Here is a 57671-nt window from a genome sequence, read left to right as displayed (position 1 = left end):
TTGTGCAAGCTGGTAACGTAATAATAATGAATTAGTGGCCGCTTTTCAGGTGGATATACACGATGGGCATGGGAAACACAGGACGTACAAAACAAAAAGCCAGTCATAAGTAGACTGGCTTTTAACGATGACAATGTGCGGGCTAATTAGCTCACTTCGATGCCTTGCGCTTGAAGATCGGCATGGTAAGAAGAACGAACAAATGGGCCACAAGCTGCATGTGTAAAGCCAAGCTCCAGAGCAATTTCTTTCAGCTCATCAAACTCAGCTGGTGGCACGTAGCGCTCAACGGGTAGGTGATGACGGCTTGGCGCAAGGTATTGGCCAAGTGTCAGCATGGTTACCCCATGAGCACGAAGATCTTTCAATACTTCGACGATCTCTTCTTTGGTTTCGCCTAGGCCCATCATGACGCCAGACTTAGTTGGGATCTCCGGGTGTTGCTCTTTGAACTTTTGTAGTAGCTGTAGTGACCATTTGTAGTTAGCGCCAGGGCGAACTTTGCGGTACAAGCGTGGCGCGGTTTCTAGGTTGTGGTTAAACACATCTGGGGTGTTTTCACTGAGCAACTCGAGTGCAACATCCATACGGCCGCGGAAGTCAGGGACCAAGGTTTCAATTTTAATGTTTGGGCTTAGTGCGCGGATTTCACGGTTACAATCGGCAAAGTGTTGTGCGCCACCATCACGTAGATCATCACGGTCAACAGAGGTGATCACCACGTATTTTAGCTTCATGTCCGCGATAGTTTGTGCCAGCTTTTTCGGTTCGTCAGCTTCTGGTGCAACAGGGCGGCCATGGCCAACATCACAGAATGGGCAGCGGCGAGTACAGATTGCACCTAAGATCATAAAGGTCGCTGTACCGTGGTTAAAGCATTCCGCGAGGTTAGGGCATGAGGCCTCTTCACAAACAGAGTGCAGGTTGTTCTTACGCATTGCTGATTTGATGTCTTGAATGCGTTGGCTATCTGCAGGTAGCTTGATCTTCATCCAATCAGGCTTGCGTAGCACTTCTTTCTGCTCAGTAGGCATGTTTTTCACGGGAATTAATGCCATTTTATCAGCGTCACGGTATTTAACGCCTTTTTCCATTTGGATTGGTTTACTCATGCTTCTATTACTTCTCGTTTGGGACTGCTGTGCTGACTTGTAGTTGTTGATAATCTAACAGAGTCGCAAGTTCTTTTAGTAGTTGTTCGGCAACGACATTGACATCATCAGGACCACCAAGTTGGCTAACTTGCACCATTTCCATTCCCGCATAACCACATGGGTTTATACGTAGAAAAGGCGACATGTCCATATTAACGTTAAGTGCCAAACCATGAAATGAGCATCCTTTGCGGATACGTAGGCCGAGTGAGCAGATTTTTTTATTATCTACATACACACCAGGTGCATCTGGTCGAGCCGCTGAATCGATATTGTAAGCTTTAAGTGTATTGATCACGAGGTTCTCAATGTGAGTAACGAGATCTCGCACGCCGAATTTCTTGCGACGTATGTTTATCAGGAAGTAGACCACCATTTGGCCGGGACCATGGTAAGTTACTTGGCCACCGCGATCACTTTGCACCACAGGTATATCTCCTGTATTGAGCAGATGCTCGGTTTTGCCCGCTTGGCCTTGGGTAAAAACTGGATTGTGCTCGACAAACCAAACTTCATCGAGAGTTTCCTCGTTGCGTTGATCGGTAAAGGCATGCATTGCGTGCCAAATCGGCTCGTAATCTTGTTTACCAAGATGCTTCACAACCAGAGCTTCTTGCATTCCTGAGTCCATCATAAATCAATAAAGTGTCCGGATTATAAACCGCTTCGTGACATGGGACTATATGCTGATAACAGTTTTTTAACCCTTCTATTCAAAGGTGATTTTTATCCATTTGATATATAACAAAAAAGCAGCCGAAGCTGCTTTCAAAAATATTTTATTTTTTAAAATAAAATTATAGAACCATGCGAACGATGTCGATATCACCAAGTTCTTTGTATAGCGTCTCTACTTGTTCAATAGAAGTCGCTTGGATAGTAACTGACACGGCGTGATAGTTACCTTTTGAACTTGGTTTCACGGTAGGACTGTAGTCACCCGGAGCATGGCGTTGAATAACCTCGAGCACTTTTTCTGGTAATTCAGGCTTAGCGTAGCCCATAACCTTGTAAGTGAATGAACAAGGAAACTCAAGCAGGTCTTTCAGTTTTGCATCTGAGTTAATAGTCAGCATTTTTGGAAACTCCAAGTTGAAATGTCGATCTAAGCAGCGCGGAATGTTACTGCCAATCGGTTTGAATCTCAAGGTTGTCGATACAGCGATAATAAAACAAAAGCCGCCAAAAGGCGGCTTGAACTATCTAATTAGTGGCCGAGATTAGAATAAGCTTTTAACCAGCATTACGATGTAATCCCAAAGGCGACTGAATAGGCTACCCTCATGCACATCTTCAAGTGCAAGTAGAGGGTATTGCGCGATATCTTCACCATCTAGTTGGTAGTATAGCGTACCAACGACATCACCTTTACTAATTGGGGCTTCTAGCTCTTTTTCAAGTACGAAGCTTGCTTTTAGATTTTTCGCTTGACCACGAGGAAGAGTGACATAGGTATCTTGATCAAGGCCAAGAGCGACCATGTCTTTATCACCCATCCACACTTTTTCTTCTACAAACGTTTCACCTGCTTTATGCGGTGCAACCGTTTCAAAGAAGCGGAAACCGTAGCTCAATAGTTTTTTGCTTTCTGATTTACGTGCATTAGCGTTTTTGGTGCCCATTACAACCGCAACAAGGCGCATTTTACCTTCCGTTGCTGAGCTTACTAGGCTGTAACCTGCGTTGCTTGTGTGACCGGTCTTAATACCATCCACATTCATGCTTTTATCCCACAGCAAACCGTTACGGTTGTACTGAGTGATGCCGTTGTATGTATATTTTTGCTGTGAATAAATTCGGTACTCTTCAGGCACATCACGGATCAGTGCTGAGCCTAACAGCGCCATATCGTAAGGCGTTGAGTAAAGCGCATCATTGTCTAGGCCGTGAACGTTAGCGAAGTGCGTATCGCTCATACCTAGAGTGCTTGCCCAGGCATTCATCAAATCAACAAATGCATCTTCTGAACCGGCAATGTGCTCAGCCATCGCAACACAAGCATCGTTGCCTGATTGAACAATGATACCTTGGTTAAGGTCTTTTACTTTTACCGTGGTACCGACTTCGATAAACATTTTCGAAGAGTCTGGGAAGTTTTTTGCCCAAGCATTTTTACTGATGGTGACATCGTCATCTTCAGAAATATTGCCACGTGCGAGCTCTTGGCCGATAACGTAACTGGTCATCATCTTGGTCAAGCTTGCTGGTGACAGCTTGGTGTTCATTTCTTTTTGTGCCAGCACTTTGCCTGAATGGTAATCCATCAGCACATAGCCTTTCGCTGCAATTTGAGGTGCATCAGGCACTACAATAGGAGAGGCCATTACAGAAGAGGCGAAGCTTGCCGTAAGCGCAATAGAAGACGCAAAAACGGTTTTAATTAACGTTGTTTTTTTCATATTGACTACAGATTTATCTCGAACTGTCCATATCTTAACAGAAACCCTCGTTCAGACCAGTCAAGGAAGTGATCTGAACGAGAAGGAAACTAGTATTTTTTAACGAAGGCACTGGAATAACCCAGCAGTTTAACTTGCTCTAACGTTTTTTGCGTCAGGTTATAGTCATCAAATGGGCCAAGTATCACACGGTGAATCTCTTTATCTGAGTTTACCAAGCTGCCCACAGATAGTTTTTGACTTAGATCTTTCGCTAAAGTTTCAACACGATCTTTATGTGATGATGATGCGACCTGAATCTGATACTTCGGCAACGACTTCTGTTGCTCTGATTGCGGTTTTTCAACCGTAATCACTTCAATTTCAACGTTGGCGGTACCAGTACGAATAACATCAAGTTTGGTCGCGGCAGCAAAGCTCAAATCAATAATGCGACCCGGATGAAATGGCCCACGATCGTTAACACGCACGATGGTGCTTTTGCCATTGTCAGTGTTGGTGACTTTGACGTAGCTAGGCAATGGTAATTCTTTATGAGCAGCGCTCATAGAGTACATGTCATAAACCTCGCCAATTGAGGTTGAATGGCCATGGAATTTTTTGCCATACCATGACGCTTGGCCTTTTTCTTTAAAGCCTTTGGGATCTTTAATGATGTGATAGCGCTGGCCGCGAACGGTGTAATCTTTCGTACCCCCTAAGCTGTATGGCTCATATTGAGGAACCACTTCTTCAATATGTTCTACCGACATTGGCTGAGCAGGTGCAATGTCCTGTTCAAGATCGTAACGCTCTGCTTGATAGCGATCGGATTCAGACAGCGGTGGCGTTGTCGGAGTAGGCTCCGGTTCAGAAGGCGATGAGGAACAACCAACCATAACACTACTAACAAGTGCGAATGCTGCGAATTTATAGAGTGACTTCATTAGGTTGCCTTCGAAAACGCTTTTCTATGAGTATGAATAGACATCAAAATACCAAAACCGGCCATTAGCGTCACCATTGAGGTACCGCCATAGCTAATTAAAGGCAAGGGCACACCGACTACCGGCAAAATGCCACTTACCATACCAATGTTTACAAACACGTAAACAAAAAAACTTAACACAATACTGCCGGCCATCATGCGACCAAAAGCGGTTTGAGCCTTGCTGGCGAGATAAAGACCTCGCCCAATAATAAACAGATATAACAACAACAGGGTAAGAATACCGACGAGCCCCCATTCTTCGGCAATAACGGCAAAGATGAAGTCGGTATGTCGCTCGGGTAAAAACTCAAGCTGTGACTGAGTTCCTTGTAACCAACCTTTACCCATTACACCACCAGAGCCAATTGCAATCTTACTTTGGATAATATGGTAGCCAGCGCCTAAAGGGTCAGATTCAGGGTTGAACAGTGTCCTTACTCGCACCTTCTGATACTCGCGCATCAAGAAAAACCACAGTATAGGCAAGAAAGCACTGACGGCGCACACGGCGCTAAAAATGATTTTCCAACTGATCCCTGCAAGAAAAATCACAAAAACCCCAGAAGCGGCAATCAGGATCGAGGTGCCAAGATCGGGCTGTTTCGCGATGAGTATTGTAGGAACACATACCATCACTAACGACATCACCAGCGTTTGGAACGTTGGTGGTAGCGCGCGTCGACCGATGAAGCGAGCCACCATCAATGGCACGGCCAGTTTAAGTAGTTCGGAAGGTTGAAAGCGAACAAAGCCTAAATTTAGCCAGCGCTGTGCACCTTTTGATGACTCACCAAAAAAAAGCACTCCGAGCAGTAACGCGACGCCGCAAAAAAACATCAACGGCGCTAGCGTTTCGTAGGTTCGTGGTGGTAATTGAGCGAGAAAGAACATAACCCCAAGCGCTAACCCCATTCGCATCGCTTGGCGATCCATCATCGCAAAGCTTTGTCCGCTGGCACTGTACATTACGACTAAGCCAAAGCCCATCAGAAGTAAAATGCCCAATAACAGGGGTAAATCTATATGAAAGCGCTCAAACAGCGACCGGTTTTGGCCTGTCGCGGGGTCAAAATCCATTACTTCTCCACCTCATCCTTTTTCAGTAGTTCATGATCAAATATTTTTCGTGCTACTGGCGCACCGTTGGTCGAGCCTCCGCCTGCGTTTTCAAGCACGATTGAGACGACGACTTTCGGATCTTCAACTGGAGCAAAGCCGGTAAATAGGGCGTGGTCACGCAAGTGCTCGGCAAGTTCATCGGCGTTATATTCTTCATCTTCGCCAAGGCCAAAGACTTGCGCAGTGCCTGATTTACCCGCACTGACATATTTCGTACCTGCGAATGCACGGCGCGCGGTGCCTTTTTTGCCATTGTTTACGAGGCGCATGCCTTCAATAGCTATATCCCAGTAGCTCTCTTTTACACCGTTGATTGGCGGGTAAGTGAGTACTTCGGCCATGGTGTTATTATTGAACGGTTGCCCGTTTTCAATCGTAGCGCGCAGTAGATGTGGTGCAAAAACTTTCCCACGGTTAACGAGAACGGAGGTCGCTTTCGCTAATTGCATTGGGGTTGCAGTCCAGTAACCTTGGCCGATGCCGACGGGGATGGTATCCCCTTGGTACCATGGGGTACGGTGGCGTGCTAGCTTCCATTCGCGAGTCGGCATATTGGCTTTGCTCTCTTCGTGAATATCTATACCGGTATAGTCGCCAAAGCCGAACATCATCATCCATTGTGAAATACGGTCAATCCCCATGTCGTAAGCAACTTGGTAGTAGAAGGTATCCACTGATTCTTCTATCGACTTCACGACATCGACCTTGCCATGCCCCCAGCGTAACCAGTCACGGAAGGGTTTAGTTTTTGAATTTGGAATCTTCCAGTAGCCCGGATCGTTACGTACGGTGTAAGGGGTAATCACACCTTCCTCTAACGCTGCGACGGCCATCATTGGTTTGATCGTCGAAGCCGGAGGGTAAATTCCCAATGTCGCTCGGTTAACGAGTGGACGGTCTTTGTTATCCAACAATGCACGGTAATCTTTACCCGAAATACCATGTACAAACGAGTTTGGATCATAGCTTGGGCTTGAGACCATCGCCAGTACGCCATTATCGTGTGGATCGAGGACGACCGCACTGCCGCGGCGACCGGCCAGTAAATCATGAATGTAGGATTGTAAGTCGATGTCCAAGTTAAGCACGATGTCTTTTCCTGGTACAGGAGGTACATATTTCAGCACACGAATGATACGGCCGCGGCTGTTAACTTCGACTTCTTGATAACCGGCGGTACCGTGCAACATATCTTCGTAGTAACGCTCGATGCCAAGCTTACCGATATCTCGAGTTGCTTGGTAGTTAGCGTCTTTTTCCTCACGGACTAAGCGCTGCATATCGCGATCGTTGATACGTGATACATAGCCAATGACGTGAGTGAGTACTTCACCATAAGGGTAATAACGCTTAAGGTTAGCGTTAACGGTAACACCGGGGAAGTTATGTTGGTTGACCGAAAATTTGGCCACCTGCTCTTCGTTAAGTTGATTGAGGATCGGTACTGATTTAAAGCGACGCGTACGGCGGCGCTCTTTTTCAAAACGCTCAACTTGTTCTGGCGTAATGGCCAAGATTTGTTGCAGACGTGCAATGGTGTCGTCCATGTCTTTGATTTTTTCTGGCGTAATTTCCAGGCTAAAGACAGGGCGGTTTTCTGCCAATAAGACACCATTACGATCGTAAATAAGACCGCGATTTGGCGCGATCGGTACGATCTTAATTCGGTTGTCGTTTGAGCGCGTTTTGTAATCTTGATATTGATTAACCTGAATGTTGTACAGGTTGGCAACCAAGACGCCCATCATGGCGAAAATACCAATAAAAGCCACAATAGCACGGCTGCCAAACAGCCGTGCCTCTTCTTGGTAATCCCGAATACGGGTACGCTTCCTCAACATCGACGCTTATTCTCGGTGATATGGGTGGTTAGTGGTAATGCTCCACGCGCGGTAAAGGCTTTCTGCCATGACGATGCGAACGAGTGGGTGCGGTAATGTTAAAGCAGACAACGACCAGCTTTGTTCTGCCGCAGCTTTACAAGCGGGAGCAAGCCCTTCTGGTCCACCGATCAGGATGGAGACATCGCGTGCATCCAGTTTCCAAGCTTCCAGTTGCTCTGCAAGCTGAGGCGTGTCCCATTTTTTACCTGGGATATCTAACGTGACAATGCGGTTGCCTTTTGGCACTGCGGCCAGCATGGCTTCGCCTTCTTTTTGCAAAATTCGGGCGATATCGGCATTTTTACCGCGCTTACCTGCGGTAATTTCAATTAACTCTAGTGGCATATCGTGTGGGAAGCGACGGCGATACTCTTGAAAGCCCTCTTCAACCCACTTAGGCATTTTGGTGCCAACCGCGACTAATTGAATTTTCATCACTTAGCCCCACAGTTTTTCAAGTTGGTAGATATCGCGTTGTTCTTGTTGCATAACGTGTAGAATCGTATCGCCCATGTCGACGATAACCCATTCGCCTTCATCTTCACCGTCGATCGCCAGCGGTTCCATACCAGCCAGTTTTGACTCACGAGCAACATGCTCTGCAATTGAGGCAACATGACGCTTAGAGGTTCCGGTGCAAATGATCATAAAATCGGTAATGCTTGATTTGCCCTGTACATCAATAGTTAAAATGCCTTCGGCTTTCATATCGTCTGCTTTGTCGGCAATAAACGCGTTCAGTTGTTCGTTTTGCAAAATAAATTCCTCAATGAAATGAGTATGGTTTGGCCAAAAATAGGCGGCGGATTATAGCACGCTTTTTATAGCTTCACTTGTGGTAAGCAGATCTCGGTACTTAGTTGGTGCAATGTTGGCCAACTCGAGACTTCATATTGAGTCTTACTTTGTATTTCAATACGCGCTAAAAGTTGCATCAATTGCTGTAGTCTTGCAGTGCTGAGTCGTTGTAATGCGGCGCTGTATAGTGGGCGTTTCGTTTGCCAAATCCGGTAACTATCAAAAACTTGATTGATGCTGCTGGTTTGAGCTTGCAACTGCATCTGCAGTAATTGTGTTAACTCACGTTGAATGGTTCGGACTAGAATGACCACTTCTGTCCCTTCAGCTTCGAGTTGGCGCAAAATTCGTTGTGCACGATTGCCTTTACCTGCCAGTAGAGCATCGGTCCAATGGAAAGCGGTAAAGTGATTGTGACGACTTAGCGACTCTTCGACTCGTACCATGGTCAGTTGACCATCAGGATAGAGTAAAAGCAGCTTCTCTAAGCTTTGGCTGAGTGCGAATAAGTTGCCTTCGTGCCACTGCGCCAACATCTGTACTGCTTCTGCATCTGGCTGTAAACCCAGTGCACGACAGCGGGTTTGTACAAATTGAGGTAAGCGTTGTAGATCAGGGCTGAGGCAATTTACCCAGCAAGCTTGAGCGCTTAGGGTTTTGAACCACTTCGCGCTCTCTTGAGCTTTGGTGAGTTTAGAGCCGACCACGACCAAAATGACATCGGCGTGCAGCATCTCAGCGACATTAAGCAGCTCTTTGGCGATCGCGACATTGACGCCGGACTCAGGCAGTTCCAGTTCTATCAGTTGACGGGCGGAGAAGAGGCTCATCGCTTGGCAGCAGTCATAGACTTGATACCAATCAAAGCTGGCATCAATGGTGAATCGATGCCGCTCTTCAAAGCCTTGCTGTGTCGCTGCTTTTTGAATCGCTTGGCGAGACTCTTGCAGCAGCAGAGGCTCGTTGCCGAACAATAGATAAATCGGTTGAAGCTGTTTACTGAGTTGATCAGCTAAACGGTCAGCAAAAATACGCATTGAAATCTCTATTGCTCAAGATCAGGTTGCTGAATTTCAGGTTCCTGAAGATCGATTGAGTTCGTTTCATTTTCAATGGTGTCAATGCGGTAAAGCTCTTGTTCCTCTGCGCGTTGCTGTGCTTTTTGCTCATCAACTTCTTGGCCGGTCATCATAGTACCCGCTTCGATATCGGCTTTTAGACGTGCCATTTGACGAATGATTTGGCTCGCGGCAAGCTTACGCATTTCATCTTCAATCATGTCGCGCTCAACCGATTTCGCTAGTGCCGTGAGAGGGTTGTCTAGGTAACTGCGTGTCACGCTGGTTGAAAATTGGCGCGAGCCGATTTCAGGAATGGTCACTCGGTAGGAAGCATTGAATGTCAGTTCTTTTTCTGCCGCGCGGGTGTTTTGGTACAGCGACAGCGTACGCTCACCGACACTTTCCCCTAATAGGTGTAGATTAGGGATATTAGCCGCTGGTGGTACTAGGGTGACTTCACTCATGCGTAGTTGAGATCGCATCATACGAGTAAAAGTACTGTACTGGTCATAACTGGTGAGCGACATGGTGTCGAGCTCTTCAGGAATAGAATAATCGCCTCTGAGATGGAAACCACAAGCAGTCAAAAGGCTGGCTGCTAGTACAACACTAGTCAACTTAATAGAGGATAGGGAAAATAGACGCATTGACGTACGGCTCTCTGTTATTGGTTATTTATCTAAAGTCACTCACTGCAAACGGCAGAAAGTAGCTTGAGATAAATAAACAGGGTAGTGGCACTACCCTGTTTAAAAGACCTTTAAATGGCGACTAAGTTCGCCATTTTTTGTCCGTGTTCGTGACGAGGATTAGTTCGCAACGATGTTCAGCAGTTTACCCGGAACGTAAATCACTTTACGAATGGTTAAACCATCAAGGAACTTCACTGCGTTTTCGTCATTTAAGCCAAGCTCACGTACTTGTTCTTCCGTTGCATCTGCCGCAACGTTGAATTTTGCACGTAGTTTGCCGTTGATCATTACCACGATGGTTTTTTCATCTTCAACCAACGCTTTCTCATCGAATGTTGGCCAGGTTGCTGAATCAACGTCAGACTCGCCTAATGCAATCCACATTTCGTAAGAGATGTGTGGTGTCATTGGGTAAAGCATACGAACTACGGCTTTCAGCGCTTCATCAAGAATCGCACGATCTTGCACTGATTCTTGTGGTGCTTTCGCCAGTTTGTTCATCAATTCCATGATCGCTGCGATCGCGGTGTTGAATGTTTGACGACGACCAATATCATCCGATACTTTCGCGATGGTTTTGTGCACGTCACGACGTAATGCTTTCTGATCACCAGATAGAGCGGCAACGTCAACGGCTTCAGCGGCACCTTTTGCTGTGTGGTTAGCCACAAGCTTCCAAACACGTTTTAGGAAACGGTTTGCGCCTTCAACACCAGATTCTTGCCATTCAAGTGTCATATCTGCAGGTGATGCAAACATCATGAATAGGCGTACAGTGTCTGCGCCGTATTTATCAACCATTTCTTGTGGGTCAATACCGTTATTTTTCGACTTAGACATTTTGATCATGCCTGAGTGTTCAACGTTGCGACCTTGGTTATCAACCGCTTTTTCGATACGGCCTTTGCCATCACGTTCAATGGTAACATCTGTTGGTGCGATCCACTCTTTACCGCCTTTTTCGGTGGTGTAGAAGAAAGCATCAGCCAGAACCATGCCTTGACATAGTAGTTGCTTAAACGGTTCGTCAGACGTTACGTAGCCTGCGTCACGTAGCAATTTATGGAAGAAGCGTGAGTACAATAGGTGCATACAAGCGTGCTCGATACCACCAATGTACTGGTCTACTGGTAGCCAGTAGTTTGCTTTTTCAGGATCTAGGATGTCGTCTGCTTGTGGAGAACAGTAACGCGCGTAGTACCAAGATGATTCCATAAAGGTATCGAACGTATCGGTTTCACGCAGTGCTGGCTCGCCATTAAATGTCGTCTTCGCCCACTCTTTGTCTGCTTTGATCGGGCTAGTTACGCCGTCCATCACCACATCTTCAGGTAGGATAACAGGTAGTTGGTCAGCAGGAACCGGGTGAACTTCACCATCTTCAGTGGTTACCATTGGGATTGGAGCACCCCAGTAACGTTGACGAGATACACCCCAGTCACGTAGACGGAAGTTAACCGTTTTAGTGCCTTTACCTTCTGCTTCTAGTTTCGCAGCGATCGCATCGAATGCCGCTTGGAATTCTAGGCCGTCGAATTCGCCTGAATCAAACAAAACACCTTTTTCGGTGTAAGCGGCTTCAGAGACATCCACGTCAGTGCCATCAACTGGCTTGATCACTGGAATGATGTCTAGGCCGTATTTAGTTGCGAATTCGTAGTCACGTTGATCGTGAGCAGGAACCGCCATTACCGCGCCTGTGCCGTAATCCATAAGAACGAAGTTTGCTACGTAAATTGGCACTTCACGACCGTTCAATGGGTGAATAGCAGTAAGGCCAGTCGCCATACCTTTCTTCTCCATTGTCGCCAGTTCCGCTTCAGCTACTTTGGTGTTCTTACATTCGTCAACGAATGCTGCAAGCTCAGCGTTGTTCTCAGCCGCTTTCTCTGCAAGAGGGTGACCAGCCGCAATACCGACGTAAGTCACGCCCATAAGCGTGTCAGGACGTGTGGTGTACACTTCTAGTGGTGATGCTTCACCTTGCACTTCAAATGCAAGCTCAACACCTTCAGAGCGACCAATCCAGTTACGTTGCATGGTTTTCACCATGTCAGGCCAGCCATCTAGGTTGTCTAGATCGTCAAGCAGCTCTTGTGCGTATTCAGTGATTTTAATGAACCACTGTGGAATTTTCTTTTGTTCAACTGGCGTATCACAACGCCAGCAGCAACCGTCCTCAACCTGCTCGTTCGCAAGCACTGTTTGGTCGTTTGGACACCAGTTTACTGAAGAGGTTTTTTTGTAAACCAAGCCTTTTTCGTACAGCTTAGTAAAGAATTCTTGTTCCCAACGGTAGTACTCAGGCGTACAAGTTGCGAATTCACGATTCCAATCGTAACCAAAACCAAGCAGCTTAAGTTGGTTTTTCATGTATTCGATGTTTTCGTATGTCCATGGTGCAGGTGCAGTATTATTTTTTACTGCTGCGTTTTCTGCAGGTAGACCAAACGCATCCCAACCGATTGGTTGCATGACGTTTTTGCCTTGTAGACGTTGGAAACGAGATACCACATCACCGATCGTGTAGTTACGCACGTGACCCATGTGCAGTCGACCACTTGGGTACGGGAACATAGACAAACAGTAGAATTTTTCTTTGTTTGGGTCTTCACTTACAACAAAGGTCTTGTTGTTATCCCAGTGCTGTTGAACTTTCTGTTCAATGTCTTGCGGGTTGTATTGCTCTTGCATCGATGATATCCGGTTATCTTGGAAAGTGTGAGTTCAGTTAGAACAGACAATAATAGATCGTCATAGAATACATAAAGGAGTAGAGTTCAACAATAGCCAAGGCTCTTCTACACAGAAGTTGCTGCATTGTTGGCTGATTTCGCTTCCCAAGTCGCAAACTATACTTGTGGTAAGGGATTTGCTCATTTGTCGCCAAAAAACAAAATCTAACCTTGTTAACGCGACATGATATTGAGGGGGAGTAGCTATGCCTAAACGTAAATCCGGTTATGAAGATATGTTTGATGATGTGGTGGAAGCACTCAAACATAGTCCGGAAGAAGTCAACCATGTGCTCGAGACATCAGGTAAATATGTCGAGGCGGCCAATGATATGACCAAAGATGAGTTGGCATTGATATCGGCTTATATGAAATCAGATTTAAAAGAGTTTGCTGATAACTATGAGCACTCGAAAAGTGGTCCATTTTACCAAATGGTGACCAATTCAATCTGGCAAGGGCTATTAGAAATTACCGACCGAACCAAAGTTGAGTGGGTCGAGTTGTTTGCTGACTTAGAACATCAAGGCCTATATCAAGCTGGTGAAGTCATTGGTTTAGGGACGTTGGTGTGCGATAAGTGTGGTCACCAAACTCAATATAATCACCCCACCGAGATCATTGCCTGTATTCAATGTGGTCATAAAGCTTTCACCCGTCGGCCGCTAAAACCATAAATTCATATAAAAAACAGGGCTCTGATGAGCCCTGTTTTTTTAGTGTTTACGACGGCGATAGAGACCAACCGCGAGACACAGTAGTACCCAAAGATACAATGGCCATGAGCCTACCGCATGGTATGGCGTTTGTCCGCTGGTTGAGACAACGCTAGCGCGCAATACGCCAGTTTCGAATTGTGGAATTTGCGCAGTAATTTGCCCTTTGTAGTCGGTGACGGCTGTGACGCCATTATTGGTTGAGCGAATCACAGGCTTACCAAACTCAAGCGCACGCATACGGGCAATTTCCATATGTTGCAGTGGGCCAATGGAACGACCAAACCATGCATCATTGGATAGGGTCAGAATAAAGTCGGTGTCATCAGTAATATTGGCACGCACTTGCTCACCAAAAATAATCTCGTAGCAAAGCGCTGGTGCCAACTGCTTGCCCTTGGCATCAATATTGTTTTGCACGTAATCACCGCGGCTAAACGATGACATCGGCAAATTAAAGAATGGCGCAAGCGGACGAAGCAGAGCTTCAAATGGCACAAACTCACCAAATGGCAGTAGGTGATGTTTATGGTAACGCTTTTCTAGGTCGTAGCTGTAGTCACCATAATTGGTTTCACCGAGTGACAGAATACTGTTGTAGAACTGACGATTACTGTCTTGGTTGACCACGCCAGTGATCACCGCACTATGATTTGCTTTGGCGGTACTATCCAAATTGGATAAGAACGAGCTGATCTCAAATTCGAATGCTGGAATAGCCGCTTCTGGCCAAATGATAATATCGGCATCCCAATTCTGTCGGGTTAGGTCGACATATTTCATGATGGTCGGCCAGCGTTGGTTTGGTTGCCATTTTAGCGCTTGCTCGATGTTACCTTGAATAAGGGCAAATTTAGTTGTGCTCTCTGGGTTAGGTGTAACCCAGTTAATATTACGTAACCCAAAACCGGTCGCCACGATGATCGCGGGTATCACCAGCATCGACCACTGTTTATGGATCAGCGTATAAGCGATAGCGCTGCCACTGATGACGATAAGCAAGGTGATCAGTTCAACCCCACCAAGTGGAGCAAAGCTGGCGAGAGGAGAATCTATTTGGCTGTAGCCAAGCCACAACCATGGAAAGCCAGTCATTACCCAACCGCGTAACCAGTCACAAATGAGCCACAGTGCTGGAGCAAGAAGTAAAAAGCGCAGACGGTCACTTTTTGCGGCAAAACGATTAAGCAGGCCCGCAAAGAGCGCAGGGTAAATCGCCAGATAGCTGACTAATAAGAACATCAAAAACAGACTGGCAATTTTTGGCATGCCACCAAAATTGTCGATGCTGACGTGAACCCAGCTGATGCCGGTAGCAAACTGGCCGACACCCCAAGCAAAACCAATGACGATGGCTTTTTTGGTACTTTGGCCATCGAGAAGCCACAGCAGCGCCACGACACTCAGAATCGCTAAAGGCCACAGTTGGTAGGGTGTGAATGCAAATGTTGTTAAGGCGCCAACAAAAGCGGCCCCTACGGGCCGCTTGAGGCGATGAACTAGCTTACTAATCATCGTTATTATCTTATTTAGAAGAAGTGTCGATTACTCTTCAATAGGTTGCGGTGATGGCTCGTCGTCTGGCACAGTCACTTGCAGTTGAATAACACGACGGTTATCGGCTGCGGTGACTTTAAAGCTGTAATGATCAATCTCTACAACTTCACCTCGCGATGGTAAATGACCGAATGTCGTCATTACCAAACCACCTACGGTATCGACTTCTTCATCACTGAACGAAGTGCCGAAGGTTTCATTGAACTCTTCAATAGTGGTGAGGGCTTTGACAGCATACGTGTGTTTGCTTAGCTGACGAATATCCAATTCTTCCTCATCGTCGAACTCGTCTTCGATGTCGCCAACGATTTCTTCTAGGATGTCTTCGATAGTCACTAGGCCGGATACGCCACCAAATTCATCGACTACGATCGCCATATGATAGCGCTCTTCGCGGAATTCTTTGAGCAGTCGGTCTACACGTTTGCTTTCAGGAACAACAACTGCAGGGCGAATCACTTGTTCAATGTTGAACTCTGCACTGTCAGAACCTAGGTATTTGAGTAAGTCCTTCGCGAGTAGGATGCCTTCCACATGGTCTTTGTCTTCGCTAATAACAGGGTAGCGAGAGTGTTGAGCATCGGTGATCAACGCAACCAGTGCGTCAAGATCGTCAGTGCGCTCCACTGTGACCATTTGCGAGCGTGGGATCATAATATCACGCACTCGCATTTCGGCTATTTCCATAACACCTTCGAGCATGTCGCGGGTATCGTGGTCAATAAGGTCATTTTCTTCTGAGTCGCGGATAACATCCACAAGCTCTTGGCGATCTTTAAGATCACCTTGGAATAGTTGACCTAGGCGTACAAAGAAGGACTTTCTACTCGGACCTTCTGATTTTTCTTTCTTACCTTCTAGAGATGAGGGCGAATTATCTTCGTTCATTGTGTCTCAATTACATAACGCTATCAGATGTGTGATAGCACACGTAGGAAAGTCAAACTGGGCGATTAAGCGCGTTTAACCTTCATCATTAGAGCAATTAAATTACTCTTTTTCTGCAATGTACGGGTCTTGGTAACCCATCGTTTGCATAATCTCAGTTTCGAGCGATTCCATCTCTTCAGCTTCATCGTCTTCGATATGATCATAACCTAGCAGATGCAAGCTGCCATGTACAACCATATGAGCCCAATGTGCCAAAGCAGGCTTATCTTGTTCAACTGCTTCTTGTTCAACAACTTGTCGACAGATGATTAGATCACCAAGCAAGTTCATTTCCATGCCCTCTGGCACTTCAAATGGGAACGAGAGTACGTTGGTTGGTTTATCTTTGCCACGATACTCTAAGTTCAGCTGATGACTCTCTTGCTCATCAACAATGCGTACGGTGACTTCAGCATCAGGCTGAAATAATGAAATGGCTTTGCTTAACCAAAGATGAATGTCATCAAAACAAGGTAAGCCCTGTTCATCTTCGACCGCCAGTTGCAGATCCAGTTCGATCGCCATTACTGTTTATTCTCCGTAGCAGGGGTTAATAGCTCCGCTTTTTGTGCTTCTAACAACTTCTCTTCACGCTCTTCGCGACGACGTTGTTCAATCTCTTTACGTGCTTTTTGATCTTGGGTTTCCCACTTCTCATACGCGTTAACGATGCGAGCGACCACGGGATGGCGCACGACGTCATCAGCTTGGAAGAAGTTGAAACTGATTTCTTCTACTTCGTTTAATACTTCAATGGCATGGCGCAAACCAGAGCGAGCCCCACGTGGTAAGTCGATTTGGGTGACGTCACCAGTAATCACTGCGCGTGAGTTAAAACCAATACGCGTTAAGAACATTTTCATTTGTTCAACGGTGGTGTTTTGGCTTTCATCGAGAATGATAAACGCATCATTTAAGGTGCGACCGCGCATATAAGCGAGTGGCGCGACTTCGATAACGTTACGTTCGATCAGCTTTTCGACTTTTTCAAAGCCAAGCATTTCAAATAACGCATCGTAAAGTGGGCGCAGATAAGGATCGACTTTTTGGCTCAAATCACCGGGTAAGAAACCCAGTTTTTCACCAGCTTCAACCGCCGGGCGAGTCAGTAGAATACGGCGCACTTCTTGGCGCTCTAGCGCATCAACGGCTGCGGCAACTGCAAGATAGGTTTTGCCTGTTCCCGCAGGACCAATACCAAAAGTAATGTCATGGGTGACCATGTTAACCAAGTATTGAGCTTGATTGGCGGTGCGCGGTTTGATCACACCTTTTTTGGTTTTGATGAAAACTTCTTTGCCATAGTCGATATTGGACTCAGTGTCTTGCTCAAGAATGCCGGTTTCTTTAATCGCAAGGTGGATCTCTTCTGGTTCAATATCAGGAATATTGCCACGAACAGGGGCGGTATTAACGTAAAGCGTTTTAATGATTTCAAGCGCAGCAGCAGAGGTGTGAGGTTTACCCACGATGGTGAAGAAGTTGCCTCGGTAGCTAATTTCTACACCTAAACGGCGTTCTAAGTGCTTGATGTTGTCATCGAATGGTCCGCAAAGGCTGGCTAAACGGTGATTATCGGCAGGTTCTAGATCGATCTCTAGCGTGACAATTTTATTGCTCAAAGTTACCTCTCATTGTGGCCAATAGGTAGAGAGCTGATAGCGATCAGCTCTCTTAGGTCTTGATACCGGTTTATCGAACCCAATCAGTATCGAATTCGAGCGGTATGTACCAACCTATGGCGTAAAGGTGGCGACACCTAGCTCGTCTTCGCGACGTGTATTTGCCATCATTTGTGTTGGCGAAATTAGATTACGAAGATCCATGTCTTTTTCTGTGCGAACTAGCTCACCACGTAGTGAGTTAGTCATTACGTCAACGATTTTAACATCAACGAATTGACCGATCAGCTCTGCATTACCTTCGAAGTTCACAACTCGGTTATTTTCAGTACGAGCACGAAGCTCCATCAGGTTTTTCTTCGATGGGCCTTCAACCAGTACGCGTTGCTCAGTACCTAGCATTAGGCGAGAGTAGCGCATCGCTTGTGCGTTGATGGTTTGCTGAAGTTCGTATAGACGCTCTTTCTTTACTTCTTCCGCAAGATCACATGGGTAATCTGCAGCCGGTGTACCTGGGCGAGGAGAGAAGATAAAGCTGAAACTCATATCAAAATCAACTTCTTTAATTAGCTTCATGGTGTCTTGGAAGTCTTTGTCTGACTCGCCAGGGAAGCCAACGATAAAGTCTGAACTGATTTGGATGTCAGGACGCGCTTTACGTAGTTTACGAATAATCGATTTGTATTCGATAGCCGTGTGCGGACGTTTCATCATCGTCAATACGCGGTCACTACCGCTTTGCACTGGTAGGTGCAAGAAGCTCACTAGTTCAGGTGTATCTTCGTAGACTGCAATGATGTCATCAGTAAACTCAAGCGGGTGGCTGGTGGTAAAGCGCACGCGGTCAATACCATCGATTGAGGCAACAAGACGCAGCAATTCAGCAAATGAACAAATTTCGCCGTCATGCATTGGGCCACGGTATGCGTTTACGTTCTGGCCTAGAAGGTTGACTTCACGCACGCCTTGCTCTGCAAGCTGCGCAATTTCGTATAGAACGTCATCCATTGGGCGGCTTACTTCTTCGCCGCGAGTGTATGGCACTACGCAGTAAGTACAGTATTTAGAACAGCCTTCCATGATTGAAACGAATGCCGTTGCCCCTTCTGCACGAGGCTCAGGTAGATTGTCGAATTTTTCAATCTCAGGGAACGAAATGTCCATGACAGGCGCTTCGTTAGTTTGCGACTGCTGGATCATTTGTGGCAGGCGGTGCAGAGTTTGTGGACCAAAAATTACGTCAACAAAGGGTGCACGTTGGCGAATGTGGTCGCCTTCTTGAGTGGCAACACAGCCACCGACACCAATCACAACACCAGCTTTTTTATCTTTTAGTGTTTTCCAACGACCAAGCTGGTGGAACACTTTTTCCTGCGCTTTTTCACGGATCGAACAGGTGTTAAGTAGAAGTACATCTGCTTCATCAGGGTCTTCTGTTAGCTCATAGCCATTTGCAGCGTTAAGCAGGTCGGCCATTTTTGATGAATCGTATTCGTTCATCTGGCAACCCCAAGTTTTAATTAGCAGTTTCTTACTCATCTCACTTTCGCTCGTGTTAAATCTTAAAAATCGTTGAACTGGCAGTCTTTATTGACCACTGTTCATTCAAATTATAGCCGCCGTCACGGCGGTAAGCGGCGTATTGTACTGCTTTAAAAAGCACCTGACTAGTGTTGTCGCCAAATGAGTCAATGCTTGATTTTACAAGGGCTTTACCCTTGGTCGAGTTGAGGTTTTTAGTTACATTTTCGTAATCAATCCGTACAATAAAAATTCACTCACAAATCAAGATGATGACGCACAGAAAATGAACAAGTTCGATATTGCAGTGATTGGTGGCGGCATGGTTGGTGCGGCTGTCGCATTGGGTTTTGCTAAGCAAGGCAGACAAGTGGTTCTGATCGAAGGGCATCAGCCTGATGTTTATACTGATGAGCAGGCGATGGACATTCGTGTGTCGGCAATTTCCCATCACTCGGTTGATATCCTGCAACACTTGGGCGCATGGCAAAGTATAGAACAAATGCGCGTTTGCCCATATCGTCGTCTCGAAACGTGGGAACACCCCGAGTGTCGAACTCGCTTTAACAGTGATGAGCTAGGTTTAGAACAACTGGGTTATATTGTTGAAAATCGGGTGATTCAACTCGGTTTATGGCATCAATTTGACCAGTATCCGAACCTCACGGTTATTTGCCCGGACTCTTTAGCCTCTTTGGAGTTTGGGGATGACGTACAAATCACCTTAACTTCAGGTAGCACGTTATGTGCTGAATGGGTTGTAGGCGCAGATGGTGCGAATTCAAAAGTGCGTGACTTTGCCAGTATTGGTGTGACGGCATGGGATTATCGTCAACACTGTATGCTGATCAATGTCGCAACGGAAGATGAGCAGCAAGATATTACCTGGCAGCAATTTAATCCATCGGGCCCACGATCGTTTTTACCTCTGTGCGGCCAGCAAGCGTCGTTGGTTTGGTATGACTCACCAAAGCGTATCAAGCAGCTTGGTGCGATGAGTAATGAACAACTTGGTGAAGAGGTGATGGCGTATTTCCCGGCGGAGCTTGGCCACATTAAAGTGCTGCAGCATGGTTCATTTCCATTAACTCGTCGTCATGCGCAGCAATACGTAAACAATCGCTGTATTTTAGTCGGGGATTCTGCCCATACAATCAACCCGTTAGCAGGGCAAGGGGTTAACCTTGGTTTTAAAGATGTCGCGGCATTATTGAAAGTGCTGGAAGGGCAGTCTATTTCGGCTGGCTTACTCAAGAGTTATGAGCGAAATCGCCGTGGCGATAATTTATTAATGCAGTCGGGAATGGATTTTTTCTACAAAACTTTTAGTAATGACATTGCGCCACTAAAGTTATTGCGTAATGCTGCCTTAAAGTTGGCCGATAAGACAGGGCCGATTAAGCAGCAAGTGCTGAAGTATGCGCTGGGTTTAAAATAGGCGCGGCTATCCAATATATAGTTTTAAATGCCAGATACAAAAAACGCTGCTCAAGGGCAGCGTTTTTTCGTTTAGCTAAGTAGAAATTACTTAGTTACACGTAGTACTGGTGTTTCACCAACAGTTACAGAACCAGAAAGCTTGTTCAGCTCTTTGATTTCGTCCATGTTAGAGATAACAACTGGAGTTAGCGTTGATTTCGCTTTCTCTTCTAGAAGAGCTAGGTCGAATTCAATTACTGTGTCGCCAGCTTTAACTGTTTGGCCTTCTTCAGCGATACGCTTGAAGCCTTCGCCTTTAAGCTCAACAGTGTCGATACCGAAGTGAACGAATAGCTCAACGCCGTCGTCTGATTCGATAGAGAATGCGTGGTTAGTTTCGAAGATCTTACCGATAGTGCCGTTTACAGGAGCTACCATCTTGTCGCCAGTAGGCTTGATAGCAATACCGTCACCAACGATTTTCTCTGCGAATACTACATCTGGCACATCTTCGATGTTTACGATTTCGCCTGATAGAGGTGCGATGATTTCGATTGCACCAGCGTCAGCGCTGTCATCAGATACTAGCTTCTTAAGTTTATCAAACAGACCCATTGTGTCATGCTCCTAACGTTTAGTTTTATTCTTTCGAAATATAGTATACCAATCTAATCGAATAGACGAACATTTTTAGCCGTCTATTCGGTAACCTAGCAAGGGGTAATGAAAGTAATCACTTGATGAATTCATCACCGTAAGCTGTGTTTTTCAGCTAACGGCATGACCACTTTCACCCTCAGTTTTAGATTGGCTATGCAGATTACTTGCTTTTTTCTGCAATGAATTTTTCTACAACAGCTTCAATTTCTGCTGCTGTTGGTAGAGAAAGCGCTTCTTCTGCCATTGCTTTAACTTCTGCGAAGTTAGAGTTACGGATCACTTTCTTAACTGCTGGGATAGAGATGCCGCTCATTGAGAACTCATCTAGACCCATACCTAGTAGAAGTAGTGTTGCGCGCTCATCACCTGCAAGTTCACCACACATACCAGTCCATTTACCTTCCGCGTGAGACGCGTCGATAACTTGCTTGATAACCGTTAGTACTGCTGGTGATAGTGGGTTGTAAAGATGAGAAATCATCTCGTTACCACGGTCAACCGCGAGCGTGTACTGAGTTAAATCGTTAGTACCGATAGAGAAGAAAGCCACTTCCTTCGCTAGGTGGTGTGCGATTGCAGCAGCTGCTGGTGTTTCAACCATTACACCGATTTCGATGTTTTCGTCAAACGCTAGGCCTTCTGCACGAAGCTCTGCTTTGTACTCTTCGATCGCTTTTTTAAGCTCACGAATTTCTTCAACAGAGATGATCATTGGGAACATGATACGCAGTGTGCCGTGTGCTGATGCACGTAGGATACCACGTAGTTGGTCACGAAGGATTTCACGACGATCCAAGCTGATACGTACTGCACGCCAGCCTAGGAACGGGTTCATCTCTTTTGGTAGATCCATGTATGGAAGATCTTTGTCGCCGCCGATGTCCATAGTACGGATGATAACCGCTTGACCTTCCATTGCTTCTGCAACTTCTTTGTAAGCTTGGTACTGTTCTTCTTCAGTAGGAAGTGCAGTACGATCCATAAATAGGAATTCAGTACGGTACAGACCAACACCTTCACCACCGTTACGGATGATACCGTCACAGTCTTTAACTGTACCGATGTTACCGCAAACTTCAACGCGGTGACCGTCAGTCGTTTCAGCGTGTAGATCTTTAAGTTTTGCTAGTTCTTCTTTTTCAGCAATGAAAGCGGCTTTAACGGCTTTTGCTTCTTCAATTTGAGCGTCAGAAGGATTTACAACGATTTTGTTGTTCATCGCGTCAAGAATTAGCATGTCACCATTCTTAACTTTCTTCGTGATGTCGTTAGTACCAACGATCGCTGGAAGCTCAAGAGAACGAGCCATGATTGAAGTGTGAGAAGTACGACCGCCGATGTCACATGCGAAACCTAATACGTAGTCTAGGTTGATTTGTGCTGTTTCTGATGGCGTTAGGTCGTAAGCAACTAGGATAACTTCTTGATCGATATCGCTTAGCGATACGATGTTGATGCCTAGAGCATTTTTAACGAAACGAGAGCCGATATCGCGAATATCAGTCGCGCGCTCTTTTAGGTATTCGTCGTCTAGAGACTCTAGTGCACATGCTTGTTCTTCGATAACGGTGTAGATCGCGTTATCAGCAGACATTTTGTCTTTTTTGATTAGTGCTAGGATTTCTTCTTCTAGCTCTTCGTCTTCAAGAAGCATGATGTGACCTTCAAAGATCGCTTCTTTTTCTTCACCAAAGGTTTCAAGTGCTTTTTGCTTGATGGTTTCAAGCTGAGCTGAGGATTTGTCGCGAGCGTCAAAGAAACGCGCAACTTCTGCTTCTACTTGATCGTCTGTGATCGAGTTTGTATTTAGTACAATTTCATCTTCTTGAAGTAGTAGTGCTTTACCAATAGCAATACCAGGAGATGCTAGGATGCCTGAAATCATAGCCTTACCTTAAATTGGTCAACTTTAAACGGGAGAAATATGGATGCGCTAACGATTATGTTTAGCTTATCTTTTGCCCTATTTCCAACAAAGCCATTTTGTTTTCACAAAATGGCTTCGAAAATAGGAGACCGGATTAGTGTAGTTGGTCCATTAGGGCAACTAGATGGTCAACAGCTTGTTGTGCTTGTGGGCCTTCAGCAGAAATTTTAACTACAGTGCCTTTTACTAGGCCAAGAGTTTGTAGTTTGAAAAGGCTTTTTGCGCTAGCGCTTTTACCGTTTGAAGTCACAGTGATGTCCGCATCAAAAGCTTTAGCTTCTTTTACGAATTGTGCAGCAGGACGAGTGTGAAGACCATTTTCTGCAGTGATTTCAACTTGCTTCTCGTACATTTTGTATACCCCAATTAATTATATTATAGATAGTTTATTAACCCGAACTAGCTTAACTCTTTATGAAAGCAGCTTCTATGAAATGAGCCATCATTTTGTGTTGAAACTGATACAGGTTACAAATATTGCAGTAACGATTGAAACATTGGATACCGATCATTACCGCTTAAATACTGTTTTGGCAATATTATTTTGAAGCCAAAAATAAAACATGACTGATATTACCAAAGGTGTGGCGAGGATCAACAAAAAAGCCCCTGTATGGGGCTTTTTTAAACGAAAATTTGATTTGGATACGTATTACTGTTGGTTCTCTTTTTCAGTAAAGAGGCCGGCAAATAGCGCGGTACTTAGGTAACGCTCACCAGAACTTGGTAATATTACGACGATAGTTTTTCCTGAAAATTCAGGTAGTTCCGCAATTCTGTTGGCGGCAACTACCGCTGCACCAGAAGAGATACCAGCAAGGATGCCTTCTTCTTCCATTAGACGTTGAGCCATCTCTATCGCTTCATTTGAAGTAACGGCTTCAACACGGTCTAGCAGCTCTAAATCAAGGTTGCCTGGAATAAATCCTGCACCGATACCTTGGATTTTGTGTGGTGCTGGTTGAATATCGTCACCGGCAAGCACTTGGGCAATCACAGGCGATTCTGCTGGCTCGACAGCCACTGAGGTGATTGCTTTGCCTTTCTCGCCCTTGATATAACGGCTAGTACCCGTAATCGTACCGCCAGTACCAACACCGGCTACGATGACATCGACTTCACCGTCGGTTGCATCCCAAATCTCAGGTCCTGTGGTTTTTTCATGGATCTCTGGGTTTGCTGGGTTGTTGAATTGCTGTAGCAGTAGGTATTTTTCAGGGTTGCTTGCAACAATTTCTTCTGCTTTAGCAATCGCACCTTTCATGCCTTTCGCCGCTTCAGTCAGCTCTAGGTTTGCCCCTAGTGCTTTCAGCAGTTTACGACGCTCAAGGCTCATTGATTCTGGCATGGTGAGCGTCAGCTTGTAACCACGAGCGGCGGCAACGAAAGCGAGTGCGATACCTGTGTTACCACTAGTCGGCTCAACCAGTTCAACTCCTGGTTTAAGTGTGCCTTTCTTTTCTGCATCCCAAATCATGTTGGCGCCGATACGGCACTTTACGCTGAAGCTTGGGTTACGCGCTTCAATTTTAGCAAGTACATTACCTTTGCTAACTTTGTTTAAACGTACAAGTGGAGTGTTACCAACAGTTAGTGAGTTGTCTTCATAAATCTTGCTCATGGTATGGTCCTTCATTAGTTAGCGTCTTGCTCGGATACCGAAAAAGTCAGGATACCGCGCAACCCTATTTGTTTATTTTGTGTGATAGAGATTAGGACAGTAAAAAATTCTAGAGAAGGATTAAAAAGTTATATCTTATTAACTTGAAGGTACTCGCAAAGAAAATAGCAGGGAGCAGTGAGCTCCCTGACGACTACTTTTTAAACTCTGCCACCCACATCGCCGTTGCGCCACAGACGGCGATCGGCATTACAATTAAATTGAGGATTGGAATGGTGGTGAAAATACTCACCAGTACGCCGAAACCGTACGCCTTTCCTTGTTTTTGTTTCAAATTGTAACGCATATCGTTGAAACAGATTTTGTGGTTATCAAATGGATAGTCACAATATTGAATCGCCAGAATCCACGCGGTGAAAACAAACCAAAGAATTGGTCCGACGGTTTGGCCTAGTGCTGGGATAAGCAGCAGCAAAAAGAGTCCAATCGCCTTTGGTAATACGTAAACCAATTTACGCCATTCGCGCGCTAGGACTCTTGGCGTGTCTTTTATCACGCTCAGGAAACCGTCGTCATTGATTTTTTGCCCAGTAAGGTGCTCCTCTACTTTTTCTGCCAGTAAACCGTTAAATGGTGCGGCAATAAAATTAGCCAGCGTGCTAAAAAAATAGGAAAACGTCGCTAAGATAGTGAGAACCAATAGAGGCCAAAGCAGATAGCTTAGCCATGAAAGGAACTCGGGCAATTGTCCCATCCAAGATGATATCCATGCATCAAGATGAGAAAAAAGATAAAACAGAGCACCACCAACCAAAACAATATTGGCCAATAGCGGCAAGATGACAAAGCGACGTATTTCTGCACTTAGGGCAATCTCGAAGCCGTAAAAGAAGTAGCCGAAACCGGAGCGAGGTGTGGTGTTGTTATTCATAGTTACTTTTTGCATTGTTATTTTTTGTATAGTGACAGTTTTGGGTGGAAAATGAGCACTTTCTATAATAACAAGAAAGAAGCGTGTCCAAAATCACAACATTGAGGGAACTTCTCACATTAATTTGTTCTAAAACCCTAGTGAGTTTTGGTAGAGTTGGTCGTTAACCGTTTTAATAAACTTAGCTTGGGTAACAATAACGCTTTGGCTAAGCAAATGAGAGCAAAAAATGCAGGAATTGCGATTCGTACTTATCGTGGTGGGCGCGCTAGCCATTGCCGCGTTGCTGTTTCACGGTCTGTGGACGAGTAAAAAAGAAGGTAAGTCTAAATTTGGTGACAAGCCATTAGGGAAGCTCGAAGTGGGAAGCGAAGACATCGCTGATCGCAGTGCAGAACGAGGCTTTGCTCCAGAAGACGACTTTGACATTATTCGTAAAGAGCGCAAGGAACCTGATCTATCGATGGAACCTCTCGAGATTGATCCGCTGGCTAGCGATCCTTTGGTTGATCCGTTAGTTAATGATTACCTTGAGCCGGATGATCAGCGTGTCAACGCGAAGACCGAGTTAGACCGCATCGATGTCAGCAGTGCTGAACACCAAGCCCCTGCCTATTCTATTGCTGATGATTTGCCTTCTATGTCTGCGGTTGCTGAAACGGTGGTGGTTGAACCTTTGCTTGATAAATCGCAACAGGTGCAAGAGAGTGTTCAGCCAACTTCTGCCTTTTCTCGTCTCGATAGCGAACAGGTCAAAACAGCTCCGTTTGAAGAGAAAGTATTAGATGTGGCTGAGACGAAACAGCCTGAAGATGTTCAGTTAGAAACAAGCGACAAAGATGAAAGCCCTAGTGAGCCTGATGCTGAGCCGGAAATGGATGTCATTGTCCTCAATGTCCACTGTACTGGTGAGCAAGCATTTGTAGGCACTAAGCTATTTGATAGCATGCAGCAAAATGGCTTACTGTATGGTGAAATGGATATTTTCCATCGCCATGCGGATTTGTCGGGTACGGGTAAAGTGCTATTTAGTGTCGCGAATATGATGCAACCGGGAACGTTAAAACATGATGATCCCGCGCTCTTTACCACCAAAGGTATCTCTTTCTTTATGACCTTGCCGTGTTTTGGCGATGCTGATCAGAACTTTAAGTTGATGCTCAGAACCGCACAGCAAATTGCTGATGACCTTGGCGCGAATGTGCTGGATGATGCGCGTAATCTAATGACGCCCAATCGTTTAGATGCTTACCGATCACAAATTAAAAAATTTAAGGCCGCGCAGCAAGGCTAAGTATGGAATTGAATGTTAAGGCTCCTCGATAGGAGCCTTTTTGTTTTTAATCTCTTTATTACCGGTATCTTCATTCTGAGTTGTCGCGCCAAATGATGATCGCTATTGGGTATTACTTGAGAATCTCAAATCGGGCGGTCATACTCCGTCCATTCGTTTTATTGCCTTTCGAACATTGAGTAAATTATGTCGACAGAAATCCAACAAAAACTCGAACAACTACGCGAAACGCTTCATTACCATGCCGTCCGTTACTACGTAGAAGACAGCCCTGAGATCCCAGATGCAGAATATGATCGTCTGATGCGTGAATTGCTCGATATTGAAGCGCAACATCCAGAACTAGTGACGATTGACTCGCCGAGTCAGCGTGTTGGCGGCAAACCGCTTGATGGATTCGAATCGGTCGCGCATGAAATTCCAATGCTGTCGTTGGATAACGCTTTTGATGATGCAGAACTGGAAAGCTTTCACAAAAGAATGGCTGACCGCCTACCCGCAGCGCGTTTCGATTTGTTTTGCTGCGAGCCTAAATTAGATGGCTTGGCAATAAGCTTGCTCTATGTTGATGGTGTTTTGGTACAAGCCGCCACACGTGGTGATGGCACGACGGGAGAGAATGTAACGGAAAACGTTCGTACCATCAGCGCGATACCATTAAAACTACGCGGTGAAGGTTGGCCTAATCGCATTGAAGTGCGTGGCGAAGTGTTTATGCCTAAGGCTGGCTTTGACAAGTTAAACCAAAACGCTCTAAAAAAAGGTGAAAAACCTTTTGTTAACCCGCGTAACGCCGCGGCAGGCAGCTTACGTCAATTAGATTCACGCATCACTGCAACCCGTCCACTGAGCTTTTATGCCTACAGTGTCGGCGTGGTGGAAGGCGAACCATTGTCATTGAGTCATTACCAACGTTTTTTGCAATTGAAAAATTGGGGCCTGCCAATGTGCCCAGAAACCAAGCTGGTTGATTCTTTAGAAGACGTAAAGGCCTATTATCACGATATATTGACTCGCCGTGATGCGCTGCCGTATGAGATTGATGGTGTCGTGATTAAAGTTGATGATGTGACTTTGCAAGAGCGTCTTGGCTTTGTTGCCCGAGCGCCACGCTGGGCGATTGCTTATAAATTCCCAGCGCAAGAAGAAATCACCACTCTAAATGACGTAGAGTTTCAAGTTGGACGAACTGGTGCGATAACGCCGGTCGCGAAGCTAGAGCCTATTTTTGTTGGTGGTGTGACCGTGAGTAATGCCACGTTACATAACGCCGATGAAATTGCCCGTTTAGCGGTGAAGATTGGTGATAGCGTGATTATCCGTCGTGCTGGTGATGTGATCCCGCAAGTGGTGTCAGTGGTGCTGGATCGTCGCCCTGATTCTGCGCGTGAAATTGTCTTCCCTGCACAATGCCCAGTATGTCACTCAGCGGTTGAGCGTGTCGAAGGTGAAGCAGTCGCGCGCTGTACAGGCGGTTTAGTTTGCCAAGCGCAACGTAAAGAAGCGCTAAAACACTTTGTGTCACGTAAAGCACTTGATGTGGATGGCTTAGGTGAGAAGGTGATCGAACAACTGGTCGATAAAGAGATGGTTGCCACTCCGGCTGATCTGTTTAAGCTCAGTGCCGGCGTGATTACGGTTTTAGATCGTATGGGGCCTAAATCGGCGCAGAATGTCGTTGATGCATTAGTTAAATCTAAACAAACCACATTACCTCGCTTTTTATACTCACTCGGTATTCGTGAAGTGGGCGAGGCGACGGCTGCGAACCTTGCCATGCACTTTAAATCATTGGAAGCGGTAATGGCTGCCACACATGAGCAGTTGATCGAAGTGCAAGATGTTGGCGTTATCGTGGCAAGTCATGTGACCGCTTTCTTCGCCCAAGAGAAGAACCAGCAAGTGATCACTGAATTGCAGCAGCAGGGGATTGATTGGCCAGCTATTGAAGCACGTGATGAAAGTGTGCCGCAACCGTTAGCAGGTAAAACCGTGGTGTTAACTGGGTCACTGTCACAACTGTCGCGTAGCGATGCAAAAGCGGCATTACAGAATTTAGGTGCCAAAGTGGCCGGTAGCGTATCGAAAAAAACCGATATCTTATTTGTTGGTGAAAACGCGGGTTCTAAATTAGCCAAAGCACAAGAGTTGGGCATAGAGGTACAAACCGAGCAAGATTTAATCAACTTAATGTAACTAAATTTGTCTAAAAACGCTCTACCACTAGTGGTAGAGCGTTTTTTTTTTGGAAAAAAATTAATTCTTTATTTGTGATAAATAATCTTCAAATAAAGAACCGTGACAATGATCAAACAAAAAATAACACAATGAAAAGAGCCTTGGGTAGTGCGACACACTTCAAATTGCTATCGTTGGTTTTTGTTTTAAATTGTTGTTTTTCATGTCTTTTATTGGTTGAATGTAAAGTTCAAATAATGAGTGAGATCGAGATCACTACTTTTGAAAAAGTATGTGTTAGCTCATATTTTTTTATAAAGAAATTAAGTTCTGATTGATGTTTTTTGTTGCGAAGTTAGTCTAGGGGACATGGATACACACGGTGTATGCAGTAACTTTAAAATCAAAGATTATTTTTAACCGTAATTGAGATTTTATAAGAATTATCTTCTTCCTTCGGCGGCCAAACTTAAGGGAGATGAAATGAAAACAGCTATATCCCATTTTTTAGGAGTTTTTTCCATGGACAAATTTTTCAAACGCACGCTAGTATGCGCAGCAGTTGCTACAGCGGCAATGGCTGGTTCAGCAAATGCAGCAATTGAACTAAACGGTCAAGCAGTACAGTTTTACGGTCAAGCAGCTGGTAGCCTTCAGTTAAACAACCCTGAAGAAAAAGACAACAACACAGTTGTTGAAATCGAATCTCGTCTAGGTGTTCGTGGTACTGTTGAGTTTGATAACTTCGCACCAAACTTTATTTACCAAATGGAAACAGGTAATGCTTGGAACCGTGGCGGTAACAACGATGGTCTAGGCTCATTCGGTGGTCGTGACACATACTTTGGTTTTGATTTTGAAGGCGTTGGTTCTCTTAAATTCGGTCGTCAGCTTGTTGCTGCATACAACTACGTCGATTGGCCACACACAAACCCAGGTCTAGGTAACGTATTTGATTGGCATAACACTATTGATGCATCTTTCCAAGACCGCGCAAACGACAACATCCGTTTTGATTCTGCAACTTGGGGTGGCTGGAACTTCCAAGCAACACTAAGTGGTATGGATGCAACTAACGATGCAATGGTTTACAGTGTTGCAACATCTTTCACTCGTGAAATGTTCAGTGTACACGCTGGTTACTACGGCCAAGGTGAGTACGATAAGAGTGTTGCAGCGACAGAAGCATCGCAAAAATACAACAAAGTTACAGGCAAGTGGGATACAGTAGCAGCTACAGCTGCATCTACTGAAAAAGCTGGTGACGTTTCTTACGGTATCGTTGGTGGTAGCTTATTCCTAGGTGATATTACACTAACAGCAGCTTATAAAGCGATGAAAAATGACCTAACGAACAACGATCAAGATGCATACTCTGCAACTGCTCAGTACGTAATCGACGGTCAATGGGTTCTTAAAGCAGGCTACGCAGCGACAAATGAATCTAAGTTAGCTAAAGAAGACGATTCTTCAACTGCAATTACTGCTCGTCTAGGTTACCTACTACCAAGCACTTACCTATACATGGACGTACGTAACTACGACATGAAAGGCGATGACAAATCTGGTGATACAACAAACGTATTACTTGGTGCTGAATACTACTTCTAAGCTAAGTCTTATAAGTTAGTCTAACTGTCTTAAATTATACGAGCACTCATCCGAGTGCTCGTTTTTCTTATCAGGAGATTATAAATGAAGGTAATGAAAACCTTGTTGGCTATTGGTGTAATGACTGCTTCATTCGCTCCCCATGCAGAAGTTGGACTAAACTTCCACCGTGATCTCTCACCAATCATTGTTAATGGTGAAGAGATGGGTTACAGCCTGTTTTCTAGCTCTACGCAAACGCTAGAAAATGGCAATAACCAAATTGTTTTTCGTATGGCAAAACTGATTGAAAGTAATGGTGGGGAAAGAGAAAAATTTAACTCGCATGCGTTTGTGTTAAGTTTTGATGCGGAAGATATCGATCTTCGCTTAGAGCCTGACATGCGTGTATTACGAGAAAACCAAGGGATGGAATTTAACAATAACCCTAAAGTAAAGTTGGTTGATGAAAGTGGAAGTTACGTCGATTTCACTATTGACCGACTTCCTGCTGGTGATGGTCTAATGCGTAACTATACCAAAGATCTTGCTCACTATAACAAAACCCATGGTATAAATACGGGGAATATTGCCGAGGGTAGTGTGGCGCAAGTTGATGCAGCGGTAGTGGCGACAGTACCTTCAGTGAAAGTGGTGACGGTTAAAACCGGCGAACTAGAGCCTGCGTCCATGATTGAATACTGGATGGATAAGGCAACACCGGCAGAAAATGAACAATTTGTTAGCTGGGCATTTGAAAACCGTTCAATGGATCAGCTAAGCCCTATTGAAGGTTCCCAAGCATTGAATATGCTTAGTTATTGGTATGCAGAAGCTAAAGTAGAAGATAGAAAACAAATTCTTGCTTGGCTTATCAGTCAATAAAAAATTCTAGTAAAAAGGCTCTAATACCACTAAGTATTAGAGCCTTTTTTCTTGTCAGCGTTCATAGTTTATTAGTATTGGTTAGTCGACAAAACGCCGCCTCGTTCTTTACAAACACCGCTCGGGATATAATCCATTGAGCCATCTTGGTAGGTACAATCCACCCAAGGGCCACGTTCGGTGGCAGCTCCGCCAGCAAATACAGAAAATGACAGTAGCGCAGTACAGAATAGAGCAATAACCTTTTTCATAATAAATCCCCTTAATTTTGCGACTCATCTCAAATTTCTGAGATAGTTTTAGTATGAAACAAGATCGATAAAGATCAAAAAAAAATGATATTTTTCTGCAACAAATAACTGAAACTTATGATTGATTAGATATTTAGCTATGAAATTAGTTTTTTGCTTTAAAAGATGAGTAGAGTGGCTTTTTATTAATTCTTTTGTAAATAAAAAGGGGCTCAAAGCCCCTTTTTATTGGTTAATGACGAATTAATTGGCTTGAATGATCAGCGTGATACCATCAATGCCTATTACTTTTACCACCGTTCCCGCTGGTAATGATTGTTCACAATATGCTGACCATGTTGTATCAGCAACGCGAATGCGCGACTTGCCCGCTGGAATGGCATCTTCGAGTGTGATCACTTGACCAATCAGTTGTTTCTCTTTTTGATTGAGCGTTCTCGATTCATCGCTTTCTTGATCTTGCTTTAGCTGACGTCGCCACCACAGCCATGTGGTCACCAGTGCAAAGGCCCCAAAAGAAACCCATTGCAGCTGCCAACTAAGTGGCAATAACGAAAGCAGTAGGCCGACTAACAGTGCAGATATACCAAGCCATAACAAGTAACCCGCTGCACCGAGCAGTTCCGCCGCCAACAAGGCTAAACCTAAAGCAAGCCAATGCCAGTGGGTAAAAGTATCTAGTAGTTCAATCACGGCACTTCTCTATCTAATAACGTTATACCAATATGAGCGGCTATTTTTCAGGTTGTTGTTTAAACATTTCAGCAATACCGGCCACTGAACCCATCAACCCCGTCGCTTCCAGTGGTAGCATGATGATCTTGCCATTCTCTGCTTGGCCAATCGCTTTTAGAGCTTCAGTGTAGCCCTGAGCTATAAAGTAATTCACTGCTTGCATATCGCCTTGTGAAATCGCGTTAGAAACCATCTCGGTCGCTCTTGCTTCGGCTTCTGCAGCACGTTCACGCGCTTCTGCTTGAAGGATCGCCGCTTGTTTAGCGCCTTCTGCTTTCAGGATATCAGATTGTTTATGACCTTCTGCTTTGAGGATTTCCGCTTGGCGAACCCCTTCAGCTTCAAGAATATCAGCACGCTTATTACGTTCCGCTTTCATTTGTGCATTCATCGCTGCGGTTAGATCTGCAGGTGGCTGTACATCTTTGATTTCGATACGAGTGACTTTTACGCCCCATGGGTTAGTCGCTTCATCAACGATAGCCAATAGTTTAACGTTAATCTGGTCACGTTGGCTAAGCATCTCATCAAGCTCCATTGAGCCGAGTACGGTACGCATATTGGTTAGAGTCAGATTACGAATCGCATGGACGAGGTCGTTAACTTCATAAGCGGCTTTCGCTGCATCAATGGCTTGTACAAAACAGACGGCATCAATGGTGACATTGGCGTTGTCGCGAGAGATCACTTCTTGAGCCGGGATATCAAGCACGCGCTCCATCATGTTGATCTTATGACCAATGCTGTCAATAAATGGAATGATGAAGTTTAAGCCAGGTTTGAGAGTGTGGGTATAACGACCAAAGCGTTCTACCGTCCAGTGGTTACCTTGAGGAACGGTTTTAACACCTGCGTAAACAAAGGCTATAACAACGAGAACAAAAATAGCGGTGGTAATGAGAGAGTAGTCAATGGGCATACTAATTTTCCTTATTTCATGATTGTGACCATTGTTGCTTATTAAACCAGCGGCGACAAATCCAGAAATGAGAGCTATGCCTCTAATTTTGATAAAACAAAGGCCGGAATACCCTGCCTTATCAATGAGATGAATCTATTTTTAATCTGTAATCAGTAGAGGATAGAGTAAAGCTGACGGCGGTATTGTGCAGCCAGTGGATTCCCTTGGCCTAATGCACTGAGTATATCCATAAAGGTTTTTTTCATTTCGCCGTCGAGAGCATTGAGATTTTTTACAATGAAGCGCCAGATAAGCTCGAGCGCTTCTTCATCACGATTAACATTATGATAGTTCAATGCCAAATCCAGCGCTAACTTGGCATTGTCCTGATCTTGGGCAAATGCGATCTCAAGAGATTGGATCTCAGGGCTATTCGCCGCCTGATTATGCAGTTCTAATTTAGCAATAAGGCTCTTGTAGTCGTTATCTTGGTATTCGAGAGGAATATGTTGCAGCTGTTCTGCAGCAAGAGTGAAATCTTGAGTTTCAAGGTAGCAAGCAGCCAGCGCAAGTTTCACTTCTCCTTTCACTAATAACTCTTCTGGGAGCGATTTTAGTAGTGGCAGCGCTTGAGTATGCTCGCCTGCAGCGACCAGTTGAAGAGCGCGATTCATTGTTAGCGCATCTTGGCTTGGTAAGTGTCGGTTAAGCATCTCTTCGATGGCACTAATCGGTTGGGGGCCACCCATGCCATCCACGGGTTGGCCTTCAGAAAATAAGGCGATAGTGGGTAACGCTTGAACACCAAATTGCGCAGCAATGCCTTGTTCTTGTTCACAATTGAGCAGCGCAAGCGTAAACGCACCATTGTAGTTTTGAGCGAGCTGTTGCAGTTGAGGAATGATGTCACTGCTTTCTTGGCTCATTGGGGCCCAAAAATGGATAAGCAGAGGGGTTTGTCGAGAGCTTTCGAGAACCGGCATAAAATTCTGCTGATTGAGTTCGACGATAAAAGGTGATTGCATTTGCTTTATCCTTGCCAATTATAAGTACTGGGGGCGCTAGTATTGATTCACTTAGGCAGAGCCTATTGCTACTAACAGTATGGGCAGGAAGTGTATATATCAAGTCTCTAAAACAAAAACGCCACTGAATTCAGTGGCATTTTTATTGGCAGCATGTGCAGCGAAGGTGTTTAAAATAAGATAAACAGAGTTAGCGCAGCACTCACACATAGCCAATTTAATTTATTTAATGACATCTGCAGGCACCGAATGAAACGCTTATTAATATGGGGTATTTCTACGTTGCCAGTGAATCATGCGCTTCTATTGTGACGTAATGATGACATTAAGCGGCTTTTTGCAAAATTTTATCCAACCATCGACTGGGCAATAGGCGCTTTAGAATGGCAAACACCTTGGTTGGTCGTGTGACTCGATAACGGATCTTTGGCCGTGGTGCTTCAAGGGCATCAATCAAAGGGGGGATACAAGCTTCAGCTGGCAGTACAAAAGCATTGTTTGAGCCCTCCTTTTCGAGTCGTTGAATTTGTTGTTTATAGGCGGTTTGATGAACGCTGCCATCAATATCAATCCATTGCTGAAAGGCTTTTAAGGCATTGGCTCGAAAGCGGGTTTCAATTGGGCCTGGTTCAATCAAGCTGATTTTGATCTCGGTATCGGCAAGCTCTAATCGCAAGGTGTCACTCCAACCTTCAAGGGCGAATTTAGAGGCGTTGTAAGCACCACGGTATTTCATTGCAGCAAAGCCAAGTACGGAACTGTTTTGTACGATACGGCCATAGCCTTGTTTACGCATTACTGGCAGTACGTGTTGAACCAGTTGATGCCAACCAAAAAAGTTACTCTCAAATTGTGCGCGCAGCGCGTCGGTCGGTAAGTCTTCCAGTGCGCCGGGTTGCCCATATGCGCCATTATTGAATAAACCGTAAAGCTGTCCATTGGTGAGTGCCAATGTTTGCGTTACTGCATGCTCAATACTGGCTGAATCGCTCAAGTCTAATTGAAGGCAAGTTAGACCTTCCGCTTGCAGTCTTTCTACATCTTCAGCTTTGCGGCAAGATGCGATCACTTGGTAGCCCCGTTGATGAAGTGCATGGGCGGCTGCATAGCCAATTCCAGATGAACAGCCGGTGATCAGTACTGCTTTTGACATGAATTCCTTCTCTTTAAGCGACGATATGCCACTCTAGAGTAAAGGATTAGTCGCGATGTTGTAATAAATTTTTTAGTGCAGGTTCAATTCTGGAGTAGCTAAAACGAAAGCCCAATTCGGTGAGTTTTTTCGGCTTGGCTCGGACGCTATCGAAGAGCAACACCGCGCTCTCTCCCATCATTATTTTCAGCGCCCATTTAGGGGTAAACAACAGGTGAGGGCGTTTTAGCGTTCGAGCTAAAGTACGGCTGAAATGACGGTTGGTGACGGGGTGAGGAGCACAAAAGTTAAATTCCCCATGGGCATGTTCAGTCTCGAGTAAATAGAGTATGCCGCGTACCATATCTAACATGTGAATCCAAGGTAGGTATTGTTTACCACGTCCAATTGGGCCACCAACGCCGAGCTTATAGGGCAATAACATTTTGCTTAAGGCGCCGCCGTCACAACCTAAAACCACACCGGTTCTCAAGATGCATACTCGAGTCTCTTCTGAGCGCGCGCGATTGGCGATCTCTTCCCATTTTGCACAAACATAATGAGGAAAGCCTTTGCTTTGAACATGCAAGCTTTCATCGAATGGATGCTGTTGTTGATCGCCATAGTAGCCGACCGCTGAGCCACTGATGAAGACTTTAGGCGGAGTGGTGCTTGCATGAATAAGGCTGACAATTTGTTCGGTGAGTTGCCAGCGACTTTGGCAGATGGCCTGTTTTTGTTTTTTGTTCCAACGCTTATCGGCGATGGGCTCTCCGGCGAGATTAATCACGGCATCAAAATCATTTAAATCATGCAGATCATCCAAGTGGGAGAGGTAGGTAATATTGCCTAAATCAGCATGACTGAGAGTTTGCTTCGCTTTATCTAGGTTGCGCGATAGCAGAACCACCTCATGGGTCGTTAAGTGTTTCAACAATTCTCTGCCGACGAATCCAGTACCGCCAGTGATCAATATCTTCATTACGTTCTCCTCACTTGGAGTAATTATAGCGATAACCTCGCCACTCGGATCAGAGCGTGCGTGATAATTGTCGCGTTTCAACGGCGAATCAGGAAGTGTAGGGAGTCACAGAATACACATTTTGTTACATCCAATATGAGTGGTGATGCAACCGTCACATACTATCAGTAGGCGCTTTGGCAAGATAGGTTATGGGCAAGATAGCCTACGGGTTAGCAATGGAGTGAGATTATGCTGGAAGTGAGGCAAGCAATAGGCGCTTTACTGCGCGCTATGTTGGGCAGCTTTCGTGATCTTATGCCAATCATTATCGTGATTGCTTTTTTCCAGTTAGTGGTACTACAAGAACCACTGCCCAATCTTCTCTCGATCTTATTCGGCTTGTTGCTGGTGGTTCTTGGCCTGACGTTTTTTATTTTTGGGCTTGAGATGGGGCTCTTTCCTATTGGCGAGACCATAGCGCAAGCTTTTGCCCGCAAAGGCAGTGTATTTTGGTTGTTGATTTTTGCTTTCTGCTTGGGCTTTGGTACGACGGTTGCAGAGCCTGCCTTAACCGCCATTGCCGATGAAGCGGCAGAAGTGGCCGCAGAGGGCGGTATGATCATCAATGATGAGGCGAGTCGCGAGGACTACGCTAATGGCTTGCGGCTAACGGTCGCATTATCGGTTGGGATCGCGATTGTGTTAGGCGTATTACGCATTCTCAAAGGCTGGCCAATCCAAACCATGATTATTGGTGGTTATATCGGTGTGGTGATTCTCACCGCGTTTGCACCAGAAAGTATTATTGGCGTGGCTTACGACTCCGGAGGGGTGACCACCTCGACCATTACCGTACCATTAGTCACAGCATTAGGCGTGGGCTTGGCTTCTTCAATTAAAGGGAGAAATCCGATGATTGATGGCTTTGGCTTGATCGCATTTGCCTCTTTGCTGCCAATGATGTTTGGAATGGTGGTGGCATGATGATGCAGCTACTGGATACCTTTATTGACACCGTTGGCGATGTTATTCCTATTGCCACGATTCTATTTGGCTTTCAATTTGCGGTGTTGCGCCGACCTATCGCTAATCCCATCAAGGTGTTATTGGGCTTTTTTTATGTCATTTTAGGTTTATCCCTTTTCTTACTTGGTCTTGAGTTGGCGCTCTTTCCTTTGGGCGAGACCATGGCAGCGCAACTGACCGCGCCTGATTTTCTGCAACAAGTTCGCATTAGTGCCCAAGAGACATTGAGTTGGATTGATTATTACTGGGTCTATTTGTTCGCGTTTTGCATCGGCTTCAGTACCACCATTGCGGAGCCATCATTGATCGCTGTGGCGATCAAAGCCAATCAGGTTTCGGGTGGCAGCATTCGGGTTAATGGTTTGCGTATTGCTGTCGCGCTGGGCGTCGCGATTGGTATTTCGCTGGGTAGCTATCGAATCGTTGTTGGTGATCCGATTCATTACTACATCATCTTTGGCTATATCGTGGTCGTCATTCAAACTTTTTTCGCGCCCAAGTTAATCATTCCATTAGCTTATGACTCAGGCGGTGTGACCACCTCTACAGTGACTGTACCGCTTGTCGCTGCGCTTGGACTTGGCCTTGCTTCTACCGTTCCGGGACGCAATCCAATGATTGATGGTTTTGGCTTGATTGCATTTGCCAGCTTATTTCCGATCATTTCAGTAATGGGGTACGCACAGATAACCCAATGGTTGAATAAACCTAAACAAGAGGATAAAGAAAATGCGCTTTAAGTTGCTTTTAGCCTTTGTTGAAGACAGTAAAACCGAACAAGTGCTTGATGCAGCGCGTCAAGCGGGCGCGACAGGGGCGACAGTGATCAACAACGCTCGTGGCGAAGGACTCAACCAAAAACGGACCTTTTTTGGCCTGACATTAGAGGTGCAAAAAGACGTGTTGCTATTTGTGGTTGAAGAGCATTTGGCTCGGCAAATATTAGAAACCATCAGTGACGTTGGTGAGTTTGATCAAGCATCGGGGCAGGGCATTGCCGTCCAAATAGATATCGAAGATGCTGTTGGTGTTGCCCATCAAGTTGAGCAGTTAACCAAAGTGGTAGAGGATGAATTATGACAACCCAAGAAATCATTCGTGTACGCGATGTAATGACGGGCAACTACGTCATTATTGATGGTTTAACGACAGTGCAGGAGGGGATCCGTTTAGCACGGCAAAATCAAGTTAAAGCCCTTGTGGTCAATAAACGCCATCAAGATGATGAATATGGCATTGTCTTGATGAACGATATTGCTAAAAAAGTGTTAGCGAAAAATCGCTCCTGCGAACGGACTAATATTTATGAAGTGATGACCAAACCCGCATTGGGAGTGGATCCTACGATGAACGTCAAATATTGTGCACGTCTGTTTGAACGTTTCGGTATTAGCCGAGCACCGGTGATTGAAAATGGTCAAGTGATCGGTATGGTCAGTTACAATAATATTGTTCTAAATGGCATGGCGCGAGATGACGACTGATCGACAATTACGTAGAATAGCCTCAATTATTTTGAGGAGTTGATGTCGTGAAATTGTTTTTTGCCTCAGATCTGCATGGCAGTCTGCCTGCTACAACCCAAGTATTACAAGAGTTTGAACGCTCTGGTATAGAGCATTTAGTTTTGCTGGGGGATGTGTTAAATCATGGCCCTCGTAATCCGATTCCAGAAGGTTATAACCCTCCGGCGGTGGCTGAATTACTTAACCAATATGCGGACCGCATTATCGCAGTACGCGGTAATTGTGATAGTGAAGTTGACCAAATGCTGCTGTCATTCCCGATGATGAGTGATTTTGCTTGGGTGATGCTGCCAAACGGTAAGCGTTTGTTTGTTACCCATGGCCATCTGTACAACAGCGATAAACGCCCAGCGTTGCGAGAGGGGGATGTGATAGTGCATGGTCACACTCATATTCCGGTTGCCGAACGTAAAGGGGCGCAATTTATTTTCAATCCAGGTTCTGTCACATTTCCACGCGATGGCTTTGCTGCCAGTTACGGCTTACTAGAAAATAACACCATCAAGGTGAAGAGTTTTGTCGGGGATACTTTAGCTGAGACGCAATTAGACGCTGAGTTTTGAAGCGTTGATTTTAACCGTTGATTTTAACTACAGAGTGGTAATCAACAGATGGAACAGGAAAAGGCACCGTATGGTGCCTTTTTGTTGTTATCGAAGCGAGATCGCGGCAAAGTTAGGCTTTATCGCAGTCATTTTATTATCGTAATTGTCTAGTAATGTTATTTACAGCTAATGTTATTTACAACGAATGCTATTTATACCAATGCTATTTACTATCGGAATGACCTAAGTCTCTCTCTGGATCAATCACATCACGCACACGTTGTTTTAGGACTTTTGCTTCAGGAAAGCCACCATCGCGTTTGCGCTCCCAAATCAGTTGGCCATTGCAAATGATTTCGAATCGGCCACCAGTATCGGGGTGAAGAGAGATCGAAGCAATTTCTTCACTAAAGGTATGTAAGAGCTCTTGGCTTAACCAAGTTGAGCGCAGCATCCAATTACACTGACGGCAATAAAAAATCTCAATATTTGCTTTTTCCATTTCATTTCCTAAATAAGTAGTTTTATGCCCACCAGTAAGGTGAGGATCTCAAAGCAGATTTTAATTATTCGATTACTAAAGCGAGTCGAAAGGTACGCACCGATACTGCCGCCGACAAACGAGCCAACCAGTAAAATCGGTAACCATGGCCAATAGATTTGAGCGCCAGCATGCACAATCGCGATGCCGCCAATGCCATTCCAAAATAGACCAACACAGATCATGGTCAGTGCCACCGCTTGCTTGTAGCTATAGCCAAACCAGCGTACTAAAAATAGGGTGACCAATAGACCGGAGCCTGCGGTAAGTGAGCCATTAATAATGCCGATAAAAATTAAGCCCAGCCCACCGAGTGACCAACCGAAGAAATGACGATGAATGGGTCGGGATTCTTGGCCTAGCTGCTTTTTGAAATAGGAATAGATGCCTAAAACTAAGATCATCACACCAAGGGCTTTTTCCGCCCAAAAGTCGGGAATCGTCAGGATAAGATTGGCACCAATGATCACCCCAATACTGCCAACAAGCGTGAGATAACAAGCTTCAGCAAAAGAAAACGATTTTTGTTTTAGGTGCGTAAAGGCGGCGCCTAGGCCAAGAGCGACACTAGCGACTTTATGTGTGGCCAGTGCAACAGAGAACGGTAAACCAAAAAACAGTAATAACGGGAATTGCAGCAAGCCTGCGCCCCCACCTGAAAGGGCGGCGAGTATGTTGGCTGTGAGTGAGCCCAGTAACAGGCCAGCGGAATTAATCCAATCCATGATGATAAAAAAGGGAGCGTCATGCTCCCTTGTCATTGTCGTGAGAACTAGTTAGAGAAAAGTACCGTAGAACCATGACTTAAGCTAGTTAAAAGCAAGGTTTTATCGTTGACGATATCAATGCGACGGCTCAATTGTGAGTCCATTTTAAATAACTGCTTAATCAGTTGTAGCTGTACATCAGTGAAATCTTTGCTTTGCGCGGAAGAGACATCTTTAAACTCTTTAGGCGAAATTAGTAGATAGTTATCACTGATTTCCCAATCACCCGTTTCAGAAATATTGATCACGCTATCGCTCTGTTCACTATTGGCAAACAAACGAATCGTCGCTACGCGGATGTAAGTGCCGTTTGGCAGGTATTTTACATTCGAGACCACGTCGACTTTACGCAGCGGACCGACGGTTTCTTCTTGCAGATTATCGCTGATCACGGTGACCATTTTTGATTGCCACTCTTTAGAGGTAATGGTCTTTTCTACTTGAAAATCACTATCTAAGTACAACCAACCACTAAAAAGTACCGATACTGCTAATAAGGCTAACGCTAGTTTTTGATTCATAAATATTCCTTATTGGCAGATATGGTCAAGGTCATTTTGGTCAGAGAAAATACGCACGGTAATGTTCTCTCCAGAATGATCAAGTCGATGAATATAGTTCAGCACCAACTGATTATTTTGGCCACCAGTGGCGATCACTTCGACAGGCGCCGCTTCATTTAAGTGGGATTGTTTGTAGCGAACCACACACTGCTCAATGGCCGAATACCAATGAGAAAGGTCAGGATGATTAATAGGGGTTTTGACCACGACGCCATCAAATGAATTGATTTGACGAAATTGAGAATCGGTTGGTTTATCGATAACTAACGCAAGTAAAGGCAGTAACAATGCAATAGCAATCAAGACTTTACTAAATAGAGTGGAGGTCGTTTTTACCGTTGTTTGAGGCTCAAGTTGAGGTGAGGATGTTGGCGGTAACTCTACTTCACGCTCAATATCTTCGGTCAAATTAATCTCAGGCTCTTGCTCCTCATTGGCCTCATAAGTTGCATTGTCTTGAGGTTCGATGATTGGTGTGTCGCCGCTAACTAATGGCGTCATTCGTTCTACAGAGCAGATCAGTTGATAACCGCGTTTCGGTACGGTTTTGACAAATTCAGGCGATTTAGTCGAGTCTTTTAGAAATTTTCGTAGTGTTGAGATCGCTTGAGTTAGGCTTGAGTCATCAACTTCAAACCCTTGCTCACGCCACACGAAGTCGTGTAACTCATTGCGGGTTACGACTAAATTTGGCTTTTCCACCAGTAGAAGAAGGATCCTGCTTTCATTACTACCGAGACGGATAATATCGACATCATTGTCTTTTTCTATCAGTGAGTTGGTGTTTGGATCGAACGTGAACTTGTTCGCCAGATTAAACTTTGTACCTATATTACTCATGCAGTTGGCCTTCAGTTTTGATAGGTCTCAGACATCACTAGTGTCAATGAATGATACGGATCACAATCTTAATAAATATGGATCGCCATTTACAAATATTTTGTTAGGCAGGATAGACAAACTAAAATCAAAAAAACACCGTTTTTATAATTTTTGACCTTGAATTTACATTTGTCACCCTCATGTTAATTAACAATCATCATCAAATAATCCTTGGTATTAACATCCTAGGATCCTGATAAGTATAGATGTTACGGAGTAAACATGAGCGAAACTGCAACACACAATAAAGAGACTCGTGGCTTTCAGTCTGAAGTAAAACAGCTGCTTCACTTAATGATCCACTCTCTGTACTCAAATAAAGAGATTTTCCTACGTGAGCTAATTTCTAACGCGTCAGACGCGTCAGATAAGCTTCGTTTCCAAGCGTTGTCTAATGCCGATCTGTATCAAGGTGATGCAGACCTTAGCGTGAAACTCTCTTTCGATGAAAAGAACAACACCCTAACCATTTCTGATAACGGTATCGGCATGAGCCGTGAAGATGTGATTGAGCATCTAGGCACGATTGCTAAATCGGGCACCGCGGAATTTTTCTCAAAACTGTCAGATGATCAGAGCAAAGACTCTCAACTGATTGGTCAATTTGGTGTGGGCTTCTACTCGGCATTTATTGTCGCAGATAGCGTAACTGTGCGCACTCGCGCAGCAAGCCTATCCGCGGATCAGGCGGTTCAGTGGCATTCTGAAGGTGAAGGCCACTACACCATCGAAGATATCCATAAAGAAACACGCGGTACAGATATCGTGCTGCACATGCGTGAAGATGGTAAAGAGTTTTTAAATGAATGGCGTTTACGTGACGTCATCGGCAAATATTCTGATCACATTGGTATTCCGGTTCTGATCCACACTGAAGAACGTGATGAAGAAGGTAAGGAAACTGGCGAGAAGAAGTGGGAGCAAATTAACAAAGCTCAAGCCCTTTGGACTCGTAATAAGTCGGACATCAGCGACGAAGAATACCAAGAGTTTTATAAGCACGTTTCGCACGATTTTGCTGATCCATTAGTGTGGAGTCACAACCGTGTTGAAGGTAAGAACGACTACACCAGTCTGTTATACATCCCAGCGAAAGCCCCTTGGGATATGTTCAACCGTGATCATAAATCAGGTTTAAAACTGTACGTACAGCGCGTCTTCATTATGGATGATGCTGAGCAGTTTATGCCTTCTTACCTGCGTTTCATTCGTGGTTTGATTGATTCAAATGATTTACCACTCAACGTATCGCGTGAAATTCTACAAGATAATAAAGTGACGCAATCATTGCGTAACGCTTGTACTAAACGTGTCTTGACTATGCTTGAGCGCATGGCCAATAACGACAACGATAAGTACCTTTCTTTCTGGAAAGAATTTGGCCTAGTGCTAAAAGAAGGTCCAGCGGAAGACATGGCCAACAAAGAGAAAGTGGCAGGTCTATTGCGTTTTGCCTCAACTGAAGTGGATTCAGAAGAGCAGACTGTTGGTCTTGCGTCTTACATTGAGCGCATGAAAGAAGATCAAGATAAGATCTACTACCTAACCGCAGACAGCTACGCAGCGGCGAAAAACAGCCCGCACTTAGAGCAGTTTAAAGCCAAGGGCATTGAAGTGATCTTGATGTACGATCGCATCGATGAGTGGTTGATGAACTACCTGACTGAATTTGATGGTAAGCAGTTCCAGTCAATCACCAAAGCGGGTCTTGATCTGAGCAAGTTTGAAGATGAAGCTGAAAAAGAGAAGCATAAAGCAGCGGAAGAAGAGTTCAAATCGGTTGTGGAACGCACCAAAGAGTATTTAGGTGATCGCGTTAAAGAAGTGCGTACTACCTTTAAGCTCGCCACAACACCAGCGGTTGTAGTAACGGATGATTTTGAAATGGGTACCCAAATGGCAAAGTTGCTTGAAGCAGCAGGCCAAGCCGTGCCAGAAGTGAAATACATTTTCGAAATTAACCCAGAACATCCACTGGTTAAGCAAATGGCGGATGAAGCCGATGAACAAGCTTTTGGCCGTTGGGTTGAAGTTCTACTTGGTCAAGCAATGCTGGCAGAACGTGGTTCATTGCAAGATCCATCGCAATTTTTAGGTGCAATTAATACTCTTTTGACTAAGGGCTAATATTAGCTAAAAAACAAAAAGCTCGCATCTTGCGGGCTTTTTGTTTGAACGTCAGAGATAAATAGCAAAACATGCAGCGATTAGGCTGACGTTGTCAGCTGATATAGTGGCTTAACATTCTTTAGTCTTATTAGAGTCGTGCTGCCTGTAAAATATGGTAGACTCAGAAACTTGAATGTCAGTCTTAAGGCGTGTATTTTGCTCGCCCAAACACAATACTCCGTTTAGTGGGTATATACCGAAACTTACCGTCCGCACTTGTTTTAGTTTGCTCAATCAAGCTTGAGTGAATGAGGCATCTGATTGTGAGCTTCGGTATAAATTTCTAATATTAAAGAGGATAAATCATGCGCATCATTCTTCTAGGTGCTCCAGGTGCAGGTAAAGGCACACAAGCAAACTTCATCATGGATAAATACGGTATTCCACAAATCTCTACTGGTGACATGCTGCGTGCTGCTATCAAAGCAGGTACAGAACTAGGCAAACAAGCTAAAGCTGTAATCGATGCTGGTCAGCTAGTTTCTGATGAAATCATCCTTGGTCTTATCAAAGAGCGCATTGCTCAAGACGATTGTGAGAAAGGTTTCCTGCTAGATGGTTTCCCTCGCACTATCCCTCAAGCTGATGGCCTAAAAGAAATGGGCGTTGCGGTAGATTACGTTATCGAATTCGACGTTGCTGACAGTGTGATCGTTGAGCGTATGGCTGGTCGTCGTGCTCACCTTCCTTCTGGTCGTACTTACCATGTAGTGTACAACCCGCCTAAAGAAGAAGGTAAAGATGACGTGACTGGTGAAGACCTTGTTGTTCGTGATGACGACAAAGAAGAAACAGTACGTGCTCGTCTAGGTGTTTACCATGAGCAAACTGCTCCGCTTATCTCTTACTACGGTAAAGAAGCTGAAGTAGGTAACACTAAGTACCTTAAATTTGATGGTACTAAGCAAGTTGCAGAAGTAAGTGCAGATATCGAGAAAGCACTGGCTTAATTCTCACTAAGAGAAAAAATTGCTATAGTAAAGGCGACCTAATGGTCGCCTTTTTTATTTGCTTTTTAAGTGCTTAAACCCGCGAGAAGTTTGATCGCTTTTTAGCGTGAGCGCGTATCTAAATTCTTTCTACCGTCGATAGGATGCCATGAATAACAATAACAAACAGGGTGTGTTACTGGTTAACCTCGGTACGCCAGACGAGCCAACCGCGCCAGCGGTAAAACGTTTCTTAAGCCAGTTTTTGCATGATAAACGAGTTGTGGATATGACTCGCTGGTTATGGTGTCCTTTACTGCATGGGGTGATTTTACCTATTCGTGCGCCCAAAGTGGCTAAGCTCTATCAATCAGTTTGGATGGATGAAGGCTCACCGCTGATGGTGTATTCTCAGCGCCAAGCGGCAAAGTTGGCTGCGCAACTTGATATTCCGGTCGAATTAGCCATGACTTACGGCAATCCAAGTCTGTTGTCTGGTCTGCAAGCATTAATGGCGCAGGGCGTGGAGGAGGTAATTGTATTGCCTCTTTATCCGCAGTATTCAGCGACGACAACGGCCGCTGTTTCTGATGGCTTAACATTAGCCTTCAAACAGATGGCAGTAATACCAAGCTATCGTTTAGTGCGTGATTATCATCAGCATCCACTCTACATCAAAGCGCTTGCGGATAGTGTGCGCCGTTCATGGCAAAAGAACGGACAGGCCGATTACTTGCTCTGTTCATATCACGGTATTCCTCAGCGTTTTGCTGATAATGGCGATATTTACCCAATTCATTGTCAACAGACGACGCAACTACTCCAGCAAGAGCTAGGATTAAGCGATGAGCAAATTGGTATGACTTACCAATCTAGATTTGGTCGTGAAGAATGGTTACAACCCTACACCGATAAAACCCTCGAAATGTTACCAAGTAAGGGCATTAAATCGATTGATGTCATGACACCAGCCTTTGCGGCGGATTGCTTAGAGACGCTAGAGGAAATCTCAGAGGAGTGCCAAGCACTCTTTAAACAACATGGTGGGGAACATTTTAACTTTATTCCATGCCTCAATGATGATGATGGTCATATTGAGATGATGAGAGCTCTCGTGGAAAAGTAAGTGTTTATAGCTCTAGTGAATGCAAATTGAAGCCACCGCAAGGTGGCTTTTTTATGCCTGTTGTTCAGATAGAATCATGAAATTTTTCTCACGATGGGTGGATACAAAGAGGTAAGGGATATGTTGTTAGTGCGAGTAATATCCATTTGCTTGCTGAATGAACCGTGATCGAGATCTGATTATTATTATGGAGAATTAACAAACAACTCAATCAAGCTAAAAGCGGTGTGATACCAATAGCACTCAGCAGTTATTTTTCTGTATTGACTGTGATTTGGATCGTCTCACTGGTCACTTAGAAGTTTTGATGTTTTGTAAGTGCATGAAATATTGTTGTTAAATATCATGCGATGTTTTTACGTTGCGTCAGATCTCACTCACCTTTGCTGCATTTTTATCTGCCAAATTAATTCGCCACTATAGAGCCAAGCCAGGGATGAAGCTCCTTTTATGCGATCAATAACGATGTTCAATCATCCAACAAGAATCGCGGCAATTTTTATTTATTAAGGCAGATTATCATGAAAAAAACTCTTACTCTTAGCGCACTTTCGCTTGCTTTCGCCTCTACTGCATTTGCAGGGTCTTCTTATGTAACGGGTAACGTGCAATTCCATTCTGATGCACAACCTAATGCGACTTCAACATTAGAAGCTGGCCATACATTTGATACAGGTACCACGCTTTTGACGGAGTTTGATGGTATTTCATTGGGTAAGTACGATGATGATGCGCTTCAAGATAACGGCTTAGGCAATTCGCCATATATTACTTTGGGTATCGAGCAAAGTTACTCGGTGAACGACAACTTATGGGTAGCCGTTGGTTACCACCATCTATTGAATAACGGTGAAACGGTACAGTATCGTCCATTGGTGAAAATTGGTTATAACTTCGATAACGGAATTGCGATCAGTAACCGCACACGCTACCACGATGTAAAAGATGGCGAAGATCAACTTCGTTTTGATAACCGTATCGGCTACAGCGTGAATCCAGAACTGACATTAAGCTACAATAACGTTTACGTTCGTAATGATGGCGATGCCGATAATTCGATGGATCACGAGCTTCGAGCGACTTGGACTCGCCAAGGTGTTCAACCTTATTTTGAGTACCGCAATCAAGGTAACGGTACTGACGCAACCAATAATGCCTTTGTTTTTGGTGCCTCTTACGGTTTTTAAGAACGATAAAATAGAATCCTGCGCATCATAGAACAAAGCCCAGCATTGCTGGGCTTTTTCATTGTGGTATGTGTTTAACGATTGCCTTGGTAAACGTTGTACTCAAACACTTGGCCGCGTTCGTTATAGGCGTATACCGCGTATGAATCTTTTTCATCGCCATATTCCATACCAGGAGAGCCCATCGGCATACCGGGTACCGCTAAGCCTTTTGCGTTCTTTGGTGGATTGGCTAGAAATGATTTAATATCGTCAGCGGGGATGTGGCCTTCAAAAACGTAACCGCCAATTTCAGCAGTATGGCAAGATGCCAACTTTGGAGCCAAGCCTAGTTGTTGTTTTACCGCATTCATATCATCATGCAGTTTATCTTCAACCGTGAAACCCGCATCTTGCATGTGTTTCGTCCATTCTGTGCAGCAACCACAGTAAGGTGATTTATGGTTAATCACATCCGCTGCGAATGCTGAACCTGAAGATGCTAGCAGCAGTGCTAAAGAAAGTGTTTTCATTGTCATAGTTGCCTCTAAGAACGATTTGTAGTTTTAAATAGTCGTAGTCGATTAGCGTTACTTACCACTGTAATAGAAGAAAGTGCCATTGCTGCACCTGCTACTACAGGGCTAAGTAAAAAGCCAAATGCTGGGTATAAGACACCGGCAGCAATTGGAATGCCTAGAGAGTTATAGATAAACGCTCCAAACAAATTTTCTTTCATATTTTTTACCGTTGCTTTGGATAGTTCAATCGCATTGACCACCGCTAACGGCGAGGAGTTTAGTAGCGTCATTTGCGCACTTTCTATCGCCACATCACTGCCGCTGCCCATCGCAATCCCAATATCGGCAAGCGCTAGGGCTGGCGCGTCATTCACTCCATCCCCGACCATAGCCACTTTGTGCCCTTGCTCTTTGAGCTGTTGCACTTGCTGAGCTTTTTGATCTGGGAGAACTTGTGCAATGACACTCTTAATCCCTAGTTGTTTTGCAATCGCATTGGCGACCGCTTGGTTGTCACCAGTTAGCATAACGGGTTCGATTTGCATTGCTTTAAGTGCTGAGATGGCACTGAATGCTTCCGGCTTGATCGGGTCGGCAATCGCGATGACCGCTTGAGCTATATTAGAAACGGTAAGGATCACTGGTGTCCAAACGCGTTGTTCACATTCAGATATTGCTGCATCAAAGTGCGACAAATCCACATTGGTTTGCTGAGCTTGTGGCAATGAAATAACGGCAATCGCTTGATTGTCGAGTTGCCCAGTCACGCCTTTGCCGCGTAAGTTATGAAAGTCATGCACTTCTTTAAGCTCAATGTTTTCAAGCTTTGCTTGATTGACAATCGCTTTAGCTAATGGATGCTCTGAGTATTGCTCTAAACTTGCCGCTATTTGTAGCCATTGTGCTTGTTGGCTCTGTTGGCTGAAAATCTGCTCAACGCTCGGCGTTCCTTGGGTTAAGGTGCCCGTTTTATCAAATACTACGCAGTCTACCTTGCTTGCTGATTGCAGTACGTCAGCATCTCGAATCAAGATGCCCATTTCAGCGGCTTTACCAATCCCTACAGTTACAGAAAGTGGTGTGGCAAGGCCAAGTGCACAAGGACAGGCAATAATCAGTACGGTCGTTGCCACAACTAACATATAACTGGCTTTTGGATCGGGCCCAACGGCATACCATACTAATGCGGCAGCAATCGCGATCGCGACCACCACGGGAACAAACACCGCTGAGATTTGGTCTGCTAATTTTGCGATGGCTGGTTTACTGCTTTGCGCTTGACGAACTAAATCAATAATGCGAGCCAACATGGTGTCGCTGCCTACGCTGGTGGCTTGAATCACAATGCTGCCATCTTGATTTAATGTGCCGGCTGAGACATGGCTGTCGATCTGCTTATCAACGGGCATTGGTTCGCCAGTCAGCATGGATTCATCAATGTATGAGTGACCACTTAACACGATGCCATCAACCGGGATCTTTTCACCCGGTTTAATACGCAGTTGCATTCCCTGTGTGATCGCTTCTACTGCAATTTCTTGATCTCCTTGCGCGGTGACCAGTGTTGCATTTTTCGGCTGGAGATCGATCAGTGCTTGTAACGATTGAGTGGTACGCGCTTTCGCTTTTGCTTCAATATAGTGGCCCAGTGAAATTAGGCCAATGATCATCGCACTTGCTTCAAAGTAAACATGACGAGAAGCGATAGGAAACCAGTTAGGAAAAATGACGATGACCATTGAAAACAGCCATGCAGCGCCTGTTCCCAAGGCCACTAAGGTATCCATGGTGGCGCGACGATGGGTTAACGCTAACCACGCATTACTGAAAAAGCTGCGTCCTGCTGTTGCAAGAAGCCATAAGCAGACAAGGCCAATGCCGCCCCAAATCAATTGGTCGTTGAGATTGCGAATCATCATGTTGCCGCCAAATACGCCCCAAGCCATCAATGGCCCACCAATAGCAAGTCCCATCCAAGCACTTTTTTTATGGTGTGCTTGGGTTTGGTGCAATTGCTCAGCTTGCTTTTCTTGCTGGGTTTTTGGGTCATCAATTAACTGTGCTTGATAACCGAGCTTTACAACGGCACTGAGCAGTAAATCGATATTGAGATCGGCGTGATCACTAAAAACTAAGGCACTTTGCTCAGCTAGGTTGACTTGCGCTTTCGTCACTCCCTCAACCGATGCTAATGCATGCTCGACAGAAGCCACGCAGCTTGCGCAGGTCATGCCGCTGATCAGCAAATTGAACTTATGCCCGCTTGCGGTTGAGCTATTCGTTGCTTTCGTGGTTGCTTTCGTTTTTGCAGGGGATTGCTCCGCATTCGCTTTAATTGATTCAGAGGTTGGTTTGGCTTGATAACCTGCTTCGGTGACGATATCGATGATCGTTTGATTAGGTAAAGTTGTTATCAGCGATAAGTTATCTTTACTGACTGAAACTTGGGCAATCGCAGCGTTGTTTTGTAATTGTTGAGTGAGCTTTGTTACACAACGTCCACAACTTAACCCACTGAGCAAAAAACGTTTGTTTAATTCAGCTTGGTAACCTAAATCTTCGATTTGCTCGACGATGTCCGTTAAGGAGGCTGTCGTTTCAAGTTCGATCAAGGTTGGCGAAAGAGTTTGAATCGAAACGTCAAAGCGCTCGCTAAGGCGTTGTTCTAATTTACGCGCACAGCCCATACAATTTAGCCCTTGCAGTGGGATTTCAAATCTGTTCATCACTTTATCCTCGAACGGTTGATGCGACGAAGCATAAACCTTTCCTCAAGGGCAAGGTCAAGGTGGAAATAAGAAATTATTATGGGAATGTTTGGCGTTTTTTTCGATAAAATTATCAGTGATTAAGAGCCTAAGGTATCTTTCGGTATAGATATTGTTTGAATGCAATTAAGTTGTTCACTCTGTTCGACTAAAAAAGACCGACTTACCCTAGCACCTAAAGGAAGTTGAGTATAAAATAACGCCCAATTTTGGCATCGGTTGTTGCGGTGCGGTCAATTAGACAATCAAGGTATTTAACATGACGGTTAAAACTCGTTTTGCTCCTAGCCCAACAGGCTACCTTCACGTAGGTGGTGCTCGTACAGCACTCTATTCTTGGCTATATGCTAAACACAACAAAGGTGAATTCGTTCTACGTATCGAAGACACGGATCTTGAGCGTAACTCTCAAGAAGCTGTTGATGCGATCATGGAAGGTATGGAATGGCTAGGTCTTGAGTGGAATGAAGGTCCTTACTTCCAAACTCAACGTTTTGACCGTTACAACGAAATGGTTGATGTGCTACTTGCACAAGACAAAGCATACAAATGTTACGCATCAAAAGAGTTGCTAGACGAAGTTCGTGCAGAACAGGAAGCAAACAAAGAGATGGCACGTTACGATGCGAACCATCCAAAAATTAAAGCAGCAAACGACGCGGCAAAAGATGGCGATCCATGTGTTATCCGTTTCCGTAACCCGAAAGAAGGCAGCGTTGTTTTTGATGACCAAATTCGTGGTCGCATCGAAATCAGCAACAGCCAAATGGATGACCTAATCATCCGTCGTACAGATGGCTCGCCAACGTACAACTTCTGTGTTGTGGTTGATGACTGGGATATGGAAATTACTCATGTAATCCGTGGTGAAGACCATATCAATAACACGCCTCGTCAAATCAACATCTACGAAGCGCTTGGTGCTCCAGTCCCAACATTTGCTCACTGTGCAATGATCCTGGGTGATGATGGTGCAAAACTGTCTAAGCGTCACGGTGCGGTATCTGTAATGCAATACCGTGATATGGGCTACCTACCAGAAGCTCTAAATAACTACCTAGTGCGTCTAGGTTGGTCTCACGGTGACCAAGAAATCTTCTCTCAAGAAGAGATGATTGAGTTCTTCAGCCTAAACGCGATCTCTAAATCAGCTTCTGCGTTTAATACAGATAAGCTACTTTGGTTGAACAACCACTACATTAAAACGTCAGAGCCAGAGTACGTAGCTAAGCATCTACAATGGCATCTCGATCAGCAAGCGCTAAACATTGAAAATGGCCCAGCGATTACTGAAGTGATTAAGCTAGTAGGCGAGCGTTGCAATACCTTGGTTGAATTGGCTGAGCAAATCCGTTACTTCTACGAAGATTTCGCAGAGTTTGAAGCGGGCGCGGCGAAGAAACATCTACGTGGTGTGGCAAAAGAGCCTCTAGAAGTTGCGTTAGCGAAAGTGGAAGCGATTGAAGAGTGGACAACTGAAAACTTACACCAAATGATCGCAGACGTATGTGCTGACTTAGAAATTGGTATGGGTAAAATCGGTATGCCACTACGCGTAGCGGTGACAGGCGGCGGTCAATCACCATCAGTAGATGCAGTAATGCAGCTGATTGGTAAAGAGCGTTGTGTTGCTCGTATCAAGATGGCATTGCTGAGCGTGAAGCAAACGCATAATTATGAGTGCTAAAAAATAGCTAAAGACCGCAGCCATTGGGCTGCGGTTTTTTTTCGTCGCGTAATTAATTGGAATTTCTACCTTTCCTGTTCTACTTTTATTTGTGTCACCGATGAGAAATTGCACAAACAATCAAAATGCTATTTTATGAATCACTTAATGCGCAAATGTGTGCGGTCCTTTACTCAGCTTAAGTTCATCGCTTAAAGCGAGGTTCGATTCGATGATTGTTTATTGATTTTCGGTATCTTATTTTACCTTTAAGATATTGAAAAAATCATTATAGTGCGACCGTTGTCGATAATAATCATACTCTTAGACAACTTAGCTTCGGAAGTGACGTAACAAGTCGGTGTTATTTTAGACATCGTCACTTGCTCAAGTAGACAATGGATTAAGGAATTCATGATGAAAAAATTAGCAGTGGTAATTTCAGCCTCTTTAATGATGGCTTCAAATATGGCAATGGCCGAACCTTACCTAGGTTTAAAAGCCGGTTATTCATGGCTCAACGACGAGTGTAAGACAGGCTTTGTTTGTGATGATGATGACTCTGCATCTGCAGGTATCTTTGGTGGTTACGAGTTTAATGACTATCTTGCTTTAGAAGCAGGTTATGACTATCTAGGTAAATTTACCGGTGCTGGTTTACCTGATCGCAGTGTTGGAGCTTTCACGCTAGCGCCAAAGCTGAGCGTTGGTTTGACTGATGCGTTGGATTTATACGGTAAATTTGGTGGTGCTTACGTTAATTATGGCTCTAAAGATGATGCGTCTTTCTTAGGCGCATTGGGTCTAGAATATGATGTAATGGAAAACGGTTCTGTCCGTTTAGAGTACCAAGCGATTACCGACATCAATAACGACATCGTACGGGCATTTGCAAACTCAGCAACAATCGGTTTTGCCTACAAATTTGGTGGTAGCGAAGAAGCGGCACCAGAGCCAGTAGTTGAAGAAGTGATGGTTGTTGAAGAAGTGGCTGAAGTTGTTGTTATGACCAAAACATACGAAGCGACTCTGCTAGATACAGAAACCTTTGCACTGAACAGTTCTGAGTTAAAACCAGAAAGCGCGAGCAAGCTTGATGAGTTAGTTGCAGTACTAAATGAGTACCCACAAGCGAAAGTTAGCATTGTTGGCTACACCGATTCATCTGGCGCAGCGGAATATAACCAAGCGTTGTCAGAGAAGCGCGCACAAGCTGTGGCTGATGTTTTAGCTGAGCGTGGTATCGCTACAGATCGCATGGCGGTGAGCGGTGAAGGTGAGAACAACCCGATTGCTGACAATAGCACTCGTGAAGGTCGTGCACAAAACCGTCGTGTTGAAATTACTGTTCCTGAATTTGAGTACCAAGTTCAACAGTAATTCGCCAACGTTTGACGTTTAGAGCGTGAATTGAAAGCCTCGAGAAATCGAGGCTTTTTAGTGACAGAAGGAAAGGGAAAGCAACCTCATTTGAGGTCAATACTGCTGAGTCGGCCCATAAACTCCAATATTTCTAAATTCATCTTATTGGCTTCCAATAGTGCTTTCTTAGTCTTGGTGTAAGCACCGAGTCGACCATGTTTGTTGATCGAGCATACAACGCTTTTGTAGATCAACTTGCCATTGTCATCATAATTCCGCCATGCGGCAATGTAGCACTCATCTTTCGCATCAGGGCTCTCTTTGGTAGGCCGAGGTTTAAAGATGATTTTCGGTTCCAATGAGTGTGGTAAACGAGTCATTAGATAAGGATCTTTTAGCAAGCGACGCCAAAATTTTCCCCACATTTCACTACCTAGTTCATTTCGTAGCTTGATCGCCTTCTGCAGGCCTTTCTTCTCCCCAATTTTTAGAAAACCAACCGAGCGATGAAGCACAGTGTCTTCAGGGGTGTGAATATGAATCTTGTAGGCAGTCTTAGCTTTAGAAATAAACCGGTGTCCGGTATTAGTTGTTAAATTGCTCTTTGGCATAATTTTAAATGATATATTTGTTATTAATGAAAGGGTAAGCAATTGTTAATAGATTTAAAAGTGCGAATACTCAATAAAGATAGCTCATCTAAAAATTATTGCTCAAGAACCTGTCTTGCTCACATAAAAATGAGGTTAAATAAGTAACAAATAGCACATGGTAGAAGGTTGAATGGACTGAAGTATTTATGCGGTGTATCGGTAATTAATGCCTGACAATTTAGTCGTCGCTAGAGAGAGCTTCAGATCAATCGATAAAGAAAAACCCACGCGTATAGGCATGGGTTTTAAAGATGGCGCTCCCGACAGGATTCGAACCTGTGACCTATCCCTTAGGAGGGGATTGCGCTATCCAGCTGTGCCACGGGAGCTAATGAGCATTGATGATAATCAATTAGACGAATAGATCCATCAGAAATTGTTGTTAAGGGATGAGCTTGTGCATAACATCGCCAATTTGAATACTATTTGCTAACTCTGGTTGATCGACACTGAGTTCCGCTTCATGTTCGTAGACTCGGCCCACGGTGAGCGTGATATCAGTTGCGGTGACCTTATTACGTGGCAAACCTCGTTGATCGATAAAAGATCCGGTATGCCATAGTTGCAGTTTATCGCCTTCTCTTACTCCATGGATTCGACCAAGATCCATCGTCAGTGTATTGCCCCATTTAGCAACAATTTCAGGTAAGGTAATTTTGCACGAAACTTCTGATTCTAGATCCAGCATCACATTGCGGCTGACTCGTAACATCATATCGCCATAAGTAGAGGCCCAAAAGCGGGCGCTGCGAGTATCAACTTGGCTGGTTTTCGGGAACGGCCACAATGCCACCTCTCGGTAATTTCGGGTGTAGACTTCGCTGCCGGTCTTTCCGTCAAAAATAGTGAGTTCCATGGCGAATTGACGATTGATGGTATCGTCTCTTAACAATTTTTGGTCAATGGTTGCCGTGAGATCGGTAATGGTGCCGCCAATGATGTATTGCGCTCCAGTATCTTCGGCGATCATTTTTAGGCGCTCTGGGTTGCGTTTGTTGATCTCAAAATCGGTGGTGCCTACTGAAACAAAGCTGCTCGATTCTTCATCTAGTTGTCGATTGATCACTTGAGCAAAATCATCGCCGAGGCTATAAACCTGCCCCATAACCGCTTGTTGTGGAGAGGCCAAATCGATATTACCGACCAAAAATGTCTTCTTATATTGATCTACGTGGCAACCTGTTGCCGATGGATAGATATCGATGCGAGCTTTGACCAGCATGACATTTTTACGCACTTTCTGCTCTTCAACTAAGATATAACGCACTTCGTGGTTAGTGAACTGGTATTCTTTTCGGTCACTTTCTAGTAATGGTTTAAGATTGGAAATGCTGCCGATGTCCGCACCGGAAAAACTGACTGCTTTGTAGAGTGCGTCTTCTAAAGCGTGTAAACGCGCGGCTTCCTCAGATGAAACAACGGTTGCCATCCCCGTCACTTCATACCATGCAGCATGTGCGAGCGTTGAACTTAAGCTCAGTGAAAACGTAGCCAATAGGCCGAAAACAAATTTTTTCATATTTTATTTACCAATTAGGTACAGTTTTTGCTTGGTTAATCGTATCAGATTTTGGCATTGCGTTTCTTTATGTATACAAACAGAGAAAAGCAAAGAGTGTTCCACTTTTTTATAGAGAGAGAAAAGTGATGAATAAATGCCTAAATGTATCGGAGATCAGAGAATGAAAAAATGGTTAGCTTTAGTGCCTGTAGTCTTTCTGACTGCTTGCGCTTACTCCCCTATTTATAATGGTAAAGAACCTTATCAGGGCAGTCAGTTTATGTTGATGGACAGCCCACGTCACACTCTCGACTTTTTCGTAGAGAGTTTGACAGAAGAGTTAGTGCAATCGAACACGAGTGTTTCTGCTCGCACACCTATTGCGGTGACTTCGTTTGTTGATCTGCAAAATATGGATGCGACTAACTGGTTAGGCAATTCTGTTTCAGAAGGGTTTATTTATCAATTTCAGCGCCGTGGCTTCAAAGTTGTTGATTATAAGACCACGGGTAGCATACAGGTGACATCGCAAGGTGACTTTGCGTTTAGTCGTGACTGGAAAGACTTGGCAAAAGAACAAGACATTGAATATGTGTTAACGGGGACTATGTTACGTCAAGAAGGTGGTGTATTAGTTAATGCTCGTGTTGTTGGTATGCAATCACGTATTGTTGTCGCTTCAGCACAAGGCTTCCTACCTGCCGATCGAATTGGCCGAGATTTGGATACCTTAAATAGTATTCGTACCCAAGATGGTGTATTGATCCGCTCAGACCCAACCATTCGTCAACCTTACACCGTTATCTTGCGCCCATAGGAGCACCCATGAAGAAGTTATTATTATTGCTGGTTGCATTTAGCATGATGGGTTGCCAGCCTTTAACTCAGATGCGCCCAGATGATTGGCTAACCGCTGTCGGTTATGCCAGTATTGGTGAACAAAAAGGTCGTGATGCGGAAGAAAAGCAAGTTCGTGCTATGCGTGCATCAAAGATCGATGCGTATCGTGAATTAGCAGAACAAGTTTATGGTATGCGAGTTAGTGGTCGTGCTGATCTTAAAGATCAACGTCTTGGCACTGAAGTCACCTCCGGTGCGGTCGATGGGGTTATTCGTGGTGCAGAAGTCGTGCGTAGCTATAAGGTAGGAGATACCTACGTGACCGAGTTGCGTCTCGATATTCGTAAAATGAATAAGCTGCGCGATTACGGTGAGGTTCAGCAAGTGCCAGAAAAACGCCAACAAACTCTCTTTTAGCTCTCTATTCTCTGATCTGATGGCAATAAAAAA

55 protein-coding genes and 1 tRNA gene are annotated in these 57671 nt (G+C 44.8%); 19 read left to right on the top strand and 37 right to left on the bottom strand.

Annotated features, from left to right (window positions below; all coding sequences use genetic code 11):
- Positions 1-146: 146 nt before the first annotated feature.
- The 12 genes from lipA to leuS form a co-directional block, all read right to left on the bottom strand.
- Positions 147-1112 carry a lipoyl synthase gene (gene lipA, locus RH88_RS03960; RefSeq protein WP_005593595.1) on the bottom strand — a complete coding sequence of 322 codons (966 nt, stop codon included), beginning with the start codon at positions 1110-1112 and terminating at the stop codon, positions 147-149.
- 7 nt (positions 1113-1119) lie between these two features.
- Positions 1120-1773 (bottom strand): lipoyl(octanoyl) transferase LipB, encoded by a 654-nt coding sequence (gene lipB, locus RH88_RS03955; RefSeq protein ID WP_005593594.1) that lies wholly within the window; start codon positions 1771-1773, stop codon positions 1120-1122.
- A gap of 178 nt (positions 1774-1951) precedes the next feature.
- Positions 1952-2230 (bottom strand): DUF493 family protein YbeD, encoded by a 279-nt coding sequence (gene ybeD / locus RH88_RS03950; RefSeq protein WP_005593593.1) that lies wholly within the window; start codon positions 2228-2230, stop codon positions 1952-1954.
- A gap of 144 nt (positions 2231-2374) precedes the next feature.
- Positions 2375-3553 (bottom strand): serine hydrolase, encoded by a 1179-nt coding sequence (locus RH88_RS03945; RefSeq protein WP_005593592.1) that lies wholly within the window; start codon positions 3551-3553, stop codon positions 2375-2377.
- An 89-nt stretch (positions 3554-3642) separates the two neighbouring features.
- Positions 3643-4479 (bottom strand): septal ring lytic transglycosylase RlpA family protein, encoded by an 837-nt coding sequence (locus tag RH88_RS03940; protein WP_005593590.1) that lies wholly within the window; start codon positions 4477-4479, stop codon positions 3643-3645.
- Positions 4479-5600 (bottom strand): rod shape-determining protein RodA, encoded by a 1122-nt coding sequence (rodA, locus tag RH88_RS03935; protein WP_005593588.1) that lies wholly within the window; start codon positions 5598-5600, stop codon positions 4479-4481. Before rodA ends, RH88_RS03940 begins: the two co-directional genes overlap by 1 nt.
- The gene (gene mrdA / locus RH88_RS03930; RefSeq protein WP_005593587.1) at positions 5600-7483 is read right to left on the bottom strand and encodes a penicillin-binding protein 2; all 1884 of its coding nucleotides are present in this window, start codon (positions 7481-7483) and stop codon (positions 5600-5602) included. The genes rodA and mrdA overlap by 1 nt, the downstream gene beginning before the upstream one ends.
- A 6-nt stretch (positions 7484-7489) precedes the next feature.
- Complete coding sequence (gene rlmH / locus RH88_RS03925) at positions 7490-7960, bottom strand: 23S rRNA (pseudouridine(1915)-N(3))-methyltransferase RlmH (RefSeq protein WP_005593586.1); 471 nt, start codon at positions 7958-7960, stop codon at positions 7490-7492.
- A 3-nt stretch (positions 7961-7963) separates the two neighbouring features.
- Positions 7964-8281, bottom strand: a complete 318-nt coding sequence (gene rsfS / locus RH88_RS03920; protein WP_005593585.1) for a ribosome silencing factor — start codon at positions 8279-8281, stop codon at positions 7964-7966.
- Positions 8282-8346: 65 nt separating this feature from the next.
- A complete protein-coding gene (gene holA, locus RH88_RS03915; RefSeq protein WP_005593584.1) occupies positions 8347-9360 on the bottom strand; it encodes a DNA polymerase III subunit delta in 1014 nt (337 codons plus the stop codon).
- Positions 9361-9368: 8 nt separating this feature from the next.
- Positions 9369-10031 (bottom strand): LPS-assembly lipoprotein LptE, encoded by a 663-nt coding sequence (locus RH88_RS03910; protein WP_040757831.1) that lies wholly within the window; start codon positions 10029-10031, stop codon positions 9369-9371.
- A gap of 162 nt (positions 10032-10193) precedes the next feature.
- The gene (gene leuS, locus RH88_RS03905; protein WP_005593582.1) at positions 10194-12770 is read right to left on the bottom strand and encodes a leucine--tRNA ligase; all 2577 of its coding nucleotides are present in this window, start codon (positions 12768-12770) and stop codon (positions 10194-10196) included.
- Between the two features lie 247 nt (positions 12771-13017).
- Here leuS and RH88_RS03900 point away from each other — a divergent pair, with 247 nt between their 5' ends.
- Positions 13018-13488, top strand: a complete 471-nt coding sequence (locus RH88_RS03900; RefSeq protein ID WP_005593581.1) for a zinc ribbon-containing protein — start codon at positions 13018-13020, stop codon at positions 13486-13488.
- 39 nt (positions 13489-13527) lie between these two features.
- Here the strand turns inward: RH88_RS03900 and lnt are convergent, their stop codons facing one another.
- The 5 genes from lnt to miaB all read right to left on the bottom strand — a co-directional run bounded on the left by lnt (position 13528) and on the right by miaB (position 19175).
- Positions 13528-15042, bottom strand: coding sequence for an apolipoprotein N-acyltransferase (gene lnt / locus RH88_RS03895; RefSeq protein WP_005593580.1), 1515 nt, complete (start codon positions 15040-15042; stop codon positions 13528-13530).
- 30 nt (positions 15043-15072) lie between these two features.
- Positions 15073-15972 carry a CNNM family magnesium/cobalt transport protein CorC gene (gene corC, locus RH88_RS03890; protein WP_005593579.1) on the bottom strand — a complete coding sequence of 300 codons (900 nt, stop codon included), beginning with the start codon at positions 15970-15972 and terminating at the stop codon, positions 15073-15075.
- A gap of 102 nt (positions 15973-16074) precedes the next feature.
- The gene (gene ybeY, locus RH88_RS03885) at positions 16075-16539 is read right to left on the bottom strand and encodes an rRNA maturation RNase YbeY (protein WP_005593578.1); all 465 of its coding nucleotides are present in this window, start codon (positions 16537-16539) and stop codon (positions 16075-16077) included.
- The gene (locus tag RH88_RS03880) at positions 16539-17636 is read right to left on the bottom strand and encodes a PhoH family protein (protein WP_005593577.1); all 1098 of its coding nucleotides are present in this window, start codon (positions 17634-17636) and stop codon (positions 16539-16541) included. Before RH88_RS03880 ends, ybeY begins: the two co-directional genes overlap by 1 nt.
- A gap of 114 nt (positions 17637-17750) precedes the next feature.
- Entirely contained in the window at positions 17751-19175 is a 1425-nt protein-coding gene (gene miaB, locus RH88_RS03875; protein ID WP_005593575.1) for a tRNA (N6-isopentenyl adenosine(37)-C2)-methylthiotransferase MiaB, read from the bottom strand.
- 268 nt (positions 19176-19443) lie between these two features.
- Between miaB and RH88_RS03870 the strand changes: the two genes are divergently transcribed.
- Positions 19444-20595 carry a 2-octaprenyl-3-methyl-6-methoxy-1,4-benzoquinol hydroxylase gene (locus RH88_RS03870; protein WP_005593573.1) on the top strand — a complete coding sequence of 384 codons (1152 nt, stop codon included), beginning with the start codon at positions 19444-19446 and terminating at the stop codon, positions 20593-20595.
- 86 nt (positions 20596-20681) lie between these two features.
- Here the strand turns inward: RH88_RS03870 and crr are convergent, their stop codons facing one another.
- The 5 genes from crr to cysZ form a co-directional block, all read right to left on the bottom strand.
- Positions 20682-21191, bottom strand: a complete 510-nt coding sequence (crr, locus tag RH88_RS03865; protein ID WP_005593572.1) for a PTS glucose transporter subunit IIA — start codon at positions 21189-21191, stop codon at positions 20682-20684.
- Positions 21192-21396: 205 nt separating this feature from the next.
- Positions 21397-23121: a phosphoenolpyruvate-protein phosphotransferase PtsI gene (gene ptsI / locus RH88_RS03860; protein WP_005593571.1), complete on the bottom strand. Its 1725-nt coding sequence runs from the start codon at positions 23119-23121 to the stop codon at positions 21397-21399.
- Between the two features lie 136 nt (positions 23122-23257).
- Positions 23258-23515, bottom strand: coding sequence for an HPr family phosphocarrier protein (locus tag RH88_RS03855; protein WP_005593570.1), 258 nt, complete (start codon positions 23513-23515; stop codon positions 23258-23260).
- A gap of 300 nt (positions 23516-23815) precedes the next feature.
- On the bottom strand, positions 23816-24784 hold the full coding sequence (cysK, locus tag RH88_RS03850; RefSeq protein WP_005593569.1) for a cysteine synthase A: 969 nt from the start codon (positions 24782-24784) through the stop codon (positions 23816-23818).
- 193 nt (positions 24785-24977) lie between these two features.
- Positions 24978-25715, bottom strand: a complete 738-nt coding sequence (gene cysZ, locus RH88_RS03845; RefSeq protein WP_406853124.1) for a sulfate transporter CysZ — start codon at positions 25713-25715, stop codon at positions 24978-24980.
- A gap of 229 nt (positions 25716-25944) precedes the next feature.
- Here cysZ and zipA point away from each other — a divergent pair, with 229 nt between their 5' ends.
- The 4 genes from zipA (at position 25945) to RH88_RS03825 (ending at position 31662) form a co-directional block, all read left to right on the top strand.
- Complete coding sequence (gene zipA, locus RH88_RS03840) at positions 25945-27009, top strand: cell division protein ZipA (protein ID WP_005593567.1); 1065 nt, start codon at positions 25945-25947, stop codon at positions 27007-27009.
- Between the two features lie 186 nt (positions 27010-27195).
- Positions 27196-29205 carry an NAD-dependent DNA ligase LigA gene (ligA, locus tag RH88_RS03835; protein ID WP_005593565.1) on the top strand — a complete coding sequence of 670 codons (2010 nt, stop codon included), beginning with the start codon at positions 27196-27198 and terminating at the stop codon, positions 29203-29205.
- A 504-nt stretch (positions 29206-29709) separates the two neighbouring features.
- Entirely contained in the window at positions 29710-30798 is a 1089-nt protein-coding gene (locus tag RH88_RS03830) for a porin (protein ID WP_005593563.1), read from the top strand.
- Positions 30799-30882: 84 nt separating this feature from the next.
- Entirely contained in the window at positions 30883-31662 is a 780-nt protein-coding gene (locus tag RH88_RS03825; RefSeq protein ID WP_005593562.1) for a YccT family protein, read from the top strand.
- 71 nt (positions 31663-31733) lie between these two features.
- Here the strand turns inward: RH88_RS03825 and RH88_RS03820 are convergent, their stop codons facing one another.
- From RH88_RS03820 to RH88_RS03795, 6 genes are all read right to left on the bottom strand, one after another.
- Positions 31734-31913, bottom strand: coding sequence for a hypothetical protein (locus tag RH88_RS03820; protein ID WP_005593561.1), 180 nt, complete (start codon positions 31911-31913; stop codon positions 31734-31736).
- A gap of 243 nt (positions 31914-32156) precedes the next feature.
- Positions 32157-32606: an NfeD family protein gene (locus tag RH88_RS03815; RefSeq protein ID WP_005593560.1), complete on the bottom strand. Its 450-nt coding sequence runs from the start codon at positions 32604-32606 to the stop codon at positions 32157-32159.
- Positions 32607-32646: 40 nt separating this feature from the next.
- Positions 32647-33567 carry an SPFH domain-containing protein gene (locus RH88_RS03810; protein WP_005593559.1) on the bottom strand — a complete coding sequence of 307 codons (921 nt, stop codon included), beginning with the start codon at positions 33565-33567 and terminating at the stop codon, positions 32647-32649.
- A gap of 152 nt (positions 33568-33719) precedes the next feature.
- Positions 33720-34574, bottom strand: coding sequence for a co-chaperone YbbN (locus RH88_RS03805; protein WP_005593558.1), 855 nt, complete (start codon positions 34572-34574; stop codon positions 33720-33722).
- A gap of 325 nt (positions 34575-34899) precedes the next feature.
- On the bottom strand, positions 34900-35727 hold the full coding sequence (locus RH88_RS03800) for an SDR family oxidoreductase (RefSeq protein WP_005593557.1): 828 nt from the start codon (positions 35725-35727) through the stop codon (positions 34900-34902).
- Positions 35728-35773: 46 nt separating this feature from the next.
- The gene (locus RH88_RS03795; RefSeq protein WP_005593556.1) at positions 35774-36688 is read right to left on the bottom strand and encodes a TIGR01777 family oxidoreductase; all 915 of its coding nucleotides are present in this window, start codon (positions 36686-36688) and stop codon (positions 35774-35776) included.
- A gap of 231 nt (positions 36689-36919) precedes the next feature.
- On the opposite strand from RH88_RS03795, the gene RH88_RS03790 reads away from it, so the two are divergent.
- Genes RH88_RS03790 through yfcE form a run of 5 tightly spaced genes read left to right on the top strand, consistent with a single transcriptional unit; the run spans position 36920 to position 39785 of the window.
- Positions 36920-37654: a DUF1538 domain-containing protein gene (locus RH88_RS03790; RefSeq protein ID WP_005593555.1), complete on the top strand. Its 735-nt coding sequence runs from the start codon at positions 36920-36922 to the stop codon at positions 37652-37654.
- Positions 37651-38436 carry a DUF1538 domain-containing protein gene (locus RH88_RS03785; RefSeq protein WP_005593554.1) on the top strand — a complete coding sequence of 262 codons (786 nt, stop codon included), beginning with the start codon at positions 37651-37653 and terminating at the stop codon, positions 38434-38436. Before RH88_RS03790 ends, RH88_RS03785 begins: the two co-directional genes overlap by 4 nt.
- Positions 38426-38776 carry a P-II family nitrogen regulator gene (locus tag RH88_RS03780; RefSeq protein WP_005593553.1) on the top strand — a complete coding sequence of 117 codons (351 nt, stop codon included), beginning with the start codon at positions 38426-38428 and terminating at the stop codon, positions 38774-38776. Before RH88_RS03785 ends, RH88_RS03780 begins: the two co-directional genes overlap by 11 nt.
- Positions 38773-39180, top strand: a complete 408-nt coding sequence (locus RH88_RS03775; protein WP_005593552.1) for a CBS domain-containing protein — start codon at positions 38773-38775, stop codon at positions 39178-39180. The genes RH88_RS03780 and RH88_RS03775 overlap by 4 nt, the downstream gene beginning before the upstream one ends.
- 47 nt (positions 39181-39227) lie before the next feature.
- Positions 39228-39785, top strand: coding sequence for a phosphodiesterase (gene yfcE / locus RH88_RS03770; protein WP_005593551.1), 558 nt, complete (start codon positions 39228-39230; stop codon positions 39783-39785).
- Positions 39786-39990: 205 nt separating this feature from the next.
- Here the strand turns inward: yfcE and RH88_RS03765 are convergent, their stop codons facing one another.
- Genes RH88_RS03765 through RH88_RS03750 form a run of 4 tightly spaced genes read right to left on the bottom strand, consistent with a single transcriptional unit; the run spans position 39991 to position 42478 of the window.
- The gene (locus RH88_RS03765; protein WP_005593550.1) at positions 39991-40269 is read right to left on the bottom strand and encodes an Rdx family protein; all 279 of its coding nucleotides are present in this window, start codon (positions 40267-40269) and stop codon (positions 39991-39993) included.
- An 8-nt stretch (positions 40270-40277) separates the two neighbouring features.
- A complete protein-coding gene (locus RH88_RS03760; RefSeq protein WP_005593549.1) occupies positions 40278-41033 on the bottom strand; it encodes a sulfite exporter TauE/SafE family protein in 756 nt (251 codons plus the stop codon).
- Positions 41034-41080: 47 nt separating this feature from the next.
- Positions 41081-41596, bottom strand: a complete 516-nt coding sequence (locus tag RH88_RS03755) for a regulatory protein ToxS (protein ID WP_005593548.1) — start codon at positions 41594-41596, stop codon at positions 41081-41083.
- Between the two features lie 9 nt (positions 41597-41605).
- Positions 41606-42478: a winged helix-turn-helix domain-containing protein gene (locus RH88_RS03750; RefSeq protein ID WP_005593547.1), complete on the bottom strand. Its 873-nt coding sequence runs from the start codon at positions 42476-42478 to the stop codon at positions 41606-41608.
- Between the two features lie 264 nt (positions 42479-42742).
- Here RH88_RS03750 and htpG point away from each other — a divergent pair, with 264 nt between their 5' ends.
- The 4 genes from htpG to RH88_RS03730 all read left to right on the top strand — a co-directional run bounded on the left by htpG (position 42743) and on the right by RH88_RS03730 (position 47931).
- On the top strand, positions 42743-44647 hold the full coding sequence (gene htpG / locus RH88_RS03745; RefSeq protein ID WP_005593546.1) for a molecular chaperone HtpG: 1905 nt from the start codon (positions 42743-42745) through the stop codon (positions 44645-44647).
- Positions 44648-44994: 347 nt separating this feature from the next.
- On the top strand, positions 44995-45639 hold the full coding sequence (gene adk / locus RH88_RS03740; RefSeq protein WP_005593545.1) for an adenylate kinase: 645 nt from the start codon (positions 44995-44997) through the stop codon (positions 45637-45639).
- 148 nt (positions 45640-45787) lie between these two features.
- Positions 45788-46744 carry a ferrochelatase gene (hemH, locus tag RH88_RS03735; protein ID WP_005593544.1) on the top strand — a complete coding sequence of 319 codons (957 nt, stop codon included), beginning with the start codon at positions 45788-45790 and terminating at the stop codon, positions 46742-46744.
- A gap of 521 nt (positions 46745-47265) precedes the next feature.
- Positions 47266-47931 carry an oligogalacturonate-specific porin KdgM family protein gene (locus tag RH88_RS03730; RefSeq protein ID WP_005593543.1) on the top strand — a complete coding sequence of 222 codons (666 nt, stop codon included), beginning with the start codon at positions 47266-47268 and terminating at the stop codon, positions 47929-47931.
- Positions 47932-48005: 74 nt separating this feature from the next.
- Here RH88_RS03730 and RH88_RS03725 read toward each other — a convergent pair whose 3' ends face one another.
- Both RH88_RS03725 and RH88_RS03720 read right to left on the bottom strand, forming a co-directional pair.
- A complete protein-coding gene (locus RH88_RS03725; RefSeq protein WP_005593542.1) occupies positions 48006-48443 on the bottom strand; it encodes a DUF411 domain-containing protein in 438 nt (145 codons plus the stop codon).
- Between the two features lie 14 nt (positions 48444-48457).
- Complete coding sequence (locus RH88_RS03720) at positions 48458-51157, bottom strand: heavy metal translocating P-type ATPase (RefSeq protein ID WP_005593541.1); 2700 nt, start codon at positions 51155-51157, stop codon at positions 48458-48460.
- Positions 51158-51458: 301 nt separating this feature from the next.
- On the opposite strand from RH88_RS03720, the gene gltX reads away from it, so the two are divergent.
- The gene (gene gltX, locus RH88_RS03715) at positions 51459-52886 is read left to right on the top strand and encodes a glutamate--tRNA ligase (protein WP_005593540.1); all 1428 of its coding nucleotides are present in this window, start codon (positions 51459-51461) and stop codon (positions 52884-52886) included.
- A gap of 396 nt (positions 52887-53282) precedes the next feature.
- Positions 53283-54245: an OmpA family protein gene (locus tag RH88_RS03710; RefSeq protein ID WP_005593539.1), complete on the top strand. Its 963-nt coding sequence runs from the start codon at positions 53283-53285 to the stop codon at positions 54243-54245.
- An 86-nt stretch (positions 54246-54331) separates the two neighbouring features.
- Here the strand turns inward: RH88_RS03710 and RH88_RS03705 are convergent, their stop codons facing one another.
- The 3 genes from RH88_RS03705 to RH88_RS03695 form a co-directional block, all read right to left on the bottom strand.
- Positions 54332-54838, bottom strand: coding sequence for a hypothetical protein (locus RH88_RS03705; protein ID WP_005593538.1), 507 nt, complete (start codon positions 54836-54838; stop codon positions 54332-54334).
- Positions 54839-55132: 294 nt separating this feature from the next.
- Positions 55133-55209, bottom strand: a tRNA-Arg gene (locus tag RH88_RS03700).
- A gap of 53 nt (positions 55210-55262) precedes the next feature.
- Positions 55263-56399 (bottom strand): flagellar assembly protein FlgT, encoded by a 1137-nt coding sequence (locus RH88_RS03695; protein WP_005593537.1) that lies wholly within the window; start codon positions 56397-56399, stop codon positions 55263-55265.
- A gap of 163 nt (positions 56400-56562) precedes the next feature.
- Here RH88_RS03695 and RH88_RS03690 point away from each other — a divergent pair, with 163 nt between their 5' ends.
- Both RH88_RS03690 and flgP read left to right on the top strand, forming a co-directional pair.
- A complete protein-coding gene (locus RH88_RS03690) occupies positions 56563-57198 on the top strand; it encodes a FlgO family outer membrane protein (protein WP_005593536.1) in 636 nt (211 codons plus the stop codon).
- Positions 57199-57206: 8 nt separating this feature from the next.
- Positions 57207-57638, top strand: a complete 432-nt coding sequence (gene flgP, locus RH88_RS03685) for a flagellar assembly lipoprotein FlgP (protein WP_005593535.1) — start codon at positions 57207-57209, stop codon at positions 57636-57638.
- The last annotated feature ends 33 nt before the right edge of the window (positions 57639-57671 follow it).

This window comes from Vibrio scophthalmi LMG 19158, assembly GCF_000222585.1.
Classification (GTDB): domain Bacteria; phylum Pseudomonadota; class Gammaproteobacteria; order Enterobacterales; family Vibrionaceae; genus Vibrio; species Vibrio scophthalmi.
The sequence above is the reverse complement of the archived record's forward strand: the minus strand, read 5'-3'. Positions and strand labels throughout refer to the sequence as shown.

Excerpts from the sequence above, each read along its gene's own strand:
- RH88_RS03725 (WP_005593542.1), bottom strand. The coding sequence starts at position 48,443 with ATGAAAACACTTTCTTTAGCACTGCTGCTAGCATCTTCAGGTTCAGCA.
- cysK (WP_005593569.1), bottom strand. The coding sequence starts at position 24,784 with ATGAGCAAGATTTATGAAGACAACTCACTAACTGTTGGTAACACTCCA.
- RH88_RS03755 (WP_005593548.1), bottom strand. The coding sequence starts at position 41,596 with ATGAATCAAAAACTAGCGTTAGCCTTATTAGCAGTATCGGTACTTTTT.
- htpG (WP_005593546.1), top strand. The coding sequence starts at position 42,743 with ATGAGCGAAACTGCAACACACAATAAAGAGACTCGTGGCTTTCAGTCT.
- ligA (WP_005593565.1), top strand. The coding sequence starts at position 27,196 with ATGTCGACAGAAATCCAACAAAAACTCGAACAACTACGCGAAACGCTT.
- RH88_RS03830 (WP_005593563.1), top strand. The coding sequence starts at position 29,710 with ATGGACAAATTTTTCAAACGCACGCTAGTATGCGCAGCAGTTGCTACA.
- RH88_RS03805 (WP_005593558.1), bottom strand. The coding sequence starts at position 34,574 with ATGCAATCACCTTTTATCGTCGAACTCAATCAGCAGAATTTTATGCCG.
- RH88_RS03695 (WP_005593537.1), bottom strand. The coding sequence starts at position 56,399 with ATGAAAAAATTTGTTTTCGGCCTATTGGCTACGTTTTCACTGAGCTTA.
- RH88_RS03780 (WP_005593553.1), top strand. The coding sequence starts at position 38,426 with ATGCGCTTTAAGTTGCTTTTAGCCTTTGTTGAAGACAGTAAAACCGAA.
- corC (WP_005593579.1), bottom strand. The coding sequence starts at position 15,972 with ATGAACGAAGATAATTCGCCCTCATCTCTAGAAGGTAAGAAAGAAAAA.
- RH88_RS03760 (WP_005593549.1), bottom strand. The coding sequence starts at position 41,033 with ATGGATTGGATTAATTCCGCTGGCCTGTTACTGGGCTCACTCACAGCC.
- RH88_RS03765 (WP_005593550.1), bottom strand. The coding sequence starts at position 40,269 with ATGGAAAAAGCAAATATTGAGATTTTTTATTGCCGTCAGTGTAATTGG.
- RH88_RS03790 (WP_005593555.1), top strand. The coding sequence starts at position 36,920 with ATGCTGGAAGTGAGGCAAGCAATAGGCGCTTTACTGCGCGCTATGTTG.
- RH88_RS03690 (WP_005593536.1), top strand. The coding sequence starts at position 56,563 with ATGAAAAAATGGTTAGCTTTAGTGCCTGTAGTCTTTCTGACTGCTTGC.
- zipA (WP_005593567.1), top strand. The coding sequence starts at position 25,945 with ATGCAGGAATTGCGATTCGTACTTATCGTGGTGGGCGCGCTAGCCATT.
- RH88_RS03775 (WP_005593552.1), top strand. The coding sequence starts at position 38,773 with ATGACAACCCAAGAAATCATTCGTGTACGCGATGTAATGACGGGCAAC.
- RH88_RS03870 (WP_005593573.1), top strand. The coding sequence starts at position 19,444 with ATGAACAAGTTCGATATTGCAGTGATTGGTGGCGGCATGGTTGGTGCG.
- ybeY (WP_005593578.1), bottom strand. The coding sequence starts at position 16,539 with ATGGCGATCGAACTGGATCTGCAACTGGCGGTCGAAGATGAACAGGGC.
- RH88_RS03705 (WP_005593538.1), bottom strand. The coding sequence starts at position 54,838 with ATGCCAAAGAGCAATTTAACAACTAATACCGGACACCGGTTTATTTCT.
- lnt (WP_005593580.1), bottom strand. The coding sequence starts at position 15,042 with ATGATTAGTAAGCTAGTTCATCGCCTCAAGCGGCCCGTAGGGGCCGCT.
- RH88_RS03810 (WP_005593559.1), bottom strand. The coding sequence starts at position 33,567 with ATGCCCATTGACTACTCTCTCATTACCACCGCTATTTTTGTTCTCGTT.
- RH88_RS03710 (WP_005593539.1), top strand. The coding sequence starts at position 53,283 with ATGAAAAAATTAGCAGTGGTAATTTCAGCCTCTTTAATGATGGCTTCA.
- RH88_RS03730 (WP_005593543.1), top strand. The coding sequence starts at position 47,266 with ATGAAAAAAACTCTTACTCTTAGCGCACTTTCGCTTGCTTTCGCCTCT.
- RH88_RS03800 (WP_005593557.1), bottom strand. The coding sequence starts at position 35,727 with ATGTCAAAAGCAGTACTGATCACCGGCTGTTCATCTGGAATTGGCTAT.
- flgP (WP_005593535.1), top strand. The coding sequence starts at position 57,207 with ATGAAGAAGTTATTATTATTGCTGGTTGCATTTAGCATGATGGGTTGC.
- lipA (WP_005593595.1), bottom strand. The coding sequence starts at position 1,112 with ATGAGTAAACCAATCCAAATGGAAAAAGGCGTTAAATACCGTGACGCT.
- RH88_RS03945 (WP_005593592.1), bottom strand. The coding sequence starts at position 3,553 with ATGAAAAAAACAACGTTAATTAAAACCGTTTTTGCGTCTTCTATTGCG.
- holA (WP_005593584.1), bottom strand. The coding sequence starts at position 9,360 with ATGCGTATTTTTGCTGACCGTTTAGCTGATCAACTCAGTAAACAGCTT.
- RH88_RS03785 (WP_005593554.1), top strand. The coding sequence starts at position 37,651 with ATGATGATGCAGCTACTGGATACCTTTATTGACACCGTTGGCGATGTT.
- leuS (WP_005593582.1), bottom strand. The coding sequence starts at position 12,770 with ATGCAAGAGCAATACAACCCGCAAGACATTGAACAGAAAGTTCAACAG.
- hemH (WP_005593544.1), top strand. The coding sequence starts at position 45,788 with ATGAATAACAATAACAAACAGGGTGTGTTACTGGTTAACCTCGGTACG.
- RH88_RS03720 (WP_005593541.1), bottom strand. The coding sequence starts at position 51,157 with ATGAACAGATTTGAAATCCCACTGCAAGGGCTAAATTGTATGGGCTGT.
- lipB (WP_005593594.1), bottom strand. The coding sequence starts at position 1,773 with ATGCAAGAAGCTCTGGTTGTGAAGCATCTTGGTAAACAAGATTACGAG.
- RH88_RS03855 (WP_005593570.1), bottom strand. The coding sequence starts at position 23,515 with ATGTACGAGAAGCAAGTTGAAATCACTGCAGAAAATGGTCTTCACACT.
- ptsI (WP_005593571.1), bottom strand. The coding sequence starts at position 23,121 with ATGATTTCAGGCATCCTAGCATCTCCTGGTATTGCTATTGGTAAAGCA.
- RH88_RS03900 (WP_005593581.1), top strand. The coding sequence starts at position 13,018 with ATGCCTAAACGTAAATCCGGTTATGAAGATATGTTTGATGATGTGGTG.
- rodA (WP_005593588.1), bottom strand. The coding sequence starts at position 5,600 with ATGGATTTTGACCCCGCGACAGGCCAAAACCGGTCGCTGTTTGAGCGC.
- ybeD (WP_005593593.1), bottom strand. The coding sequence starts at position 2,230 with ATGCTGACTATTAACTCAGATGCAAAACTGAAAGACCTGCTTGAGTTT.
- adk (WP_005593545.1), top strand. The coding sequence starts at position 44,995 with ATGCGCATCATTCTTCTAGGTGCTCCAGGTGCAGGTAAAGGCACACAA.
- RH88_RS03825 (WP_005593562.1), top strand. The coding sequence starts at position 30,883 with ATGAAGGTAATGAAAACCTTGTTGGCTATTGGTGTAATGACTGCTTCA.
- gltX (WP_005593540.1), top strand. The coding sequence starts at position 51,459 with ATGACGGTTAAAACTCGTTTTGCTCCTAGCCCAACAGGCTACCTTCAC.
- RH88_RS03820 (WP_005593561.1), bottom strand. The coding sequence starts at position 31,913 with ATGAAAAAGGTTATTGCTCTATTCTGTACTGCGCTACTGTCATTTTCT.
- crr (WP_005593572.1), bottom strand. The coding sequence starts at position 21,191 with ATGGGTCTGTTTGATAAACTTAAGAAGCTAGTATCTGATGACAGCGCT.
- rlmH (WP_005593586.1), bottom strand. The coding sequence starts at position 7,960 with ATGAAAATTCAATTAGTCGCGGTTGGCACCAAAATGCCTAAGTGGGTT.
- RH88_RS03910 (WP_040757831.1), bottom strand. The coding sequence starts at position 10,031 with ATGCGTCTATTTTCCCTATCCTCTATTAAGTTGACTAGTGTTGTACTA.
- RH88_RS03750 (WP_005593547.1), bottom strand. The coding sequence starts at position 42,478 with ATGAGTAATATAGGTACAAAGTTTAATCTGGCGAACAAGTTCACGTTC.
- mrdA (WP_005593587.1), bottom strand. The coding sequence starts at position 7,483 with ATGTTGAGGAAGCGTACCCGTATTCGGGATTACCAAGAAGAGGCACGG.
- cysZ (WP_406853124.1), bottom strand. The coding sequence starts at position 25,715 with ATGAATAACAACACCACACCTCGCTCCGGTTTCGGCTACTTCTTTTAC.
- RH88_RS03940 (WP_005593590.1), bottom strand. The coding sequence starts at position 4,479 with ATGAAGTCACTCTATAAATTCGCAGCATTCGCACTTGTTAGTAGTGTT.
- RH88_RS03795 (WP_005593556.1), bottom strand. The coding sequence starts at position 36,688 with ATGAAGATATTGATCACTGGCGGTACTGGATTCGTCGGCAGAGAATTG.
- miaB (WP_005593575.1), bottom strand. The coding sequence starts at position 19,175 with ATGAGTAAGAAACTGCTAATTAAAACTTGGGGTTGCCAGATGAACGAA.